Annotated in this window: 58 protein-coding genes and 2 tRNA genes (2 of these 60 running past the window's edge); 17 read left to right on the top strand and 43 right to left on the bottom strand. The window is 70.5% G+C overall.

The window, feature by feature from the left end:
• On the bottom strand, positions 1-413 hold the 5' portion of the coding sequence (locus tag ACPEH0_RS06430) for a PadR family transcriptional regulator (RefSeq protein ID WP_253035664.1). 205 nt of this gene lie to the left of the window's left edge; only the first 413 of its 618 coding nucleotides appear in the window; the start codon lies at positions 411-413; the stop codon falls past the left edge of the window.
• Between the two features lie 93 nt (positions 414-506).
• Here ACPEH0_RS06430 and ACPEH0_RS06435 point away from each other — a divergent pair, with 93 nt between their 5' ends.
• Complete coding sequence (locus tag ACPEH0_RS06435) at positions 507-1088, top strand: DUF1992 domain-containing protein (protein ID WP_217529379.1); 582 nt, start codon at positions 507-509, stop codon at positions 1086-1088.
• Between the two features lie 3 nt (positions 1089-1091).
• Here the strand turns inward: ACPEH0_RS06435 and ACPEH0_RS06440 are convergent, their stop codons facing one another.
• The 3 genes from ACPEH0_RS06440 to ACPEH0_RS06450 all read right to left on the bottom strand — a co-directional run bounded on the left by ACPEH0_RS06440 (position 1092) and on the right by ACPEH0_RS06450 (position 4342).
• On the bottom strand, positions 1092-2075 hold the full coding sequence (locus ACPEH0_RS06440) for a Gfo/Idh/MocA family protein (RefSeq protein ID WP_217529381.1): 984 nt from the start codon (positions 2073-2075) through the stop codon (positions 1092-1094).
• A 120-nt stretch (positions 2076-2195) separates the two neighbouring features.
• A complete protein-coding gene (locus tag ACPEH0_RS06445; RefSeq protein ID WP_311860321.1) occupies positions 2196-3353 on the bottom strand; it encodes a cystathionine gamma-synthase in 1158 nt (385 codons plus the stop codon).
• Positions 3350-4342 (bottom strand): PLP-dependent cysteine synthase family protein, encoded by a 993-nt coding sequence (locus tag ACPEH0_RS06450; RefSeq protein ID WP_366213745.1) that lies wholly within the window; start codon positions 4340-4342, stop codon positions 3350-3352. Before ACPEH0_RS06450 ends, ACPEH0_RS06445 begins: the two co-directional genes overlap by 4 nt.
• A gap of 231 nt (positions 4343-4573) precedes the next feature.
• Here ACPEH0_RS06450 and ACPEH0_RS06455 point away from each other — a divergent pair, with 231 nt between their 5' ends.
• Positions 4574-5125 (top strand): flavin reductase family protein, encoded by a 552-nt coding sequence (locus tag ACPEH0_RS06455; protein WP_366213744.1) that lies wholly within the window; start codon positions 4574-4576, stop codon positions 5123-5125.
• A gap of 30 nt (positions 5126-5155) precedes the next feature.
• Here the strand turns inward: ACPEH0_RS06455 and ACPEH0_RS06460 are convergent, their stop codons facing one another.
• Together ACPEH0_RS06460 and ACPEH0_RS06465 are read right to left on the bottom strand one after the other, a co-directional pair.
• Positions 5156-5662 (bottom strand): MarR family winged helix-turn-helix transcriptional regulator, encoded by a 507-nt coding sequence (locus tag ACPEH0_RS06460; protein WP_366213743.1) that lies wholly within the window; start codon positions 5660-5662, stop codon positions 5156-5158.
• Positions 5663-5695: 33 nt separating this feature from the next.
• On the bottom strand, positions 5696-5920 hold the full coding sequence (locus ACPEH0_RS06465; RefSeq protein WP_423719429.1) for a hypothetical protein: 225 nt from the start codon (positions 5918-5920) through the stop codon (positions 5696-5698).
• A gap of 299 nt (positions 5921-6219) precedes the next feature.
• Here ACPEH0_RS06465 and ACPEH0_RS06470 point away from each other — a divergent pair, with 299 nt between their 5' ends.
• Positions 6220-6573 (top strand): hypothetical protein, encoded by a 354-nt coding sequence (locus tag ACPEH0_RS06470; RefSeq protein WP_217529401.1) that lies wholly within the window; start codon positions 6220-6222, stop codon positions 6571-6573.
• A gap of 184 nt (positions 6574-6757) precedes the next feature.
• Here ACPEH0_RS06470 and ACPEH0_RS06475 read toward each other — a convergent pair whose 3' ends face one another.
• Both ACPEH0_RS06475 and ACPEH0_RS06480 read right to left on the bottom strand, forming a co-directional pair.
• On the bottom strand, positions 6758-7246 hold the full coding sequence (locus ACPEH0_RS06475) for a CinA family protein (protein WP_366213742.1): 489 nt from the start codon (positions 7244-7246) through the stop codon (positions 6758-6760).
• Complete coding sequence (locus tag ACPEH0_RS06480; RefSeq protein ID WP_064003812.1) at positions 7224-7547, bottom strand: hypothetical protein; 324 nt, start codon at positions 7545-7547, stop codon at positions 7224-7226. The genes ACPEH0_RS06475 and ACPEH0_RS06480 overlap by 23 nt, the downstream gene beginning before the upstream one ends.
• 61 nt (positions 7548-7608) lie before the next feature.
• On the opposite strand from ACPEH0_RS06480, the gene ACPEH0_RS06485 reads away from it, so the two are divergent.
• Positions 7609-7938: a hypothetical protein gene (locus ACPEH0_RS06485; RefSeq protein WP_217529403.1), complete on the top strand. Its 330-nt coding sequence runs from the start codon at positions 7609-7611 to the stop codon at positions 7936-7938.
• Positions 7939-7970: 32 nt separating this feature from the next.
• On the opposite strand, the gene ACPEH0_RS06490 is transcribed toward ACPEH0_RS06485, so the two are convergent.
• From ACPEH0_RS06490 to ACPEH0_RS06505, 4 genes are all read right to left on the bottom strand, one after another.
• On the bottom strand, positions 7971-8528 hold the full coding sequence (locus ACPEH0_RS06490) for a Dps family protein (protein ID WP_064003810.1): 558 nt from the start codon (positions 8526-8528) through the stop codon (positions 7971-7973).
• Between the two features lie 111 nt (positions 8529-8639).
• Positions 8640-8870 (bottom strand): hypothetical protein, encoded by a 231-nt coding sequence (locus ACPEH0_RS06495; RefSeq protein WP_366213741.1) that lies wholly within the window; start codon positions 8868-8870, stop codon positions 8640-8642.
• A 70-nt stretch (positions 8871-8940) separates the two neighbouring features.
• A complete protein-coding gene (locus ACPEH0_RS06500; protein WP_217529405.1) occupies positions 8941-9258 on the bottom strand; it encodes a hypothetical protein in 318 nt (105 codons plus the stop codon).
• A 98-nt stretch (positions 9259-9356) separates the two neighbouring features.
• Positions 9357-9647 carry a hypothetical protein gene (locus tag ACPEH0_RS06505; protein WP_217529407.1) on the bottom strand — a complete coding sequence of 97 codons (291 nt, stop codon included), beginning with the start codon at positions 9645-9647 and terminating at the stop codon, positions 9357-9359.
• Positions 9648-10030: 383 nt separating this feature from the next.
• Here ACPEH0_RS06505 and ACPEH0_RS06510 point away from each other — a divergent pair, with 383 nt between their 5' ends.
• On the top strand, positions 10031-10222 hold the full coding sequence (locus ACPEH0_RS06510) for a hypothetical protein (RefSeq protein ID WP_366213740.1): 192 nt from the start codon (positions 10031-10033) through the stop codon (positions 10220-10222).
• A 37-nt stretch (positions 10223-10259) separates the two neighbouring features.
• Here the strand turns inward: ACPEH0_RS06510 and ACPEH0_RS06515 are convergent, their stop codons facing one another.
• Positions 10260-11066: a lytic murein transglycosylase gene (locus ACPEH0_RS06515; protein ID WP_217529409.1), complete on the bottom strand. Its 807-nt coding sequence runs from the start codon at positions 11064-11066 to the stop codon at positions 10260-10262.
• 46 nt (positions 11067-11112) lie between these two features.
• Between ACPEH0_RS06515 and ACPEH0_RS06520 the strand changes: the two genes are divergently transcribed.
• Positions 11113-11907, top strand: a complete 795-nt coding sequence (locus ACPEH0_RS06520) for a manganese catalase family protein (protein ID WP_366213738.1) — start codon at positions 11113-11115, stop codon at positions 11905-11907.
• Positions 11908-11945: 38 nt separating this feature from the next.
• On the opposite strand, the gene ACPEH0_RS06525 is transcribed toward ACPEH0_RS06520, so the two are convergent.
• The 9 genes from ACPEH0_RS06525 to ACPEH0_RS06565 form a co-directional block, all read right to left on the bottom strand.
• A complete protein-coding gene (locus ACPEH0_RS06525; protein ID WP_217529411.1) occupies positions 11946-12275 on the bottom strand; it encodes an ATP-dependent DNA ligase in 330 nt (109 codons plus the stop codon).
• 185 nt (positions 12276-12460) lie between these two features.
• Complete coding sequence (locus ACPEH0_RS06530; RefSeq protein ID WP_217529413.1) at positions 12461-13036, bottom strand: hypothetical protein; 576 nt, start codon at positions 13034-13036, stop codon at positions 12461-12463.
• Positions 13037-13049: 13 nt separating this feature from the next.
• Positions 13050-14195: a zinc-dependent alcohol dehydrogenase gene (locus ACPEH0_RS06535; RefSeq protein ID WP_366213737.1), complete on the bottom strand. Its 1146-nt coding sequence runs from the start codon at positions 14193-14195 to the stop codon at positions 13050-13052.
• 120 nt (positions 14196-14315) lie between these two features.
• Positions 14316-14957, bottom strand: a complete 642-nt coding sequence (locus ACPEH0_RS06540; protein WP_366213736.1) for a ThuA domain-containing protein — start codon at positions 14955-14957, stop codon at positions 14316-14318.
• Between the two features lie 38 nt (positions 14958-14995).
• A complete protein-coding gene (locus ACPEH0_RS06545) occupies positions 14996-15595 on the bottom strand; it encodes a DUF1349 domain-containing protein (protein WP_217529417.1) in 600 nt (199 codons plus the stop codon).
• Positions 15596-15616: 21 nt separating this feature from the next.
• A complete protein-coding gene (locus ACPEH0_RS06550; RefSeq protein WP_366213963.1) occupies positions 15617-16594 on the bottom strand; it encodes a Gfo/Idh/MocA family protein in 978 nt (325 codons plus the stop codon).
• The gene (locus tag ACPEH0_RS06555) at positions 16591-16977 is read right to left on the bottom strand and encodes a DUF1304 domain-containing protein (protein WP_217529419.1); all 387 of its coding nucleotides are present in this window, start codon (positions 16975-16977) and stop codon (positions 16591-16593) included. Before ACPEH0_RS06555 ends, ACPEH0_RS06550 begins: the two co-directional genes overlap by 4 nt.
• Before the next feature lie 7 nt (positions 16978-16984).
• Positions 16985-17629, bottom strand: coding sequence for a hypothetical protein (locus ACPEH0_RS06560; RefSeq protein WP_254631846.1), 645 nt, complete (start codon positions 17627-17629; stop codon positions 16985-16987).
• 68 nt (positions 17630-17697) lie between these two features.
• On the bottom strand, positions 17698-18393 hold the full coding sequence (locus ACPEH0_RS06565) for a TetR/AcrR family transcriptional regulator C-terminal domain-containing protein (protein ID WP_366213735.1): 696 nt from the start codon (positions 18391-18393) through the stop codon (positions 17698-17700).
• 69 nt (positions 18394-18462) lie between these two features.
• On the opposite strand from ACPEH0_RS06565, the gene ACPEH0_RS06570 reads away from it, so the two are divergent.
• Positions 18463-18780, top strand: coding sequence for a hypothetical protein (locus ACPEH0_RS06570; RefSeq protein WP_217529425.1), 318 nt, complete (start codon positions 18463-18465; stop codon positions 18778-18780).
• Positions 18781-18790: 10 nt separating this feature from the next.
• Here ACPEH0_RS06570 and ACPEH0_RS06575 read toward each other — a convergent pair whose 3' ends face one another.
• The 13 genes from ACPEH0_RS06575 to serS all read right to left on the bottom strand — a co-directional run bounded on the left by ACPEH0_RS06575 (position 18791) and on the right by serS (position 32830).
• Positions 18791-19981, bottom strand: coding sequence for a MalY/PatB family protein (locus ACPEH0_RS06575; protein ID WP_366213734.1), 1191 nt, complete (start codon positions 19979-19981; stop codon positions 18791-18793).
• Between the two features lie 290 nt (positions 19982-20271).
• Positions 20272-20841 (bottom strand): PIN domain-containing protein, encoded by a 570-nt coding sequence (locus tag ACPEH0_RS06580; protein WP_366213733.1) that lies wholly within the window; start codon positions 20839-20841, stop codon positions 20272-20274.
• Positions 20842-20866: 25 nt separating this feature from the next.
• The gene (locus ACPEH0_RS06585) at positions 20867-21391 is read right to left on the bottom strand and encodes a helix-turn-helix domain-containing protein (RefSeq protein ID WP_204964613.1); all 525 of its coding nucleotides are present in this window, start codon (positions 21389-21391) and stop codon (positions 20867-20869) included.
• Positions 21392-21503: 112 nt separating this feature from the next.
• Positions 21504-22625, bottom strand: coding sequence for a DUF3322 domain-containing protein (locus ACPEH0_RS06590; RefSeq protein ID WP_366213732.1), 1122 nt, complete (start codon positions 22623-22625; stop codon positions 21504-21506).
• On the bottom strand, positions 22622-25975 hold the full coding sequence (locus ACPEH0_RS06595) for an ATP-binding protein (protein WP_366213731.1): 3354 nt from the start codon (positions 25973-25975) through the stop codon (positions 22622-22624). Before ACPEH0_RS06595 ends, ACPEH0_RS06590 begins: the two co-directional genes overlap by 4 nt.
• The gene (locus tag ACPEH0_RS06600; RefSeq protein WP_366213730.1) at positions 25972-26631 is read right to left on the bottom strand and encodes a DUF4194 domain-containing protein; all 660 of its coding nucleotides are present in this window, start codon (positions 26629-26631) and stop codon (positions 25972-25974) included. Before ACPEH0_RS06600 ends, ACPEH0_RS06595 begins: the two co-directional genes overlap by 4 nt.
• Entirely contained in the window at positions 26628-28079 is a 1452-nt protein-coding gene (locus ACPEH0_RS06605; RefSeq protein ID WP_366213729.1) for a DUF3375 domain-containing protein, read from the bottom strand. The genes ACPEH0_RS06600 and ACPEH0_RS06605 overlap by 4 nt, the downstream gene beginning before the upstream one ends.
• 65 nt (positions 28080-28144) lie before the next feature.
• Positions 28145-28669 carry a DUF1877 family protein gene (locus tag ACPEH0_RS06610; protein WP_366213728.1) on the bottom strand — a complete coding sequence of 175 codons (525 nt, stop codon included), beginning with the start codon at positions 28667-28669 and terminating at the stop codon, positions 28145-28147.
• Positions 28670-28986: 317 nt separating this feature from the next.
• Positions 28987-29075: transfer RNA gene (locus ACPEH0_RS06615), tRNA-Ser, on the bottom strand.
• 74 nt (positions 29076-29149) lie between these two features.
• Positions 29150-30457, bottom strand: coding sequence for an LCP family protein (locus ACPEH0_RS06620; protein WP_217529429.1), 1308 nt, complete (start codon positions 30455-30457; stop codon positions 29150-29152).
• Positions 30458-30477: 20 nt separating this feature from the next.
• Positions 30478-30562 (bottom strand) — tRNA-Ser (locus ACPEH0_RS06625).
• Between the two features lie 100 nt (positions 30563-30662).
• A complete protein-coding gene (locus ACPEH0_RS06630) occupies positions 30663-31568 on the bottom strand; it encodes an HAD family hydrolase (protein WP_366213727.1) in 906 nt (301 codons plus the stop codon).
• Positions 31565-32830, bottom strand: coding sequence for a serine--tRNA ligase (gene serS, locus ACPEH0_RS06635; protein WP_366213726.1), 1266 nt, complete (start codon positions 32828-32830; stop codon positions 31565-31567). Before serS ends, ACPEH0_RS06630 begins: the two co-directional genes overlap by 4 nt.
• A gap of 103 nt (positions 32831-32933) precedes the next feature.
• Here serS and ACPEH0_RS06640 point away from each other — a divergent pair, with 103 nt between their 5' ends.
• Together ACPEH0_RS06640 and ACPEH0_RS06645 are read left to right on the top strand one after the other, a co-directional pair.
• Positions 32934-34103 (top strand): diacylglycerol/lipid kinase family protein, encoded by a 1170-nt coding sequence (locus ACPEH0_RS06640; protein WP_366213725.1) that lies wholly within the window; start codon positions 32934-32936, stop codon positions 34101-34103.
• Between the two features lie 61 nt (positions 34104-34164).
• Entirely contained in the window at positions 34165-35529 is a 1365-nt protein-coding gene (locus ACPEH0_RS06645) for a cryptochrome/photolyase family protein (RefSeq protein ID WP_366213724.1), read from the top strand.
• A 74-nt stretch (positions 35530-35603) separates the two neighbouring features.
• Here the strand turns inward: ACPEH0_RS06645 and ACPEH0_RS06650 are convergent, their stop codons facing one another.
• From ACPEH0_RS06650 to ACPEH0_RS06665, 4 genes are all read right to left on the bottom strand, one after another.
• Positions 35604-36947, bottom strand: coding sequence for an ABC transporter substrate-binding protein (locus ACPEH0_RS06650; RefSeq protein WP_366213723.1), 1344 nt, complete (start codon positions 36945-36947; stop codon positions 35604-35606).
• An 82-nt stretch (positions 36948-37029) separates the two neighbouring features.
• Entirely contained in the window at positions 37030-37929 is a 900-nt protein-coding gene (locus ACPEH0_RS06655) for a carbohydrate ABC transporter permease (protein WP_366213722.1), read from the bottom strand.
• On the bottom strand, positions 37926-38861 hold the full coding sequence (locus tag ACPEH0_RS06660) for a carbohydrate ABC transporter permease (RefSeq protein WP_366213721.1): 936 nt from the start codon (positions 38859-38861) through the stop codon (positions 37926-37928). The genes ACPEH0_RS06655 and ACPEH0_RS06660 overlap by 4 nt, the downstream gene beginning before the upstream one ends.
• Positions 38858-40873, bottom strand: a complete 2016-nt coding sequence (locus tag ACPEH0_RS06665) for a beta-galactosidase (RefSeq protein WP_366213720.1) — start codon at positions 40871-40873, stop codon at positions 38858-38860. Before ACPEH0_RS06665 ends, ACPEH0_RS06660 begins: the two co-directional genes overlap by 4 nt.
• Before the next feature lie 157 nt (positions 40874-41030).
• On the opposite strand from ACPEH0_RS06665, the gene ACPEH0_RS06670 reads away from it, so the two are divergent.
• Positions 41031-42065, top strand: coding sequence for a LacI family DNA-binding transcriptional regulator (locus ACPEH0_RS06670; RefSeq protein ID WP_366213719.1), 1035 nt, complete (start codon positions 41031-41033; stop codon positions 42063-42065).
• A 51-nt stretch (positions 42066-42116) separates the two neighbouring features.
• Positions 42117-43160: an LLM class flavin-dependent oxidoreductase gene (locus tag ACPEH0_RS06675; protein ID WP_366213718.1), complete on the top strand. Its 1044-nt coding sequence runs from the start codon at positions 42117-42119 to the stop codon at positions 43158-43160.
• A 122-nt stretch (positions 43161-43282) separates the two neighbouring features.
• Here the strand turns inward: ACPEH0_RS06675 and pheA are convergent, their stop codons facing one another.
• Together pheA and ACPEH0_RS06685 are read right to left on the bottom strand one after the other, a co-directional pair.
• On the bottom strand, positions 43283-44245 hold the full coding sequence (gene pheA / locus ACPEH0_RS06680; RefSeq protein ID WP_366213717.1) for a prephenate dehydratase: 963 nt from the start codon (positions 44243-44245) through the stop codon (positions 43283-43285).
• Positions 44242-45165: an EamA family transporter gene (locus ACPEH0_RS06685; RefSeq protein WP_366213716.1), complete on the bottom strand. Its 924-nt coding sequence runs from the start codon at positions 45163-45165 to the stop codon at positions 44242-44244. The genes pheA and ACPEH0_RS06685 overlap by 4 nt, the downstream gene beginning before the upstream one ends.
• Positions 45166-45237: 72 nt before the next feature.
• On the opposite strand from ACPEH0_RS06685, the gene ACPEH0_RS06690 reads away from it, so the two are divergent.
• The 3 genes from ACPEH0_RS06690 to galE all read left to right on the top strand — a co-directional run bounded on the left by ACPEH0_RS06690 (position 45238) and on the right by galE (position 48960).
• Complete coding sequence (locus ACPEH0_RS06690) at positions 45238-46173, top strand: LysR family transcriptional regulator (protein WP_366213715.1); 936 nt, start codon at positions 45238-45240, stop codon at positions 46171-46173.
• Between the two features lie 61 nt (positions 46174-46234).
• Positions 46235-47875, top strand: coding sequence for a phosphoglucomutase (alpha-D-glucose-1,6-bisphosphate-dependent) (gene pgm, locus ACPEH0_RS06695; protein WP_366213714.1), 1641 nt, complete (start codon positions 46235-46237; stop codon positions 47873-47875).
• 107 nt (positions 47876-47982) lie between these two features.
• Positions 47983-48960, top strand: coding sequence for a UDP-glucose 4-epimerase GalE (galE, locus tag ACPEH0_RS06700; RefSeq protein WP_366213713.1), 978 nt, complete (start codon positions 47983-47985; stop codon positions 48958-48960).
• A 127-nt stretch (positions 48961-49087) separates the two neighbouring features.
• On the opposite strand, the gene ACPEH0_RS06705 is transcribed toward galE, so the two are convergent.
• Positions 49088-50026: a LacI family DNA-binding transcriptional regulator gene (locus ACPEH0_RS06705; RefSeq protein WP_366213962.1), complete on the bottom strand. Its 939-nt coding sequence runs from the start codon at positions 50024-50026 to the stop codon at positions 49088-49090.
• Between the two features lie 105 nt (positions 50027-50131).
• Here ACPEH0_RS06705 and galT point away from each other — a divergent pair, with 105 nt between their 5' ends.
• The 3 genes from galT to ACPEH0_RS06720 all read left to right on the top strand — a co-directional run bounded on the left by galT (position 50132) and on the right by ACPEH0_RS06720 (position 54220).
• On the top strand, positions 50132-51313 hold the full coding sequence (gene galT / locus ACPEH0_RS06710) for a galactose-1-phosphate uridylyltransferase (RefSeq protein WP_423719430.1): 1182 nt from the start codon (positions 50132-50134) through the stop codon (positions 51311-51313).
• On the top strand, positions 51310-52488 hold the full coding sequence (galK, locus tag ACPEH0_RS06715) for a galactokinase (RefSeq protein WP_366213710.1): 1179 nt from the start codon (positions 51310-51312) through the stop codon (positions 52486-52488). The genes galT and galK overlap by 4 nt, the downstream gene beginning before the upstream one ends.
• Positions 52489-52558: 70 nt before the next feature.
• Positions 52559-54220: an ABC transporter ATP-binding protein gene (locus ACPEH0_RS06720; protein WP_217529473.1), complete on the top strand. Its 1662-nt coding sequence runs from the start codon at positions 52559-52561 to the stop codon at positions 54218-54220.
• 493 nt (positions 54221-54713) lie between these two features.
• Here the strand turns inward: ACPEH0_RS06720 and ACPEH0_RS06725 are convergent, their stop codons facing one another.
• Positions 54714-55002: the 3' portion of an ABC transporter permease gene (locus ACPEH0_RS06725; protein ID WP_064003763.1), read on the bottom strand. The gene runs 671 nt beyond the window's last position; only the last 289 of its 960 coding nucleotides appear in the window; the start codon falls outside the window, past its right edge; its stop codon occupies positions 54714-54716.

Consider the following 55002-nt stretch of genomic DNA (forward strand, 5'->3'; position numbering starts at 1 on the left):
TCGGGGTTCGCGCCCGCATACTTGGCGCGGTTCAGTTCCTGCAGCTGCCGCAGCGACGCGGAGCGCTGCCGCTGGATCACGGCGGCCAGGTCGACCCCCGGCAGGGTGGCGGCGACGGCGAGCTTGATCGCCAGCTCGTCGCGGGTGCCCTGCGAGCGCTCCACGGGAGCGTCGAGCCACGCGCGGACCTCGGCGGATCCGGCGTCCGTGATCTGCCAGTAGACGTGACCCTGCTCGTCGACGTCACCCTTCTCGACCAGGCCGTCGCGCTCGAGGCGGTCGAGGGTGTTGTAGATCTGGCCCACGTTGAGGGGCCAGGTCGATCCGGTGCGGCGGTCGAACTCCGCCCGCAGCTGGTAGCCGTAGCAGGGACCCTGATCCAGGATCGCCAACAGGCTCGAACGTACCGACATCGGGACTCCTCACTGCATACCGGGTATGTGTTTTCTGAGTATATGCATACTCGGCAACGCCGCCGCAAGAACGCCGCGCCGTACGCTGGAGGAATGGCCGAGGACCGCGGCGCGGACGATGACCCCCGAGTGAGGGCCGCGCGATACCGCGTGGAGCAGGCCGCGCGAGAGCACGGCGACGAGCGGCCCACCGAACCCGAGCGCCACGCGGGCACACCGACCGGCACCGAACGCGCGATGTACGTCGAGACCGCCATCCAGCAGGCGATACGCCGCGGCGACTTCGACGACCTGCCCGGCGCGGGCAAGCCCCTCGACGGGCTCGGCGGGTCGCACGACCCGGACTGGTGGATCAAGCGCAAGATCCAGACGGAGCAGCTGTCCGGGCTCGGACCGCCCGCCCTGCGGCTGCGCATCGAGCACGCCGAGTTCGAGCAGCGCGTCGACGCCTTCCACCGCGAGGAGGACGTCCGTGAGTACACCGCGGACTTCTCCCGCCGCGTGGTCGAGGCGCGCCGTCAACTGCTCGGCGGACCGCCCGTCGTCACCCCGACTCGGGACCCCGACGCGGAGGTCGCCGCGTGGCGCGCCCGGCGCGCGGCGCGGGCCGCGGCATCCGCTCCCCCGGCCGAGCCCGAGAAACCGCACCGTCGCCGGTGGTGGCGGACCCGCTGACGCTCAGGCGATGCCGCCGCGCCACTCTGCGAGCAGCCGCGCGATCGTGCGGGTCTCGGCCCACGGGATCTCGGGCGCCTCGGTCCGCCCCTCGCGGAGGGCGCGGATCGTGGCGTCCGCCTCCGCTGCCATCGGCTGCACGGTCGGCACCTCGATCTCCTCACGGGTGCCGTCCGTGCGGATCAGCGTCGCCGCCGCGGTGCTGTCGGTCCGGCTGCCCCACACGTTCGGGATCTCCAGGCTCGCCTCGCGCCCGACGATGCGGGTGAGGCGCGGCAGGTCGTGGACGATCGCGGTGCGGATGTTCGCCGACGCACCACCGAGATCGACGGATGCCGCTGCGCTCTCGTCGACGCCGGTCGCCCCGATCGTGCCGGCCACCGCCTGCACCTCGAGTCCGTCGAGGTCGTGCCCCGCCCACGCCGCAACGCCGACGACGAGCGACAACGGGTAGCACCCGACGTCGAGGATCGCGCCACCCGCCGTCGCCGGGTCGAACAGGCGTCCGGTGCGGCTGCCCGCGGCGAAGCCGAGCGAGGACTCGATCTCGACCAGGTCGCCCAGGGCTCCCCCGCCCACCAGCTCGCGGAGGCGGTCGGCGAACGGCCCGAAGCGGTACTTGAAGGCCTCGACGAGGGGCAGTCCGGCAGCGCGAGCGGCCGCGATCGCGGCATCCGTCTCGGCAGGATCGACGCCGAGCGGCTTCTCGCACAGCACGGCCTTGCCCGCGGCCAGCGCCTGCTGCACGAGGTCCGTGTGCGTCGTGTGCACCGTGCCGACGTAGACGGCGTCGATGTCGTCGCGGTCGAGGATCTCGTCGTACGTCCCCACCACGGGGGCGCCGTGCGCGGCGGCGAACTCCTCCGCCCGCGAGACGTCCCGCGCGCCGACCGCGTACAGCCGGCCGAGGTCGGAGTCGGGCAGCGCGTGCGCGAAGTCGCCGCTGATCGCGCCGGCACCGAGGATGGCCCATCGTGCGTGTGTCATCCGGCCACGCTATCGCCCGCAGGCGGACCGGATGCAGGTTCAGCGAGGCGAAGGTTGCCCCCTAGAGGCCCGATCGCATCGTTCTTCCTGCACCGGGCACGCGCCCGCGCCCCGTCGGCGTCAGGCCTGCAGCGCCTGCTCGATGTCGGCGAGCAGGTCGGCGGCGTCCTCGATGCCGACCGACAGGCGCACGACCTCGACGGGGACGGCCGCCTCGGTGCCGCGGACCGAGGCGTGGGTCATCGCGTCGGGGTAGTTGACGAGCGACTCGACGCCGCCGAGCGACTCGGCGAGCGTGAACAGCCGCAGCGACTCGGCGAACCGGCGCGCCGCCTCGCCCGATTCGAGCGCCAGCGAGACGATGCCGCCGAAGCCCGCCATCTGCCGCGACGCGAGCTCGTGACCGGGGTGCGACGCGAGGCCCGGGTAGTAGACCCGCGCGACCCGGTCGTGTCCGTCGAGGAAGGATGCCACGGCGAGGCCGTTCTCGCTGTGCTGACGCATCCGCACGGCGAGCGTCTTGATGCCGCGCGTCGTCAGCCACGCGTCGAGGGGTCCCGACACGGCGCCGACGGCGAACTGCAGGAAGCCGATCTTCTCGGCGAGCTCGTCGTCGTTCAGCACGAGCGCACCGCCCACGACGTCCGAGTGACCGCCGAGGTACTTGGTCGTCGAGTGCACCACGACGTCGGCGCCGAACGACAGCGGGCGCTGCAGCGCGGGGGTCGCGAAGGTGTTGTCGACGACGACGAGCGCGCCGACGCCGTGGCCGATCTCGGCGAGGCCGGCGATGTCGGTGATGCGCAGCAGCGGGTTCGAGGGCGTCTCGACCCAGAGGATGCGGGGCGCGCGCTCGGTGACGGCGGCCCGAACCTTCTCGGGGTCGCTCATGTCGACGACGCGCAGCTTCACGCCCCAGTCGCCGAGGACGCGGGAGATGAGCCGGAACGTGCCGCCGTAGACGTCGTTGCCGAGCAGCACCTCGTCGCCGGGGCGCAGCACGGCGCGCAGCAGCGCGTCCTCGGCGGCGAGCCCCGAGGCGAACGAGAGCGCGTGCGCGCCGCCCTCGATCGCGGCGAGCTGGGTCTGCAGGGCGGTGCGGGTCGGGTTGCCGCTGCGGCCGTACTCGTAGCCGCCGCGGAGGCCGCCGATGCCGTCCTGCGCGTACGTCGTCGAGAAGTGGACGGGCGGGATGACGGCACCCGTCGCCTCGTCGGGCTCCTGACCTGCGTGGACGGCGAGGCTCGCGAAGCCGCGAGCGGAGGACTGTGCACTCATGCGAGGCTCCCGGTGGTGGTCTCGGTTTCGGTGTCGACGGTGAAGCCGTGGTCGGTCATCCAGCCGTCGTCGTAGATCTTGCTGAGGTAGCCGCGCCCGTGGTCGGGTAGCAGCACGACGAGCACGGCGTCGGCCGGGAGGTCCCGTGCGACGCGGAGCGCCGCGACGACCGCCATCCCCGACGAGCCGCCGACAAGCAGACCCTCCTCGCGCGCGAGGCGACGGGTCATCGCGAACGACTCGGCGTCGCCCACCCTCTCGTAACGGTCGACGACGGTCGGGTCGAAGGTCGCGGGCATGAAGTCCTCGCCGACCCCTTCGACGAGGTAGCCGTGGATGTCGCCGCCGGAGTAGATCGAGCCCTCCGGGTCGGCGCCGACAACGGTGACCGCTCCCGAGCTCGCCTCCTTGAGGAACCGCCCCGCCCCGCTGATGGTGCCGCCGGTGCCCACGCCCGCCACGAAGTGCGTGACCCGACCGTCGGTGTCGCGCCAGATCTCGGGGCCGGTGGTCTCGTAGTGGCCGCGAGGACCGTGGAGGTTCGCGAACTGGTTGGGCTTGAAGGCGCCGGGGATCTCGGCGGCGAGCCGGTCCGACACGCTGTAGTAGGAATCCGGATGCTCGGGCGGGACGCTCGTGGGCGTCATGACGATCTCGGCCCCGTACGCCTTCAGCACCGCGACCTTCTCGCCGGCGAACTTGTCGGGCACGACGAAGACCATGCGGTACCCGCGCTGCAGCGCGACGAGTGCGAGCCCCACACCGGTGTTGCCGCTCGTGGGCTCGACGATCGTGCCCCCGGGCTTCAGGTGCCCGTCGCGCTCCGCGGCGTCGATGATGTTCCGCGCGATGCGGTCCTTTGCCGAGCTGCCCGGGTTGAAGTACTCCACCTTGGCGAGGACCGTGGCGGCGAGGCCCTCGGTGACGGAGTTCAGACGGACGAGAGGGGTGTTGCCGACGAGGTCGGCGATGGAGCTGGCGTAACGCACGGGTTCTTCCTGACGGGATGCCGCGCTCACAGAGGCGCGGAAGCTGATGGGGTCGCGGGAGTCGCCGGGTAACCGGCGGTCAGCGACGACAACAGCGAAGGGTCAGCACCCGGCCATGATACCGGACACCCGGCATCCGTGTCCGTCCGCGCTCGTCGTCATCCGGCGCAACAGGACGAAAGGTTCGGACACATGACCCTCCCCCCGTCCGCGTGATCGTAGGTTCGAGGTATGACTTCTCCCGCACACGCCACTTCGAACGATCACGGACTCGCCGCGTCCGGGCTCGGCGAGTCGCTCTCGCCCGAGGAGTTCAAGGCCGTCTTCCGGGGGCACCCGGGCGGTGTCGCCGTGATCACCGCGGATGCCGGGAACGGCCCGGTCGCGCTCACGGCGACGTCCGTGTCGTCGGTGAGCGCCGATCCCCCGCTCCTGATCTTCTCGGTGTCGTCGCAGTCGTCGGCGGCGCCCGTGCTCGCCGCGGCCGAGACGCTCGTCGTCCACCTGCTGGACGCCGACGACCTGCGCCTCGCCGAGATCGGCGCGACGAGCGGAATCGACCGCTTCGCGGAGCTGCCGTGGTTGCGCCTGGTCACCGGTGAAGCGGTCTATCACGGGGTGCGGGCCTGGGTGCGGTGCGCCGTGATCGACCGGATGGATGCCGGCGGTTCGACGGTCATCGCCGCGCACGCCCTGCAGGCGAACATCGCGCGCGACTCGACGTCGCCGCTCGTCTACCACAACCGCACGTGGCACCGGCTGGGGCCGGACACCGTCATCTGAGAAGAGCCGCGACCCCCTCGAGGGTCGCGGTCAGCCGCGACGGGCGAGATCGTCGAGCGCTGCGGCGATGCGGCGGATGGTGTCGGCCGTCACGGTCGCGGCCTGCTCGTCGAGACTGTCGATGACCGAGACGACGGCGCCGTGGTGGGCGCCGTAGACCTCGTCGACGAGATCGGCTGCGGTCTCCGTCGGCACGAGATAGTGGGCACGCCGGTCCGAAGGGTGCTGCTCCCGGATGACGTAGCCCTTGCTCACGAGTCGCTCGATCACGTTGGTGACGGTGGCACTGGAGGTCCCGAGCATCACGATGAGGTCCTTCGGGCTGACCTCCCGCTCCTCACGCCGCGCCTGCACGAGATAGCGGAGGGCGGCGAGGTCGATGCCGCCGAGGCCGGAGATGCGCTGGGAACGGTCCGCCTGGACCTGCTCGGCATGACGGAGCTCGAGGATGGCGCTGATCAGCTCGCGCCCCGCGTCGGTCTTGGGCTGCGCGGCGTAGAGGTGCGTGTGCTCGTGTCGCACGATGGACTGAGGCATGTCAACTCCTCGGCTCGTGACGGGTGTCCAACATCATCCGATCGCCGCCCGAGCCTCAGCCGCGTCCGGATACTTCCCCACGAACCCGCCGGTGTGATCTCGGGCGATCCATCCCGCGGAGTTCTGTTCGACGGTTCCGAGGAACGCGCCGTGGGTGTTGCCGACCCAGAAGCCCGCCTCGACCTCGTGCCACGTCGCGACGCTGTCGCTGACGTCCACGGAGCCGTACGAGTCGAGCACCTCCATCGACTTCACCACCTTACATGTCCGAATCTGTGACAGTTCTTGTCCTTCTCGGAATCAATGATAGACAAGAGATGTGAAATCTACTAGATGTATTGTTTAGCTAGTAATTCAGGAACGGAACGATGACACCCACACCCTCACACCCCATCCCGGCGCCCTTCACGGCACTCGGGGTCGCTCTCATCCCCGAGCAGCGGACGGGCTGGAGGGCGCTCATCCTCGATTCGCTCTCACGACAGCGGCCCCACCGGTCTACGGCCCGGCCGGCCCACCACTGACCCCCTCACCACGACCCACACCAGGAGAACGTCATGGGAAGCCTCTACTACGGGAACGTCGATTCCCCCATCGTCATGCCGGACCGCATCCTCGCTCACCTCGCCGCCGTGGCGACGACCAAGCTGCGGCGCAGCGAGAGCTTCGTCGTCTCGTGGAAGGGCACCGGAGAGGAGGGCGAGGGCCGCACGACCCTCTGGTTCCAGCCCGCGATCCCGCTGCGCTTCGTCTACGACCAGGCCGCGGCGATCCCCCTGAACCCCGCGACGCTGCGTGAAATGGCCGACCAGTCCACCTCCAACGGAGGACTCGTCCTCGATGCCGATCTCGACATCCCCGAGATCACCGCCGCCCGTCCTGAGACTCGTCGCCCGGTGGCCGCCGCATGAGTCACCCCGACTTGATCGACGAGGCGGACGCCTACGAGGACGCCCTCGCTGCCGACTTCACCGAACGCTTCGGGAGTCCGCCCCTGCTGGTGTGACCCCACAGGCTCCCCCCTGCCGCCCCGCTCGCCGACCCCCCACGGCGCGGGGCGGCTTCTTGTGCGGACGCCACGGATGGCCCCGCCCGTCACCCGCCCGCGCGCGTCGCCTCCACGGTCTGCAGCAGCAGGGCCAGCGCAGCCCCGACCGCCTGGTCGATCACCTCGACGGGATCCCCGTCGAACCGCACGAGCTCGTGGCCGGCGGCATCCGCCGTCGCCCAGCCGAGGTAGACGGTGCCCGGAGCGTGCCCGTCCTGGGCGTCCGGTCCGCCGACGCCCGTCGTCGACACGGCGACGTCCGCGCCCAGCAGGGCCCGGACCCCGCGTGCGAGCTGCTCTGCGCACTCGGGCGAGCAGGGATCGGTTCCGGGTCCGAGGCCCAGGACCTCCTCCTTGACGCGCACCTGATACGCGACGACCCCGCCCGCGAACCAGTCCTGGGCGGACGAGCCGCGCCCGACCTCGGCCGCCAGACGCCCGCTCGTGAGGGATTCGGCGACCGCGCAGACCACCCCGACGCGGCCTGCCGCGTCGGCGATGCGTTCGACGAGATCAGGCAGAGCTCTCCGCCTCACCGGGATCGGCGGGCTCGGGGACCAGGTGCAGACCGGCCGGCGAGTTGGCGGCGTACATCAGGGCCTCGGACCACGCGCGATTGATGCGCGACTGACGGCTGCCGTAGTACTTGAAGACGAGCGACGCGTGGGGGTGGAGCCAGACGGACGTGCGGCCCTCGCCGATGCTCCTGTCGTCGCGCCACGTGAAGTGGAAGGACTCGCCGCGCCGCAGCTTGTTGCCGATGACCTGCTGCAGGTGAGCCAGGGTGCGGTCTTCGAAGTCCACCTTGATGGAATCCTCATAGATGAACTTGCCCACTGCGGCCCCCTCGTCGTGTCATCGCGGAGTCGCGACGGACATCTCCCATTATGGTGGCCCCATGGGTGTGATCTACTACGGCAGCTCGGCGATGCCCATCCGGATCGCGGATCGCGCACTCGCTCACCTGAAGATCGTGATCGCGACCAAGCTCCGGCGTTCCGAGAGCTTCACCGTCTCGTGGCAGCACCCCGAGGACTCGCCGCAGGGACGCACCACCATCTGGCTGCACCCCGCCATCCCCCTGCGTTTCGTGTTCGACGAGCCCGAGCCGCCCGCGCTCAGCCGCGAGTGGATCGAGGAACTGGCGGCATCCGCCAACTCCTCCGGCGGCATCCAACTCATGCCGGAGATGTTCCACGACGACCGCGACGGCCACGTCACGGAGTGACGCGGCCGTCGGCGGAAGCTTTCGTCGAAGGGTCACCGAGGAGTGCGGTTCTCCGCACTGATCATCCAGGCGAACTGCTCGAGGCTCTCGAGGATGCCGTGCAGGATGTCGGCGCTCGTCGGGTCCTCCTCGTCGACCTCGTCGTGCACGTCGCGGCACGTCGAGATGGTCGCCTCGAGACGCTCGGTGACGAGGTCGATGACGTCCGAGGTCAACACCTCGCCGTGGGGGAACTCGGGCAGCGTCGTGGTCTCGGCGACGGTGTCGCTGCGGCCGTCGGGGACGGCGTGCAGGGCGCGCATGCGCTCGGCCACGGTGTCGCTGAACTCCCGGGCGGCGTCGATGATCTCGTCGAGCTGCAGGTGCGTGTCGCGGAAGTTCTTGCCGACCACGTTCCAGTGCGCCTGCTTGCCCTGGATCGACAGCTCCAGGAGGTCGACGAGGACCGCCTGCAGGTTGTCACTGAGCTTCTGCGACGCGGTGAAGCCGCGCTCCGCGTTCTGCTCCTCCGTCAGCTGCGCACCCGACTTGGCGGGGCGACGCTTGTTGCGGGTCGCCGAGGTCGCGGACTTCGTCTGGGTTGTCGTCATGACACATCCTTCTTTCTCGGAACAGGGTCGTGTGTGACGCTACGTCGGCGTCGTCGCAGACGACATCGGGTTGCGCCGCCGGCGGCCCCGGTGATAGCCGGGCGGCCGGGCTCACGCGCCCAGGCGCGCCACGGCGGCGGTCATCTCCTCGTCGGAGAGCGTCAAACCCGCATCCTGCAGTCGGCGCTCCAGCAGCAGGCGCACGTCCGCGCCCTCCTTGCCGGCGAGGTCGGCCTGGCACTGGACGATGATGCCGTCGATCTTCTGCGCGGCATCCGCGGGGTTCTGTGACATCGAGGGGCCGGACTGGACCCCTTCACGGGGGTCAATGGCGTCGCTCATGCAGGACAGTCTGCGCGCCGGGTGGCGCAGGTGTCATCCCCTTGACCGCCACGGGCACCGGGGATAGACCTCAGACGGACCGCTGCCGGTCCGGGTGGATGCGGGGGCCGCGCCAGAACGGCGGCAAGCCGTCGGGGTCGGGGTCGTCGAACGCCGGCGCCTGGCGGTCGGTGGGCGGATCCTGCGGCTCCGGTACGGGAATGACGGCGATCGGGACACCCGGGGTGATGAAGAGGTAGGCGGGCCGGGGGCTGCCCTCCCCGTCGTTGACGGCGAGCCAATGCTGCCCTGCGGCCACCCCCTCCTGGATCTCCTGATGGACCTCGTCGAGGGTGCGGTTGCCGATGCTGTACCACTGGCCGCCGTACGAGATGTCGATGCGGTTCATCGGTTCTCCTCGGCCTCGGACGGACATCGGAGACCCAGCATGCGCCGGATCGCCCACGGAGTCACGATCTTGACAGTCGGCGATGAGACGATTAGCCCCTACAGGGCCGCCAGCGGCGGACGGTGCGCGATCGGCTTCGGCTTGGCGCGGCGGGGCGCGGCTGCCGCGAGGTGATGGATCGCCCCGCGCAGCAGTTCGTCCACGGTGGGGTACCACCCCGTCCCACGACCGCAGAAGACCCAGGTGACGTCGTACCCGCCGTCGTCGGCGGCCTCGACGTACGCGATCAGATGGGCGGCGTCGGACGCCGCCGCCGTCGCGTCGCAGAGCCGCCATGCCGACGCGGACAGCGGCTCGAGGATCAATCGCCCGCGGGGATCCTCACTCACGGTCGCACCTCCGGATGTAGCGTGTTCGCAGGTCTTCGTCGATCTGCCGCGAGCTGACCGCCTCGCGGGTTTCACCATCGCTCCGAGCAGGGCGCGCACCGAGGGGCTTGACACCGCCGGGACCGAGGGTTAGCCGGGGTGGGTAGCAGACGCCGGGATGCGGCGTCAATGCCCCCGGTACGTCACGTGCGCTCGCCTAGCGTTGACGGTGCAAGGTACGTAGGCGGACGGTCGAGACGAGAGGTGTTCGGGTCACCGATTTTTCTCCCGCGCTTACACCGGGCCCCGGCGATCGGGCTTATCGCCGGGGCCTCACCTGTGCAAGCCCCTGCCCTGCGGCCCGGCGTCTCCGTAACGTCGGGACCTCGACGAGAGGAGCAGTCATGGACCACGACGCGCAGCACACCGAGTCGGACAAGTCGATTCCCGGAGGTGCACTCCCGGACGAGGACCCGATGGATGCGGTCAAGAAGGCGGTCGAGGACGATGCGGCGGTGCCCATCGAGAAGGTCGAGCCGGGCGTCGATCCGGACTCGGCGGATTCCAGCAGGTCGCTGAAGCGCACCGACCATTGATCGCGAAGGCCGCACCCGGTGTGCGGCCTTCGTCGTGTCAGCCCGCCGGCGCCATCTGCGCGTACTCGTTCGCGCGGGTCGCGACGTCGTCGATGTACCGGGTGAGCGGGTTGTAGGTGAACACGGCGTCGCGCCAGGCGGTCTCGGTCACCATCGGGCCGGACCGGCAGAGGTAACGCCCAGCCGCGAGGGCGGCGTCGTCGATGTGGTTCGGGTCGCGGGTGCCGTCGGCGTCTCCGTCCGCGCCCCATCGCCGCCAGGTCTCGGGGATGAACTGCAGCGGCCCGACCGCGCGGTCCCACCGGTCGTCACCGTCGAGGTCCCCGCCGTCCGTGTCGGCGATGGCCGCCACACCGTCCCCGTCCAGCCGCGGCCCCAGGATGCGGGGTGTCACCAGGCCGCTCTCGTCGAGGTGCGACCCGCCGTACGACCCGTGCCGGGACTCCACCCACCCGATCCCGGCGAGGGTGTTCCAGCCGATCGCGCAGGACGGCTGCTCGTGCGCGACCGTGAGGTCCGCCGCCGCGTAGGCGATGACGGCGCGACGGGGGATGCCGGTGGCCGCCGCCACCCGCGACGCCCACTCGGCGTCGACGAGATCGACCGCCGCCGCGCGGGCGGGGTCGGCTCCCGCGACGGCGAGGGCGGGTGGCGGGGTGTCGGCCCAGCGCGACGAAACCGGCGGCAGGGGCGCGCCCTCGGGCTCGGCGGGATGCAGCGCCGCCGGCAGGCACGCGGCGAGGAGGATCACGACGGCGGCGGGGGCGACACCGATCCCGACGGCGAGCGCCGCGAGCCGGCCGCGCCGCGCGCGCGCCGGGGATCGCCTGCGGCGTGCCGCCATCTGCGCCTCCCCGGTCCGACTGCCCGCACCACGCTAACCCGTCGGCGTGAGGGCCCGCTGCGGGCTGCCCGTGTCGCACGTCGCGGTCAGCTCGTCAAGGCCCCTCACCGACCGGAAGAGCACTGCCTACGGTCCCCGGACACGGCTCGGATGCATCCGGGAGTTCGGTCACGTCGAGATGCTCGCGATCATGATCGCCCAGCTGCTCGAGAAGGCTCCCGTCGAGCAGAGCGAGGCGGCGGCGGCATCCGACCCCGTCCTCGGTGCGGTGATGGGCGGCATGGACGTGCAGGCGGCGATCGTCGCGGGCGCGGGCGTGCGCCCGGTCGACAGCAACGGCAACCCGTGGCAGGGGTCGTACATCACCGCGAGCGGCAACATGCTCGCCGACTTCACGGCGAACGCGAACGCCGAGATGCAGGGGCGCGTGCAGGTGGCCCGCATCTACAACATGACCGACGACCACGGCGTCCGCGAGATGCTGTCGTTCCTGCTGGCCCGCGACACGATGCACCAGAACCAGTGGATCCGCGCCGCCCAGGAGTTGCGCGAGGAGGGCGTCGAGGACATCCCCGTGCCCCTCAACTTCCCGCTGTCGAACGAGGCGCGGGATCACTCTTACAAGTACATCAACTTCTCCGACGGTCAGGCCGCGGCGGAAGGCTCGTGGGCGAGCGGCCCGACCCCCGACGGCAAGGGCGAGTTCACCTCCCTCGACGGGCCCGACACCTCGGCGCCGATGCCCCCGCCGACGCAGCCGGATCCGCGCTTCTACGGCACCGACGCCAAGCGAAATCTGATCGACAAGGCCGAGGGCGTCATCAAGGACAAGCTGTCCTGAGACGAGTCGGATGCCGGGCGGCGACGCCCGGCATCCGCTCAGATCGACTCGATGGTCCCCGTCTGAGGCTCATCGGGCGGCTCGGACATGACGAACAGTCCGCCCGATGAGTTCGCGGCGTACGCGAGCTTCTCGAGCCACGTCCGGTTCATCGCCGGCGCGCGGGACCCGTAGTACTTGAAGTCGAGGTCCGCGGACGGGTGGATCCAGACCGATCGTCGACCGTCGCCGACGGTCGCGTTGTCGCGCCACGTGAAGAAGAAGGACTCTCCGCGGCGCAGCTTGTTGCCGATGACGACCTGCAGATGCGCGAGCGCTCGGTCCTCGACCTCGGTCTTGACCTGACTGCTGTAGTTGAATCGACCCATGGGGCGGCCCTCCGGCCGAGACCGCACCGTCACCCGCGGACACGCCGTGCGTGACGGCGCTGCGGATCCGCAGGGCGGTGCATCTCCGTAGCCGTGCCACGATCCTCTCCCCGCCCGCGCCGCGCAACCCCCGGCGCGCGGTGCGCCGGGGGTCGATGTCGTCCCGGGCGTGTCGGAAGACCGCGTCAGCGGCGGGATGCCGGGGCCACCGCCGCGCGGACGATCCGGAAGACGACCACCGCGGCCACCACCCACGGCCCCAGGACGAGGACGGGGTCCATCCAGGTGTGGCGCACGTCCACGCGGCCCCGCCCGACACGCGAGGAGATCGGGCCGCGTCCGCGTTCGCCGAGGATGCCCGACTGCGTCACCGGGTCGTCGGGGCGGCGGGAGAACAGGGACCTCGCGTGAGCGCCCGCCGACTCGACCCGGTCGCCCAGGATCAGCAGCATCCAGTGCGGTGTCTGCCCCTCGCTGAACCTCGCGTAGGCCAGTCGCCGGATCGCCCCCGAGACGCCGTGGAGCGGCTGCGCGGTCCCGAACACCGGGGTGAGGCGCTCGTGCTCGATCGAGCGCTCGCGACCGGACCCGTGCGGCTGCTGCTCGGGCAGGTCCCAGTGGGCGCCGGTCTCGATCCCGGGCTGTTCGCGCGGGAAGGCGGGGCGGTCGGCGGGGTCGAGGTCGGCGCCCCAGCCGGGGATGCGGCGGCGGAGGTCTTCGGGGTCGGGGGTCTGGCCGGGCTTGTCTGCGCGGTACGGCATGGTTCCTCCTCGCTCAGGCGCCGAACGTCACGACGGGCTTGATGATGCCGTCGAGCTTCGACGAGAAGACGTGGTAACCCTCGGCGATGTCGTCGAGGTCGAAGCGGTGGGTGATGAGCTCCCGCGGGGCGATGTGTCCGGCGCGGATGTGCTCGAGCAGGCGCGGCCACTGCCGCTTGACCGGCGCTTGGTTGGCGCGGATCGTCAGTCCCTTGTTCATGGCGTCGCCGAACTTGATCGCGCTGAACAGCGGCCCGTAGGCGCCCATGACTGAGACAGTCCCGCCCTTGCGGACCGCGTCGATCGCCCAGTTGAGAGCGATGGGCGAGCCGCCCTGGAGCTTGAGCTTCGCGGCCGTGACGTGCTGTAGGACGTGGCCGTCCGCCTCGGCCCCGACGGCGTCGATCACGGCATCCGCGCCGAGACCGTCGGTCATCTTCTTGAGCGTCAGCACGATGTCGTCGACCTGACCGAAGTGCACGGTCTCGGCGAAGGCGAACTCGCGCGCCTTCTGCAGCCGGTAGTCGAGGTGGTCGACGACGATCACGCGGCCGGCCCCCATGAGCCAGCACGAGCGCGCCGCGGCCAGCCCGACGGGACCGGCTCCCAGCACGACCACAGTGTCGCCCTCGACGATGTCGGCGAGCTGCGAGCCGAAGTACCCGGTCGAGAACGCGTCGGTCAGCAAAAGCGCATCCTCGGACGCGATGTCGTCGGGGATCACCTGAGGGCCGACGTCGGCGAACGGCACGCGCACCAGCTCGGCCTGACCGCCGTCGAACCCGCCGGTCGAGTGCGAGTATCCGTAGATGCCGCCGATCGCCGTCGCATTGGCGTTGACGTTGTGGCAGTTGGAGAAGAGGCCGCGGGCGCAGAAGAAGCATGATCCGCAGTAGATGTTGAAGGGGACCATGACCCGGTCACCGGGCTTCAGGTTCCGCACCGACGAGCCGACCTCCTCGACCCAGCCGATGAACTCGTGCCCGAACGTGTGGCCGACCCGGGTATCGGGCATCATGCCGTGGTACAGGTGCAGATCGGAGCCGCAGATCGACGCCAGCTCGACGCGCACGATGGCGTCGTTCGGGTGAGCGATCACCGGGTCGCTCTTGCGGTCGACGCGGATCTTGTACGGTCCGCGATAGGTCATCGCCTTCATCGATCCTCCTCAGGTTCCGGGCGAGCGTGGTCGGAGGAGAGCACGCGAGCGAGGGGGTTGCGCCCGTCGCGGGGACGTGTCAGTCCGAGGCGCCGAGCTCGAAGCGGTACCCCATGGTGTTCAGCGCATGCCAGCGGCCCAGGCGGCCAGGTCCGCGACGAGCGCGGCGTGCCCGGGCGCGTCGTACGAGCGCGCGTCGTGACCGAGCACGTCCACCGCGACGCGGGAGGGGCCGACCGTGCGCCGCCACGCCGTCGGCTCGCGGTGACCGGCGTCGCCCTCGTGCCACGCGATGACGTCCCGGTCGCCGGTGGCCTGAAGCGCGCAGTACCGCTCGTCCTCGACGGTGAAGGGCACCCCGTCCCGGGCGTCGACCACAACCCGGCCGAACGGCGGATGGAACGACAGCGTCGGCAGCCAGACCGCCCCGATCGCACCCGCCCAGCGCGGGTAGTCGCGCAGCGAGGCGACCGCGCAGTGCATCGCGAGGACGCCGACTCCGCGGTCGAGTGCCGCATCGAACGCGGCGACGGCCGCGGCATCCACTCCCCGCTCCCCGCCGCGCCACGGATCGCCCGCGTTGACGACGACGAGGTCGGCGTCCGCGAGCGACGCCATCGCGGCATCGACGTCCTCGCGGCCGGTCACGTCGTGACCGATTCCCTGCAGGATCGCCGCGAGTCGGGCGGAGGTCTCGGCGAAGGGATGCCACGGGTCGGCGTACCGGCCGGCACCCGACAGGATCACGGTGCGCACGGTCATGCCGGGAGGCTACCGCGTCGGCGCCCTGCCTCGGGCCGTCAGTGCAGCTCCGCGTCGGCGGAGCCCCGCCGCCACGACGCGAAGGCGACGGTCAGCCCGGCACGGGTCGGGGCGCAGACGAACGGGCCCGCCGTGGCATCCAGGTCGGCTGCGAAGGGGATCACGCGGACCAGCCGCAGCGGCTCGTCGTCGGCGCCCGCCCGCACGGTGAGCGCGTTCCCGTCCCGGCTCACGCGCACCGTGATGCGGCGGCCGAGCCACTCCGGCACGGGAGCGAGCGACCAGTCCGACATCCTGTCGGTCACGACGGCGCCCAGCTGCAGGTCGCCGTCCGAGAACTCGACACCGGCCTTCACCCACCGCGTCTCGTCCACCCGGACGAACAGCCCGGCCTGGTCGAACTGGGCCTCGAAGGTCGCGTCGAAGGCGACCTCCATCGCGGTGCCGTCGGGGATCGGCGCGAGCAGCGCGTGCTCGGTGTCGTGGACGAACCCGTAGGAGGTGATCCGCCACGCGTCGCTGCCCTCGACGGCGGTGACGCGCAGCATCCCGTCCTGCTCCACAGCCGCGTGCGGCGGGGTCGTCCAGGTCCCGTCCGACCAGGTGACGGGCTCTTCTGCTCGGGTGGCGGCGCTCATCCCGTCAGGCTATCGGACGCCTCAGCCGAGGCGGAGGCCCGCGGACGCGACGGCGCGGAGGGCGACGTCGAGCACCGCCGCGCTGTGGTCGAGCCGCCGGTCGCGCTCGGCGAGATCGTGCTCGGCGATCATCCGCACGAAGGCCCGGAACTCCGCGGTCATCCGATGCGGGTCGTCGTCGAGGGCGATGCGCTCGATCGTCCCGTCCCGCAGCTGCAGCTCGACGGCGGCGATCTCGTTGGGCGGTCCGTCGACGATCATGACGCCCTGCGTCCCCTGGATCTTCGTGCGCGAGGGGCCCGGCGAATCCTTCGCCGCGAGGCACACGGCCGTCAGGTCGGGGTAGCCGAGGACGGCGACACCCGACGTGTCGACACCGCGCTCCATTCGGGGCGTGTAGACGACAGAGTCGGGGGCGCCCACGAGACCGACGACCAGGTGGATCGCGTAGATCCCGAGGTCCATGAGGGCGCCGCCGCCGGCCGACGGGTCGAAGGCGGGCGCGACGTCCCCCGCGCGGAACGCGTCGTACCGCGAGGAGTACTGCGAGTACTCGCTCTGCACGAGCCGCAGGTCGCCGAGGCGGCCGAGGTTCCGCCGCATCCACTCGACGTTCGCGAGGTATTGCGTACTGATGGCCTCCACGAGGATCAGCCCGCGCTCCTCGGCGAGCGTGCGGAGCTCGGCAAGGTCCTCGGCACGCAGCACGAACGGCTTCTCGCAGACGACGTTCTTTCCGGCGAGCAGCGCCCGCCGCGCGACGTCGGCGTGCAGCACGTTCGGCACCGCGACCCACACGGTGTCGACGGCAGGGTCGGCGAGACACGCGTCGAGGTCGCTGAAGACAAACGGGATGCCGTGGGTCGCCGCCGTCTGCTCGAGCTTCGCCCTGCTGCGCTCGGTGCCGACGATCGCGGCGAGGGTGACGCCCGGGATCTGCCGGGCGTGGGGCAGGAACTCGGCGACGATCTTGCCGGCGCCGACGACCGCGAGTCTCAGAGCGCCAGTCCGATCGCGAGCAGGACGACACCGAGCAGCGGCGCCGTCAGCTGAATCATCGCGGCGCGCGCCTTGGAGCGATCCGACAGCAGCAGCACGAGACCGGCAGCCACCATCGACCCGGCGCCGACGAAGACGAGGGTCGCGCCGATCGCGGTCGACCCGGTCGCGACGAAGACGATGCCGAGGAAGACGGCGACCGCGAGGAACAGGTTGTAGAAGCCCTGGTTGTAGGCGAACGGCTTCGTGACGTGCACGGTCTCGTCCGTCGTGCCGAAGGTGCGCCGCGCCGCTGCCCCCGTCCAGGCGATCGACTCCAGATAGAAGATGTAGACGTGGATGGCGGCGCCGAGCGCCGCGAACACCAACCCGGCGATGACCATGCCGCCATCATCCCAGACGCACCGCGTCGCGCCAGAGCGACGCGACCTCGATCGGGTCGCTGATGCCGAGAGGGGCGCCCCCGGCATCCCGCGTGAAGGCGAGGAGCACCGGCGAACCGTCACGGCCGCGGACCACCCGACCCGCATAGGCGGGGGCGGCGGCGATCAGCCGGGCGTCGTCGGGGCGCGCGTCGATCGGGACCTGCCCCGTCGGCATCGCCCAGACGCCGTCGACGCCGTCGGAGCGCGTGGCGCAGAACAACGTGAGGTGCTCCTCCCCCACCAGGACCGTCTGCAGGACCTCGAGGTGGGGGAAGCGCGTCGACACCGCCCCGAGGTGCGGCTGAGCGGTCCAGGTGTCGAGGTCGGGCGACCAGGCGTGGCCGACGACACCCCCCGAGCGGTCGTGATCGCCTCGAGGGCGGCGGCCTCGGACGCCGGCGCCGTGCCGGTCAGGTCGGTGACGAGGCGCAGGAAGGCCCGATCGTTCCGCGCGAACACGGTGTAGGTCGAGCCCGGGCTCGGCGAGGGTCTCGTCGAGCCCGGTCGCGCGGAGGGCCCGGACCAGGATGTCGTAGCCGGACGCGTTGCCGTCGGGGGTGCCGCCGCCGGAGGCGTTCACGGCGACGTCGACGATGGTGCCGGCGGACATGTCGGGCGCCACTGTGTATTCCCGTCGAAGGACCGCCGCGGATGCACCCGGCGAAAACGATCTGCGCGCTACGGCGACAGCTCGGCTTCGAGCCTGTCGAGGAGGACCTCGAGGGCGGTCTCGAACTCCTCCTTGCTGTGGTCCTCGCTCAGGAGGGGGCGTAATCGGCGCACCTGCGGCGCGTCTTCCAGGTCGTCCTCGCCCGAGAAGGAAGGCTCCCCCGTCCCGGACGCGGCCCCCACCCCACCGACGTCGGCACCGCGGACGGCGGTCTCGAGGAGCAGCTGACCGAGCAGGAAGCTGCTGAAGCCGCGATAGGCACGGACCGCCTGCTCGTCGGAGAACCCGTGCGCCAGCAGGACGCGCAGAAGGATGTCGACGGCCTCGATGCTGCGCAGCGGCGGGCGCAACCACGGCGCGGCGGGGTGGCGGGTCACGATCAGGGGGAAGGCGAGCGGATGCGTGATCGCGATCTCGCGCACGGCGTGGGCCACGTTCTGCAGGAACGTCTGCCAATGCTCCTCGGCCTCGCGCTCCATCACCTCGGTGAGCTCCGACGTCAGCAGGTCGACGACGCCTTCGAGGAGGTCCTCTTTGCCGTGGACGTGGCGGTACAGCGACATCGCTTCAACACCCAGGTGATTGCCCAGGGCGCGCATCGACAGTCCTACGGGACCCGAGCGATCGACCAGCTCGAGCGCCGCGTCGACGATACCTGCGCGACTCAGTCGCGGCGTCGTCGCACGATCGGTCTGTCTGCTCATGAGGAGCCTCCACGCCGATCCTCCCCTTTTCTCGGCGGATCCGCATGCTTACAGCGTAAGCTTGCGCTGATGGGACGTTTGGCATTCGGCTCCGAGACGGTCACGCTCGATGACCGCCTCCTCGCTCACCTCGAAGTCGTGATGGTGACGAAACTGCGGCGTCGCGAGCCGTTCATCCTCACGTGGACGGTCGACCCGAGCCTCGGAAGCGGCCGCGTCTCGCGCTGGGTGGGCGTGTCCACCAGTTGGGACATTCGCTACCAGAGCCGTTCCAGCGGTCCGCTGAACCCCGCGTGGATCGAGAGCCTCATGGCCACCGCGAACTCCCCCGGCGGACTCCGCATCGTGCCGGAGCCCGACGAAGAGGAGCAGGTCGCCGGTCTCTGAGAGCCGGTGATCAGGCGCCCGCGACGCGGCGGGCGGCATCCCCCATCGCGTGGACGGCTTCGCGCAGGACCGGGCGCGGCGTCGCGAACACGATGCGGACGAAGTCCTCGTAGCCACGGCCGAGCAATGCGCCGTCGGTGAGGACGACTCCCGCCTCCTCGCGGAAGAAGGTCGCCGGCGATGTCGGCAGGTCGAGGCCGGCCGCGTCGATCCACCCGATGTAGGTCGCCTGCGGCGGGGTGTACCGCGCGCCGGGGAGGTGCTCGGCGAGCAGTCGCTCGAGCTCGTGCCGCTCGGCATCCAGGTACGCGATCACATCGTCGAGCCACGGCCGCCCGTCGCGGTAGGCGGCGATCGCCGCGACGACGCCGACGGTCGCCGCGCCGTGCTGCACCGCGAATCCGAAGCGGCGGTACGCGGCCTGGTCGGCGTCGTTCGAGGTGATGAGCTGCGCGGTCTTCACCCCGGCGAGGTTCCACGCCTTCGACGCGCTCGTGCCGGTGATCGTGTGGGCCGCCGTCGCCTCGGACAGCGACGCGTACGGCACGTGGGGTGCGCCGTCGTACCGCAGCGGTGCGTGGATCTCGTCGGCGAACACCCGGCCGCCGTGCCGTTCGACGACCTCGGCGAGCGCGGTCAACTCCTCGCGGTTCAGAACGGTGCCGGTCGGGTTGTGCGGGTTGCACAGCACGAGCGTCCGCGCCCCGGCGGCGAAGGCCGCGTCGATGCCGTCGAGGTCGTGCTGCCAGCGGCCGTCCACCACGACTCCGGGTACCTCCACGACGGGGTGTCCGATGGTCGGCAGGTAGGTGAGGAAGGGCATGTACGCGGGGGTGGGCACGATGACCGCCGACCCCGCCGGCGCGTACTCCGTGATCGCGACGCCGAGGGCGGCCATGACGTCCGACACCGGGTGCACCCGCTCGGGGTCGACCTGCCACCCGTATCCCGTCCGCATCCAGGCCGCCGTCGCGTGCCCGAGTTCGGCCGCGAGCGGCGGGGACAGATAGCCGAGGATGCCGTCGGTCACCGCTCGCTGCAACGCCTCCGAGACCGGCGGCGCGATGCCGAAGTCCATCTCGGCCACCCACGCGCCGACGGACCCCGGGTGCAGGCTCCACTTGCGGCTCTCGGGACGATCGAACCGCGACCGATCGATCCGGTCGAACGGGTGGGATCCGATCGGGGGGATGACGCTCATCCCCCGACGATGCGGGGTGCGCGGCGGCCGTGCAAATCGGGTCGTAACACTCGGCATCCGAAACGCCGGAAGCCCCGGCGAACCGGGGCTTCTCGTGGCGGAGACGGAGGGATTTGAAATCGCGCCGATGGCAACCGAGACGGGTTGAATCCGCATGATTCCGCGGATTCTGACGTCGCCGACGTACTCCTGGATCAGATGGGCCGGGTTCGATTCGTGGCAGAAACGTGGCGGGTGTTCGGCGCGAAATCAGGTGGCTGCACCCACCCTTCAGTCACGCGATCTGGAGACTACGCGGACGCCGCTTCGACCATCATCTCGACGGGTTCGATCATGCCGTATCGGTCGCGCAACGTGTCCAGGATCTCCTCGACGGTGAGCGCTGCACCGTAGCGGCCGGAACGACTCGCGATCTCCCGCACCGCGGCGAGCGCATGCCCGGGGTTGAGCGCGACAGTGTTCTTCGCGAACTCCCTGGCGCTGAGCACCTGGATGCCCGGCGGAATCTTGGCTGCAGGGAAGTCCTTCAGGTTCTCGGTGACGATCGCTACGGCCGCAGCGACCACATGCTCGTCATCCGGATCGGGAAGCCCGAAGGTACCTTCCAGCGGTTCCCAGCCTTCGACCTCCGCGTCGGCGAACTCTCGCCGCATCGCGGCGATGAGGGTTGCTGCGCGGCTGGCAGCCTCCGCTACGGGTATCCCCCGCTTCACAAGCTTGACTTCCTCGTGGAACTCGAGTTCGTCGAGGATCGCCGAGCTCCAGGTCGGTCGATACGCGCCCTCGACCGCGAGCGAAAGGAGGAAGTCGCGTTGCAGGCTCGGCCACAGCACGCTGGTGTCAAGGGTCGCCGTGAACACGACCCCATCCTGTCAGTCTGCGAGGTCAGAGTCGGGCTGCCCGCCTTGCGGCGACCGCCTTCCTCGCCGCTCTGAGGTCCTCGAGCGTCTGCTCGATGTTGTCTTCGTCGACGGCGTCGCGCGTGGCGGCGAGCATGTCGTACTGACGCTCCCGACGGCGCTCTCGGTACTCGAGCAGATCCGCGAGGAGAATGCGTCGGTGCGTTCCCGCCTTCTCGAATGGGATCTCACCCTCGTCGAGGAGCTTCACAATGGTCGGGCGGCTCACGTTCAGGAGATCCGCTGCCTGCTGGGTGGTGAGCCGTGTTGCCTGGGGTACAACTGACACGGCAAGCCCGCTCTGCATCGCGTCCACGATCTTGCGGAGAGCGAGGTAGACCTCTTCCGGAAGCTCGACCTGGTCGCCTGGACGCGCGCCCGCAAGGAAGTACCTTGGCTCGGGAAGAGCCCGGCCGGCGGCCTCATGGGCGGTGAGGAAGTCCAGCACAGGGGCAAGCTCGACTTCCCTGCTGGGAAGGTACGTCTCTTCAACGACGGCAGCGCGAGACACGGAAATCACCTCAATACACGTAAACGCAGGAGGTTGCGTTTGTTGCGACTACGGTAGCACGCGTCGCTGACAGGCCAATAGGAGCGCGCTGGGGCAACGACCAGATGCCTCGTCAGGACACCCCGAGCCGTTCGAGCGCGTAACTCCACGGGAGGCGCTCCTGCTCGAGGCGTATGTTGCCCTCCGCGCTCAGCGACTGAAGAGTCGCGCGCTCATCAGGCTTGAGCAGCTCGAACACGCCGACGTTCGGATCCGGATCGGTCCCCCACAGATCACGGTGAGCGAACAGAGTATCCATATCCATCAACGCCGACGTTGCGTCCACACCCCTGGCTCGAAGTCGGTTGAGTATGGCGAATCCGTGCGAATCGAGATCGCCCCAGTAGGTGACCGTCTGCGCCCACGGGAGGCGGGCGACGAGATCGACGCGGTGACCACCACCGTGCACTGCTACAGCTCGGGGCACATCCGGCATCGCGAGCAGGGTGGCGAGGTTCTCGAACACGAACACGCGCTCGGGTCGGATCGTGCTTGCCGCAAGGTCGTCGACGGGCGCCGACACATCGGTGAGCCCCTGGAACGAGAGCGACGGATCGAGAGCACGGATCCGTATGAGCGGTGACGGCTCGCGAAGGCCCAGTCCGGGCGCTCCGGTTCCCGCCCGATGCAACGCCTCGACGAGTCCGCGGCGAGATTCGATCCATTTGGTGTGGATGCCGCGGATCGGCAGTTCCCGCACCAGGTGGCCCGATTCCGGGTTCTCGCGCAACCAGGCCAGCACATGGACGAGCCTGTCGAAATCGGCACCATCGAGATCGCTGATCGCGCGGCCATGGGCGCGGAGCACGCCGCTGGCGTCGGAACCGGCCAGGCCCCTCAACTCGTCAAGTCGCGCCATCAGACGTCGCCAACCCTCCGCCTCGCCCGCCGCTCGAGCGATCGAATCCGAACCGCGCAGCACCGCGCGAATGGGGACTTCCTGCGACCCGATGCGTGACCAATGGCGGACGACCCACTCGAGCTCGATACCCGAATCCTCGCTCACACCGCGCCAGGCGTCGACCCACCGTCGAACCAGATTGAGATCGTCCAGCGCCTCCCGCTCCGTCGGCGGGCGTAGCGGAACGTCGAGCACGACATCGGTCTGCTGCTCGGCGGCCCAGGTGCGTGCATCGCGGTCGAAGAGCTTCTTCGCCCGCGCGCGCAGGTCAGACGGTGTGACAAGCGTGGTCACACGCGCGACTCCGCGTGCGGCGGGGTGGCGACCTCAGGTTCACCGACCGAGAACACCACGTTCGCCAGCCGTGAGGCGTCGCGGTCGGGGTTCGATACCGACGTGATCGCACCCACGTACGGCTCGAGCGTCTGCAGCAGCTTCTGCGGTGTCGCGAGGATCATGTGGAATCCGAACTCGCGGAACACCTCCATCGCGTTGCGCGTGTATCGGCTGTCAGCCTTGTCGAACGCCTCATCGAGCACGATCGACCCGAACCTCGGAACCTCGTCCTCTTCTTCAGTCAGCTGGTACCGCAGCGCTGCCGCGAGGCAGAAGATGACGAGCTTCTGTCGCTGACCACCCGACAAGCCCTCTGCGGAGTCATACACCCGCACAACGCGGCCGGCGACGTCCTTCTCCCGCGCGAGGAAGCTCACGTGAAGCCTCGTGTCGAGCACCCGGTTGCGCCAATCGATGTCGACGCGGTCCTTAGATCCGAGTCGACCGATTACGCGCTGCAGCACGGCGAATCGTTGCTCGGCACCGGCGGCCGACTCGTCGGCCCAGTTGCCTTCAACGATGCGACGGAGGTCCGTCAGGAACTCGTCGACCTCCGGGGTCCGCGTCGTCTTCACATCGATCTCGAGGAAGCGGTCCGCTCCCTCGAACGGGGACCGCCCCAGGGATGCGTTGACGGGGAGGATTCGCTCACGGATGAGACCCGGGGCGTCGCGGAGGTCGCTGAGCAAGTGTGCGACGACGTCCTGCGATCGTTCCCGCAACAGCTTGCGGAACTCGGACTCCTTCTCGGGCAGGCCGCGGGCGATGATGCCTTCGCGCAGTTCCCGGTAGCTGTAGCGGTCGCGGATGTCGGCAGTCAGCTCTGCGGATGCAGCGGGCCACCCGAGCCGAAACTCGGCGGCGCGCCCGGCGAAGCTGGCCTCAGCATCCGCTGCGCGACTGGCCGAGGCGTCCTTCTCCTTCGAGAGTGCCGACTGCACCTTTCGCGCGACTTCGTCCACCGTCTCCAGGCTCACGGAGCGTCGCTCGGCTCGGAACCGGCCTTCGAGGGCGTCGGCGATCCGCTCCTCGACCGGTGCATATGGGGTGGCCTCGAGTTCGGCGACGTGTGCCGCGATGCTTTCGACGTGACTGCGGGCGACAGCGTGGGCTCCGAGCGCTCGTGCGTGCTTCGCGTTCGTTTCGTCCAGTCGCCGGGTCGCTCGCTCCGCGGCCTCCTGTGCTTCGCGGAGAGTCCCCGACTCGCTGGTGAGCACCCGGAGATCGTCGCGCTGGGCCGCGGTGACCGCCATCGCAGTTGCGAGGTCCACTTGGTCCCAGCTGAACGTCGACACGCGTGTGAAGACGTCGCGCCGACTGACCGCGTCCTGACGAAACGAGTCGGCCTCGGCGTCGCGGGCGGATGCTTCCTCCATCGCCGCCATCGCGTCCCGCCGACGCTCAAGCAATGCCTCGAGCCGCGCGTGGGTGTCGCCGCCCAGCACCCATCGAGTGGCATCACCGACCTCGTGACGGTCGTCCTTCTCATACCTGCGTGAGTTGCGCTTGACCAGGCCGCCGATCGTGACGCCACGCTCGACGTCATCAAGCTCGTCGGGGTGCGAAACGCAGGCGTAGTCGAACTCGGAGGCCATGCGCTTGCGGACGTAGGACGCGAAGGGCCCATCGCTCACCGCGAGGCGATGAACGAGCGAGCGGGCATCCTTGGGGCGACGCGGCTCGTCGACGGCGTGCGGGACCGCTTCGATGACGAGCCGGACACCGAGTGTCCGCGAGTCGGCTGCCCGACGTGCGGCGACAAGATGTTCGTCCCGCACGAGGAGCGTCGACGCAAACGGAGCGAGCACTCGCTCTGCCGCGCCGCGCCAGGCGGAGTGCTGCTCGGCAACCGAGATCAGCTCGCCCGCAAAGGGGAATGTCGATGCCGGCACACCGACAGCGTCCGCGAGGAATCGTCGTGCGCTCAGAAGCTTCTCGTCGAGGTTGCTCCGGTGATCTCTCAGCGCCTGAATCTGCCTGGTGACTTCGTCCAGCGCCTTACGCGCCTGACTCGCGGCGTCACGGACCTCATACGACACAGCGGGGATGTCGCGCGCAACCTCGGTGACGGCCGCGGCAAGGAGCTCCGCAAACTGCTCGGGGTCTTCGGGCGTTGGTGCGCCGATGCGCATCAGCTCTGCGGTCAACTGAGCTCGATATTGCCTAGTGACGTCCTCGGCACGCTGCGCACTGTCGATCCGCTCCTGCAGAAGCTCGACGCGCGCGCCGCCCTCGTCCCGGACCCGCGCCTTCGCGGTTTCCAGCGCCTCTGCCGCCAACTGCTGCTCTCGCGCGGCGTCACTCAGGTCGCTCTCGGCGCGCGCCAGCGCGGCGCGTGCGGGGCCCGCAGCTTCCTTCGCGAGCCGCAACTTGAGTCCCGCTGTGAAGGGCTCGACCCCGTCGTGCAGATCGGAGATCGCCGCCATCTCAGCGCCCGCCAAGTCGAACGCGGTGATCGCCTCGTCGACCTTGCGGAGCGCATCAGCCTGCTTCCTCAGGTCGACCACGTGCTTGTGCGCGGCATCGAGCTCCGTGAACTGCTCAACGGCGGTCTCGGCCCGCGCGAAGGTCCCTGGCTGGTCGAGCATGAACCCGCGGAACAACGCGTCGAGGGTGCCGAGGTTCTTCGCTGACTGTGTCTTGTGGAGAAGCTGAAGCGTCGCATCTCCGCGGAAGCCGAACTGACGGATGATCCGCTCGTGAAAGCGTCCGTGTCTCCCGCCGGTGGTGATCAGCGCGTCGGGGAAGGCCTTCGACATGCGACGCGCGTCAATTCCGCCTTCGACGTGCGGCTTCACGTCGAGAAGCTTCACGTGACCGCGGGTGAAGATCCGTGCGTCCTTCAACGCGGTCGGTTCGGTGCGCGTGCCCGATGCGTGGAACACCCGCAGCAGGACGACCGGTTCATCGCGGAGATTCTCGTAGCGCAGCAGGATGCCGCTCCAGGTTGCCTTCGAGCGCAGGTAGGTCGTGGTGGCCCGATCGGCAGTCTCGTCAGCTTCCTTGCTCCAGGCGCCACGCACATAGCTCATCAGCGTCCGATCGCTCTGCCGGGAAGCGCCATCCTGAGCCGCCGCGTTGAGGCGCAGCCACCTGTCGGGGGTGAGGACGGCGGCAATCGCGTCGAGTAGCGACGACTTGCCCGATCCGGATGCGCCGGTGAACAGGTGGCCGGCGCGCGCGACATCCACGGAGACGTGGCCGGCGAACGTGCCCCAGTTGACGAGTTCGATTTGGGCGAGTCGCCACTGGCCGGGCCTGGTCGGATCGACCTCCGGCTCGTCGGTGGGGAAGCTCAGCATCGTCATTCTGTGTCATCCTCGGCATCCGTCGACGGGGCAGCGGATTCTCCTCCGCCCTCTCGGGCGATCCGGTGGTACTCCGATGTGATCGCGCGGATCTGGTCGGCATCGACGAGCAGTCGGAGCACGGGCGAAATCTCGGCACGGTCATCGCCAACGGCGTGCAACACGCGGAGCTTGTTCTGCATCTTGTTCCACGACGAGTTGACGCGGCTCGCGAAGTCCTTCTCATCACGGTCCGGGGTGCGGAACACGGCGAGCTGCTCGAACACCTCCGCCTGCCCGACGATCACCCGACCGCGACCCTCCTCGCTCAGCAGCGTCTGGCGCAAGACAAGCAGCATTGCGGTGTCGAGGAACGTCAACGCCTCAGACCGCACTGCCTTCGGGGCGTCCTCGGACGGAGCGTTGCGGACGAAGGCGAACTCGTTGTCCCGATCGATAACCAATTCGAGGAACAAATCGGCGAGCCGGGAGCGGAGGACAGCCTCGTCGGCGAGCAGCACCGCCCACAGCTGCGCCTCGCGCGCTCCGGAAAGATACGGGCCACGCACCAGACGCAGCAAGACGCGCCTCGTGCGATCAGGGAGTTCGCCGGCGTCGCCACGCCAGAGGCCTCCGTGCTCGTCGGGGGCGACATCCGCCGTGGTCGACTCGGTCATGCCACCGCTCCTGTGAATCGGTGCGCGGCCACAATCGCCGCACGCGGGACTCCGTCGGCGCCCTGCCAAGCGAGTACCTCGGGCTCATCGTCAACGGTGCCCTGCTCGGCGGCGATCGAGAGAAGTCCGATCACGCTGCCGACCCCCTGCGTCGCGGGGTATCGAGCAAGGACATCTGCGACGGTGCACGAGGGCACCTCGGCGAGCAGGTCGTTGACGTTCCGGGTGAGTTCGTCGAAGTCGATCTCGGTTTCGCGAGCGATCGCCCGCAGCTCCTCGAGGCTCGCGAGGGATGTCGTCTGCGTGACGATCTCTTCGGTGGCGGCGAATTCGGCGGGGTCGTGAAGGTCGATCGCCCCGACGCTCGACAGCGCAACGGCCGAGAGATCCAGCGTGAGAAACGTCGGATGCCACGGACGCGTGTGTGCGGCGGCTTCCACCCCCGCGTGCTGAGCCTCCCGCAGAAGAGTCCGCAGGACCCGGTCGCGCTGGTAGTCCTGCGACTGCACGTAGCGGCGGAGCGCCCGGGCGAACAATGTGATGACATCGTGGATCTCCGCGCTTCGTCCCTTGAGCGTTGCGAGGAAGGCGCGCAGTGCCCGGCGCTCATCCGAGGTGAGATCACGAGCGAATCTGCGGTCGAGGATGCGACGGATGTCGGCCTCGAATGCGGCACCGAGTGCAGGGTCGAGCACGAGCTGGGAGAAGGCAGCGAAACTGCGGCCTGCATCCGAGTCGGAGATGTGGTCGATTCCGCGGAAGACTTCGTCGACGACTGACGCCTGAGAAACATCGGACTCGACGATCTTCGCCCTCAGCGACGCATTCAGCGTCTCGAACTCGGCACGCACCCGAGCAAAGTCGTCCGGCACGTCCGCCGCCTGCGCCAGCACGTCGCGAACGCGCTCGAGCGCCCGGTCTTCATCGATCGCGGACTCGTCACCGGAACGCAGGCTCTCGATCCGCCGCTCAATCGACTCGATCTCTTCCTCGAGTAGCGCGATGCGCGCTGACACGTCAGGATCGGTGTCGATCGCGAGGCGACGGACCTGCGCCGCAAGACTCGCAAGCCGAGACTCGGTCACACTCGAACGCGGGGCGGCACGCCCCTGCAAGAAGCGGATCCCGGCGATCGCATCCGGGGAAAGCTCGAGCGTCTCACCCCGCGCTTCCGATGACGGCCGACGCACCAGGAAGCCGGCCGATCGCCACTCCCCGCAGTACCCCCTCGCAGTCAGCGGCAAGATCAGCCCCTGCGCACGGAGCCGCTCGAGGTCGGCATCGATCCGCTCGTACAGCTCCTCAGCGTCGACTCGGCGCTCGTCTCCGCCCAGGTGGGTGCCGAGAAGACCGGCGACCACGGGTGCGCTGTCGGCTCGAAGCAGCTTCCACGCCGCATCGCGCTCCGCAAGCTGGAGGAGCTCGAGAACCTGGGCGACGGCGGGCACGCGTCCATTCTGAAGGAACACACCGACATCCGTTGACGCGGCGGCGGCGGATAGCTCGGGCTGAGTCACCCGATGAGGTAGACCATCCCGCGACCGTCTGTCGCGAGCGCCTCGACGAATTCCTGTGCCCACGTGAGGTAGTCGAGGACGTAGCGGAGCTCGTCGTCGTCGTCGTCGACTCCGTGCCGGCTTCGCCAAGTGCGCGCCCACGTTCGCGCCTGGTCCTCGTCGATCGCACAGAGGTCGTCCCGAATCGCTGGCACCTCCTCCGGGAGGATCGTCCTCACCCACGGGTCCCAGCCCATGTCGTGCATCGTCACGTTCCCCTCGAACATCCGGTAGCACGAGCCGGCGGCGGGACTTCCGGGCCCCGAGCGCGTGAGGGACTGCAATGCGGACCATACCTTGTCGAGATAGAGCATGTCGCGCTTCGGTGAGACCTGCTCGAACGTCGCGACACTCACGCTCGCGTGCGGCTCCAGGCCCCACGCGTCAGCGAGCGGGTCGCTGGAGAGGATGCTGTGCGGGTCATCGACCGCCTGCTGAGCAAGGTCGGCATCGAAGGCATAGGCGTAGTAGCGGATTCCCATGCGGCCAGCATCCCGATGCAGGCGCAGCCACGATCACCGCATCCGACGCCGTGGGGAGAACGCGCCCGAATCCGCCGCTGTGGAGGACCGGAGGCCTTCGCATGGCCCCGCCCCTGGAGATCGAGGGATATGCGCTCGCGGTCTCGCGGGCAGCGGCACTGAACCTTCGCCCGGTCCAGCCGCAACCGAGCAGGTTGATGAGCGGGAACTCATGATCGAGCTCAGAGCGCCCAGAACGGAACGCTTCGCAAACGTGGCAGAAATGGCGGATTTCGTGGCAGATGCGAAATAAACCGCCGTTGATCTGGGATTTTCCGCGGAGACGGAGGGATTTGAACCCTCGGTCCCCTTACGGGGACTCCACCTTAGCAGGGTGGTGCACTAGGCCTGACTATGCGACGTCTCCAGGCATCCAGCCGCGGACGGCGCGGATACACCACGCAAGCATAACCGCTCTGCGGCGCCTCACCGAACCGGGGCTCAGCGCTGCGCGACGGTGCAGGTGACCTCGTTGGCCGACTGGCCCGTGATCTCGCCCGGCAGGTCGACGGTGCCCTCCTCGCCCGCCGGCGGGGTCGCCGTGGCCCCGGGGGTCCCGCTCGGGTCGGGCGTCGCGGATCCGGTCGGATCGGGCGTCGCGTTCGGGTCGTCGGCCTCGCCGACGACCTCGACGCCGTTGCCGCCGCTCGCAGCACCGGTCACGCGGATCGGCTTGTTCTCGGCCAGAGCCGTGAAGAGCACGTCGGCCGCCGACGTGACCGGCAGCACGCGGGCACCACCGGGGGCGTAGTACGTCGGGTACTGCACGAAGACGATGTCCTTGTACGGGACGTCCGCGACGGCCATCGCGATCTGCACCATCCGCTGCGGGTTGGTGAGCGACTCGCTGAGGACCAGCTGCTTCTCGTTCACCTGACGGAGTGCCGTATTGGCGAGGTTCAGCAGCGCGGGGTAGTTCGAGAGCACCTCGCCCGACTGCAGCTTGCGCACGAGCGAGCTCATGAACTGCTGCTGGTTCGAGATGCGGCCGAGGTCGGACCCGTCGCCGATGCCGTGGCGGATGCGGAGGAACTGCAGCGCCTCGGCGCCCACGAGCGTCTGGTTGCCCTTCTTGAGGTCGAGACCCGTGTGCCGGTCCTTGATGTCGTCGCTGAGGCAGACGTCGACACCGCCGATCGCGTCGGACATGTTGATGACGCCCGTCCAGCGAATCGCCGCGGCGAACTGGATGTCGATCCCCGTCAACTCCTCGACGGTCGCGACCGAGCAGCCGAGGCCCCCGTAACTGTACGAGGTGTTGATCATCTGCGCGCTCATCGCGGCGGACGTCGTGCCGTCCGGCGAGGTGCACGACGGGATGGGCACGATCATGTCGCGCGGGAACGAGACGACGGTCACGCGGCGGGGCGTGTCGCTGATGTGCACGAGCATCGTCACGTCATTGCGCTCGCCGCCGTCGTCGTCCGCGCAGCGCGGGAAGAGCGTGAGGTCCTGACCCTCGCACGAGTCGGTGCCGACGACGAGCATGTTGACGCCGCCCTCGATCTCGCCGATGTGCGGCGGCAGGGGGGCGTCGTCGCCGATCGCCACACCGTTCTCGTCGAGGCTGCGCGCAGCATCCCACACGTAGAACCCGCCGATGGCGACCGTGCTGACCAGCGCGACGGCGAGGACCGCCGCGAGAATCGTGAAGACCTGACGCAGCGGATGCGGCGAGGTCAGCGCTCCGTGGCGGGCGACGGGTTGACGGCGGAACTTCGTCGCCTTCGCGTCATGCCTTGCGCTCACGGATCACCTTTCGGACAGTGCGGAGGGTGTGGGATTCGAACCCACGGGACATTGCTGCCCACCGGTTTTCAAGACCGGATCCTTCGGCCGCTCGGACAACCCTCCCGACCGCGCAGACAGCCCCGGTCGAACAGGCCGAGTCTAGCCGACCCCAGAACCCGTCCATTCTCGCGGCAGCGCCTGTGGGCGGCCTGAACGGGCCCGGTCAGAGGGCCTTCAGCACCGCCGTGACGCCGCCCTCGGTGACGGATGCCGTGAGCTCCGACGCCTCGGAGGTCACCTCATCGGGCCCCTGGCCCATGGCGATCGCCCGTCCGCCGTTCGCGCGCGCCCATCGGAACATCCCGATGTCGTTGCGTCCGTCGCCGATGACGACGACGTGGGCGGGGTCGATGCCCAGCCAGTCGCGCACCTTCTCGAGGCCGGTCGCCTTGTCGACGCCCTGCGGCGCGATGTCGAGCCACGCCGACCAGCCCACCGCGTACGAGACCTCGTTCAGGCCGATCCGCGACACGAGGTCGACGAAGTCCTGATCGGTGCCCTCCTCCGACACCACGACGACGCGCGACACCGGCTGCGCGGAGAGGTCCTCGAACGGGACGCGGTCTGCGCGCGACACGTTCCACTCGTCCATGTCGTCGGTGTAGAGGCGACGCCCGTCGGGCAGTTCGACCATGTACCGCGCCGAGGGGAGGTGGTCGCGCAGCAGGGTCAGCACCTCGGACGCGTCGAACTGCTCGGTGTGGAACCGCTCGTACTCGCGGGTGCCGGCTGGGCCGGTGCGCCGCAGGATCACGGCGCCGTTCGAGCACACGACGTACTCGGGGGTGAGCGCCAGCCCTTCGAGGATGTGGCGCGTCCCCTCCCACGAGCGACCCGTCGCGAGCATGACCTCGTGCCCGGCCCGCTGCGCGTCGGCGATCGCGTCCACGACACCGGGACTGTAGCTCTCGTCCTCGAGCAGGATCGTGCCGTCGACGTCGAGCGCGATGAGCAGTCGCTCGCGCGGGGGCTCGGCGGCATCCGTCGCGATCTCGTCGACCACCTCGGCGGCATCGTCGGGCGAGACGGCGCGGACCTCGCCGGTCGCGGGCGCTCCCTCGGGACTCACGCGATCGGCTCCGCCACCTCGAGGCCGCCCAGGTAGGGGCGCAGGACCTCGGGGATGACGACCGAGCCGTCTTCGCGCTGGTGCGTCTCGAGCAGGGCGACGATCCAGCGGGTCGTCGCGAGCGTGCCGTTCAGCGTCGCGACGGGAGCCGTGCGACCGCCCTCGGGGCGGTACCGGATGTCGAGGCGGCGGGCCTGGTAGGTGGTGCAGTTCGACGTCGACGTGAGCTCGCGGTACGCGCCCTGCGTCGGGACCCAGGCCTCGACGTCGTACTTGCGCGCGGCGGACGACCCCAGGTCGCCGGCGGCCACGTCGATCACGCGGTACGCGAGACCGAGGTCCTGGAGCATGCGCTCCTGCATCTCGACGAGGCGCAGGTGCTCGGCCTCGGCGTCGTCGGGCGTCGTGTAGACGAACATCTCCAGCTTGTTGAACTGGTGCAGGCGGATGATGCCGCGGGTGTCCTTACCGTAAGAGCCGGCCTCGCGGCGGTAGCACGTCGACCAGCCGACGTAGCGCTTCGCGCCCGCCTCGAGGTCGAGGATCTCGTCCATGTGGTAGCCGGCGAGAGGGACCTCGCTCGTGCCGACGAGGTACAGGTCGTCGTCGTCGAGATGGTAGACCTCGTCCGCGTGCTGGCCGAGGAAGCCGGTGCCGCGCATGACCTCGGCGCGGACGAGGGTCGGCGGGATCATGGGGATGAAGCCGGCCTCGAGCGCCCGCTGCATCCCGAGGTTCATGAGGGCGAGCTCGAGTCGGGCACCGATCCCGGTGAGGAAGGTGAACCGCGCGCCCGAGACCTTCGCCCCGCGCTCGGTGTCGATCGCCCCGAGCATCTCGCCCAGGGCGAGGTGGTCGCGGGGTTCGAAGTCGAACGTCGCGGGCTCGCCGTGCGTGCGCAGCGTGATGAAGTCGTCCTCGCCACCGGCGGGCACGCCGTCGATGACGATGTTCTCGATGCGCGCGAGGGCCGCCGAGGCGGCCTCCTCGGCCACGGTGACCGCCTGCTGGGCGGCCTTGACGCGCTCGCTGAGGTCCTTCGCCTCGGCGACGAGCGCCGCCTTCTCGTCCTTCGGCGCCTTCGCGACGCGTTTGCCGTGCGCGTTCTGCTCGGCGCGGAGCTCCTCGAAGGCGGTGATCGCCGCGCGCCGCTCACGGTCCGCGGCCAGGGCGGCGTCGACGGTGTCGGGCGACTCGCCGCGGGCTTCCTGCGAGCGCTTCACGAGGGCCGGGTCGTCACGGAGGAGGGCGAGATCGATCACCCGTCGAGTCTAGTCGCGGGCCTCCCGGCCCCCTCCCCTGGTGCGGATCGCGCAGCCGCGCAAGGGGCCCCGGGAGACGGATGCCGGGCCCTATCCTGTACGCATGGCGACCGACCCCGGCACGACGCACGGCTCCGACGACGCGCACGACCCGGCTGCTGCCGCAGAACCCGACGGCGTCATCCGCGAGCCCGACGACATCGCGCCCGACACGGAGGACGGCGAGACGGGCGCGGCCCGCCGGGTCGACCGCAGCGGATCGACCGAGCCGATGCCCGACGAGGACGGTCGGCCGAGCCCGAAGGCCGCCCTCGTCTACAACCCCATCAAGGTCGACGGCGACGCGCTGCGCGAGCAGGTCGCGACCGCCGCGAAGGCGGCCGGCTGGTCCGAGCCCCTCTTCTACGAGACCACCGTCGACGACCTCGGCGACGACGTCGCCCGCCAGGCCCTGAACGAAGGGGTGGATGCCGTCCTCGTCGCCGGCGGCGACGGCACCGTCCGCGCCGTGAGCGAGGCGATGACGGGCTCGCCCGTCCCCCTCACGATCGTGCCGAGCGGCACCGGCAACCTGCTCGCTCGCAACCTCCGGCTCCCGCTCGACGACCCGGAGGCGATGATCGCCGCCACCTTCGACGGCGACACCCTCGCGATCGACGTGGGCCTCGCGCAGCTGCGTCGTCCCGACGGCGAGACCGCCGAGCACGCGTTCGTCGTCATGGGCGGGATGGGGCTCGACGCCGCGATGATCGCCAACACGAACAGCGACCTGAAGAAGAAGGTCGGCTGGGTCGCCTACGTCGACGGCGCCGCCCGGTCGATCGCCCAGGCCAAGCCGTTCCCGGTCGTCTACCAGGTGCCGGGTCACCGCATCCACCGGGCCGACGTGCAGAGTGTGCTCTTCGCCAACTGCGGGTCGCTCCAGGCGGGGCTCGAGCTGATCCCCGAGGCATCCATCACCGACGGCGAACTCGACGTCGCGATCCTGCAGCCGCGCTCCGCGTTCGGCTGGCTGCTCGTCTGGCGGCGCCTCGCGTGGGACAACAGCGTGCTGCGCAAGTTCCGCACCGGACGCAAGATCCTCTCGCTCCGCACCGCCGACAACTCCGTGCGCTACTCGCGCGGCAAGGGCATCGACCTCGCCGCCGAGGAGGCGCACCCCGTGCAGCTCGACGGCGACGAGTTTGGCGAGGCGACCCGCATCGCCGTCCGCGTCATCGCCGGCGGACTCACCCTCGCGATCCCGCGCGGGCACTCCGTCGAGGCCGTCTGAGGGATTCCGCGCCGGATTGCAAGGGGCGGCGCCGGCATCGTCGGGTGACGAGGATGAGGGGATGCCGTCCCCTTCGATCGTCTGGTTCCGCGACGACCTGCGCCTCGCCGACCACCCCGCCCTGCGCGCGGCCGTGGACCGCGGCGAGCCCGTCATCGGTCTCTACGTCCTCGACGAGGAGTCCGAGGGCATCCGCCCGCTCGGCGGGGCGGCCCGGTGGTGGCTGCACCACTCGCTCGCCTCGCTCGCCGAACGGCTCGCGGAGCGCGGTTCGCGGCTGATCCTGCGCCGCGGACCCGCCGCCCGGGTCGTGCGCGACGTGGTCGACGACACCGACGCGGGCGCCGTGTTCTGGAACCGCCGCTACGGCGGGCCTGAGCGCGAGATCGACGCGCAGCTGAAGGCGGGCCTGCGGGAGGGCGGCGTCGAGGTCGCGTCGTTCGCGGCATCCGTTCTCTTCGAACCCTGGACCATCCAGACGGGGTCGGGCACGCACTTCTCGGTCTACAGCCCGTTCTGGCGGGCGTGCCTCGCGCAGCCCGCTCCGCGCGCGCCGCTGCCCGAACCGCGGGAGGTGAGCGGGCCCTCGCGCTACCCGGCGTCGGACGACCTCGACGACTGGGGTCTGCTGCCGACCGCACCGGACTGGGCGCAGGGCCTGCGCGACACGTGGGAGCCGGGCGAACCAGCGGCCCGCCGTCGCCTGCGCGAGTTCCTCGACGAGGACCTCGGCCACTACGGCGACGCCCGCGACCGTCCCGCCGCCGGGGCGACCTCGATGCTCTCGCCGCGCCTGCGGTGGGGCGAGCTGAGCCCGCACACCGTCTGGCACGCTGCGGTCGAGGCGACGGGAGCCTCGCAGTTCCTGTCCGAGATCGGCTGGCGCGAGTTCGCCTGGCACACCCTGTACCACTTCCCCGACCTCGCGACGAAGAACCTCCGGCGGGAGTTCGACGCGTTCCCCTGGCCGCGCGTGAAGCCCTCCGCACTCGAGGCCTGGCAGAAGGGGCGCACCGGGTACGCCATGGTGGATGCCGGGATGCGGGAGCTCTGGGAGACCGGCTACATGCACAACCGCGTGCGGATGATCACGGCATCCTTCGTCATCAAGAACCTTCTCATCGACTGGCGCCGTGGCGAGGAGTGGTTCTGGGACTGCCTCGTCGACGCCGACGGGGCGAGCAACCCGTTCAACTGGCAGTGGGTCGCCGGGTCGGGCGCCGACGCCGCACCGTACTTCCGCGTCTTCAACCCGGAGCTGCAGGCCGACAAGTTCGACAAGAACCGCGAGTACATCGGGCGGTGGGCTCCGGAGTACCGGGATGCCGACGGGCAGCCGCCCCTGCCGATCGTCGACCTGAAGGCGACCCGGCAGAACGCGCTCGACGCCTACGAGAAGGTCAAGCAGGCCTCGCGCGAGTCCTGACCGAACGCGGCCGCGCCGCGGATCGGAGCCCGGAGGCCCGACCCGCGGCGCGGATGCGTGGTGTCAGCGAGCGGTCACTCGGAGACGGGGATGGACTGCGCCTTGAGGGCGTCGACCGTCTTGGTCTGCGCCGCCTCGAGCGCCTCGAACAGCGTGCCCTGGCCGGTGGCGGCCTTCTGGAAGCCGTCCGACACGTCGGCGTAGGTCTGCGTCATGGTCGGGCCCCAGACGAAGTCAGGGTTGACCTGCGCAGCGGCCTCGGCGAAGACGTCGTAGATCTTCTGCCCGCCGTAGAACTCGACACCCTCCTGCAGCGACGGCAGGGTCAGACCCTCGGTCGTGGCGGGGTAGATGTTCGCCGACTCGTTGAGGGCGGTGAGGGCCTCGTCGGACGTGTTCAGCCACAGCGCGAACTTCGCGGCCTCGTACGGGTGGTCGGTGCCCTTGAAGACGGCGATCGACGATCCGCCCCAGTTGCCGGCGGCCTTCTCGCCCGCCTTCCACTGCGGCGACGGCGCGACCGACCACTTGCTGGCGGTGTCGGGAGCACCGGACGAGATGGAGTTGGCACCCCACACGGCCGAGTTCCAGGTCCAGACCTCACCCGAGTTGTAGGCGTTGTTCCACTCCTCGGTCCAGGCCGGGTAGGTGGAGACGAGGTCCTCGTCGATGAGCTCCTGCCAGTAGTCCGCGACCGTCTTGGACTGGTCTCCGGTCAGGTTGACCTTCCAGGCGCTGCCGTCGTTGGAGAACCAGTCGCCACCGGTCTGCCAGACGAACCCGGCGAACTGGTTGATGTCGGCGGTCGAGAAGTTGGTGATGTACCCACCGGCCTCGCGCACCTTCTCGGCGGCCTCCTTGTACTCGTCCCACGTGGTGGGGACGTCGATGCCGTTCTGCTCGAACAGGTCGGAGCGGTAGAACAGCGCCATGGGGCCGGAGTCCTGCGGGATGCCGTAGACGCCGTCGGTGCCGAGCGTGACCTGGTTCCAGGTCCACGGGATGAACTCGTCCTTGGCGGCGACGACGTCCTCGCAGGCGGCCAGGTCCTCGAGACCGTCCTGCACGCGGAAGCTCGACAGCGCGTCGTACTCGATCTGGCCGAGGTCGGGCGCGTTGCCGGCCTCGAGCTGGCTGAAGAAGCTCGAGTAGGTGCCGGAGTTGCCGTTGGGGCCGGTCTGGACCTTGACCTGGATGTCGGGGTTCTCGTCGTTCCACATCTTCACGACGTCCTCGATGCCGGGGATCCACGAGGTGAAGTCGAGGGTGACCTCGCCGTCCGACGGGGCGCAGGCCGCGGGGTCGGCTGCGCCGCCGCTGCCGTTGCCGGTGCCGCCGTTGCCGCCGGCGCAGCCGGCCAGGGTGAACGCCGTGAGCAGTGCGACGCCGGCGACGACTGCCTTCTTGGTGTGCTGCATGGGATTTCCAATCTGATCATTGATCGGGTGTGACAGGAACGGGTACTGCAGGGATGCCGCGGGGTCCGCCCGCGGCGGGAACTCACTTCACGGAACCGGTGCCGAGTCCGCCTCGCCAGAAGCGCTGAAGCAAGAGGAAAGCGACGATGAGCGGCACGATCGACAGGAACGCGCCGACCAGCACGTAGGTGCGCAGCTCGGGGATCTGGTTGAGCTGCGTGTTCCACGTGTAGAGGCCGTACGTGACCGGGAACAGCTCCTGGCTGCGCAGCATGATCAGCGGCAGGAAGAAGTTGTTCCAGATCGAGACGAACTGGAAGAGGAAGATCGTCACGAGCGCCGGCGCCATGAGACGCGTCGACACCGTGAAGAACGTGCGCACCTCGCCCGAGCCATCGAGGCGCGCCGCCTCGATGAGCTCGTCGGGCACCGACGACGACGCGTAGATGCGGGCGAGGTAGACGCCGAACGGGCTGACGATGCTGGGGAGCAGCACCGACCAGAACGTGTTCGTCAGGTTCACCTGGCTGAACAGCAGGAACAGCGGCAGGGCGAGGGCGGTCGCGGGGACCAGCACGCCGCCGAGGACGATGTTGAAGAACGCCTCGCGGCCGCGGAAGTTGTACTTGCCCAGGGCGTAGCCCGCCATGCCGGCGAAGACGGTCGCGAGCAGCGCCCCGAGGCCGGCGTAGGCGAGGCTGTTGAGCAGCCAGCGGAAGTAGATGCCGTTGTTGTACGAGACGAGGTCGCCGATGTTGGCGAACAGGTTCCAGTCGGCGAACCACAGCGCGTTGGTGGTCAGGAGCTGGCCGCGGTCCTTCGTCGAGGCGATGAACAGCCACCAGATCGGCACGAGGAAGTAGAGCGTGAACACGCCCATGACCAGCAGGGCGGCGGTGCGCGACAGGATGCTCTCGCGCGGTCCGCGCGTCTTCGGCAGGTCGGTCGCGAGGGCGCCGTTCGTACGGGTGAGGAGGCTCATTGCTCGGCCTTCCGCTGGGTGAGCTTCAAGAACGCGAACGACAGGACGCAGGTGGCCAGGGCCAGCACGACCGAGAACGCCGCCGCCAGATAGGGGTTCGGCACCGCGCTGGTCGCGTAGATCGTCATGTTCGGGGTGTACGTCGACGAGACCGCCGAGCTGAACGAGCGGAACACCTGCGGCTCGGCGAGCAGCTGCAGCGTCCCGATGATCGAGAACACGGCCGTGAGGATGATCGCGGGGGCGACCATCGGGATCTTGATCGACCAGGCGATGCGGATCTGACCGGCGCCGTCGAGGCGTGCCGCCTCGTACACCTCGGCGGGGATCGCGAGCAGCGCGGAGTAGATGATCAGCATGTTGTAGCCGACGAAGACCCACGTCACGACGTTCGCGATCGACCAGAGCACCATCTCGGGCGAGAGGAAGTCGACCGTGCGGGTGACGTCGGTGAAGGGCGACAGGTTGGGCGAGTACAGGAAGCCCCACATGATCGCGGCGATGACGCCGGGCACGGCGTAGGGCGCGAAGAAGGCGAGGCGGAAGAACCGCTTGCCCTTCAGGGCCGGAGAGTCCAGCAGCAGCGCGAACAGCAGTGCGAGCCCGAGCATGACCGGAACCTGCACGACGCCGAACAGCAGCACGCGCCCGACCGACTCCCAGAACGGCGCGTTCTGGAACACCTGGATGTACTGGGTGAGCCCGCCGAACACCTCGGTCGGCTCGCCGTACAGCCCGTCGCGCTGGACGACCAGGAGCGACTGCCAGATCGCGTACCCGATGGGGATCAGGTAGAAGAGCAGGAAGAGGATGCCGAACGGTCCGGTGAAGACCGCGATCGCCCCCTTGTGCGGGGTCTTGGCCCGCGGGATCCGCTTCGCGCGCGGCAACTTCGCCGACGAACGCGTCACGAGGACTTCCGTGGCGGTCATGCGGCCGCCTCCTCTCTGATGATGCGCACCGCTCCCGCAGGAACGGCGACGTGGCCGGCGACGGATGCGCCGGTCACGAGGTCGACGCCGTCGGAATCGACGTGGACCTCGGTCTCGCCGTGGTTGATCACGAAGAGATACGACGCCCCCTCGCCGCGTCGGCGGACGATCTCGAGATCGCCGGTGCCGGGCTGCGCGTGGGCGGCGGGGGCGACCCCCGCCTCGGCGGCGAGGCGCGCCGCCAGGTCACGGTAGTCGGCGTCGCTGAGAAGCGTCGCGAGATAGTGCGCCGTCCCGTCACCCCACGCGTTGCGGGTGACGGCCGGCATCCCCTGGGCGGGTCCGTCGGTGAAGGATGCCTCGACCCGGGCCGTCGTCGGGCGCGAACGCTCGGACCACAGCCGCGCGGTGGACCCGTCGCTCAGGGTGAGCGCGGCGTCGGGGGCGACGGGGGCGAACTCCTCGATGTGGAGGCCCAGCGCCTCGCGCAGCGGACCGGCGTACCCGCCGGTGTAGACGCGGTCGTTCTCGTCGACGATGGCGGTCGAGAAGGTGATGAGCGCGGTGCCGCCCGCCGCGATCCACGCGGTGAGGACCCCGGCATCCGCCTCGGTCATGAGGTGCAGACCCGGCACGACGACGAACCGGTAGGCCGACAGGTCGGCGCCGGGGGCGACGACGTCGACGGTCAGACCGTTCGCGTGGAGCGCCCGGTAGGCGGCGTGGACCTGGTCGAGGTAGCCGAGCGACTGGCTCGGGCGGGTCTCGCTCTGGCTCGCCCACCACGACTCCCACGAGAAGAGGAGCGCCACGTCGGTCTCGACGCGCGAGCCGGCGACCTCGCCGAGGCGGTCGACGATGCCGCCGAGCTCGACGACCTCGCGCCAGACGGCCGAGTCGGTGCCGGCGTGCGGCAGCATCGCGGAGTGGAACTTCTCGCTGCCCTGCACCGAGGCCCGCCACTGGAAGAAGCAGACGCCGTCGGCGCCGCGGGCGACGTGGGTGAGGGAGTTGCGGATCATCTCGCCCGGCGCCTTGGGCTTGTTGAGCGGCTGCCAGTTGACGGCGCCGGTCGAGTGCTCCATGAGGATCCACGGGGCGCCCTGCGCGAGACCGCGGGAGAGGTCGGCCGCGAAGGCGAGCTCCGACCGGGGGTCGCCGAGGCGGTGGTCGAGGTAGTGGTCGTTCGCGATGACGTCCATCTCTCCCGCCCACGACCAGTAGTCGAGGTTCTCGATGTGGGCCGTGACCATGAAGTTGGTCGTGACCGGCACGTCGCTGTGCGCGCGGATGGCCTCGGCCTCGGCGCAGTAGTGCTCGAGCAGCGCGTCGCTGCTGAAGCGGTGGAAGTCGAGGACCTGACCCGGGTTGCGGCTGGACAGCGTCGCCTTCGGGGTGAGGATCTCGTCCCACTCGTAATAGGTCTGACTCCAGAAGGCGGTGCCCCATGCGCGGTTCACCTCGGCGACCGTGCCGTAGCGGGCCTGCAGCCAGGCGCGGAAGGCGGCGGCGCTCTCGTCGCAGTGGCACAGCGCGTTGTGGCATCCGAGCTCGTTCGAGACGTGCCAGAGCGCGACGGCCGGGTGCGCGCCGTAGCGGGCGGCGACGGCGTCGACGAGGGCGAGGGCGGCCTCACGGTAGACGGGCGAGCTCGGGCACCACGCCTGGCGTCCGCCGGGGTAGCGTCGGGTGCCGTCGTCGACGATGGGGAGGATCTCGGGGTGCGCCGTCGTCAGCCACGCGGGCGTCGACGCGGTGCCGGTGCCGAGGTTCACCCGGATGCCGGCGGCGTGCAGCCGGCCGATGATGTCGTCGAGGCGGGCGAAGTCGTACTGCCCCGCGCGCGGCTCGAGGTGGGCCCAGCCGAAGATGTTGATCGCGACGAGGTCGACGCCGGCCTCGCGCATGAGCGCGATGTCCTCGTCCCAGACGTCCGGCGTCCACTGTTCGGGGTTGTAATCGCACCCGAACGCGATGCCGTCGTGCTCGAAGGGGCGGGCGGGGACCGACATGTTCTCCTCTGGATCCTGTGAACGTGCACAGGTCCGAGCGGAGGCCCTCCGCGTTGAGGCTCTGTGAACGTGTACAGACTAGGTGGGACGTCGCTGGCTGTCAATCATTGATAGGGAATCTCGGTGCGCGGTGTGTGCGTGCACATACGATGAACGCGTGAGCAGCGATCGCACGGATGTCATGGGCCGCCGCCGTCGCGCGACCGTCAAGGACGTGGCCACGGAAGCCGGCGTCTCGCGGGGCACCGTCAGCCGGGTGCTCAACGGGCAGCCCTACGTCTCGGATGAGGCACGCGAGGCCATCGAGGCCGCCATCGCCAAGGTCGGCTTCGTCCCGAACCGCGCCGCCCGGAGCCTCGTCATGCAGAGCTCGCAGGCGATCGGCCTCATCGTCCACGAGCCGCACTCGCTCTTCGTCGAGGACCCGAACATCGGCTCGATCCTCCTCGGGGCCAATGCCGCCCTGTCGGAGGCGGACTACCAGCTGACGTTCATGATCGCCGACACGACCCGCGACATCGAGCGCCTCGCCCGCTATCTGAGCGGAGGCCTCATCGACGGCGTCATCATCGTCTCGGCCCGCGTCGGCGACCCCATCACCCGCGCCGTCGCCGACCTCGGCCTGCCCGCCGCGTTCGTCGGACACCCGCGCGACATCGGCGACGCCGCCTTCGTCGCCATCGACAACCGCGGCGCGGCGCGCGAGATCACGAACCGGCTCGCCGCGACGGGCCGCCGCCGGATCGGCATGATCGCCTCCGCTCTCGACCGCGACTCGGGATCGGACCGCCTCGCGGGATTCGTCGACGCCCTCGGGTCTCGGTTCGAACCGAGCCTCGTCGAATCCGTGCCGCTGTACTCGTACTCCGACGGGCAGGCCGGGATGCGGGCGCTCCTCGAGCGCGCGCCCGACATCGACGGCGTCTTCGCCTCGAGCGACGCCGTCGCCGCCGGGGCGATGGACGTCCTCCAGGCCGCGGGTCGGCGCATCCCCGAGGACATCGGCATCGTCGGCTTCGACGACAGCTCGTGGGCGCTGCGCTGCGATCCGCCCCTGTCGACCGTGCACCAGCCGGCCGATCGACTGGGCCGTGCGGCCGCGGAGTCCGTGCTGCGACAGCTCCGCGGCGAGGCCCCCGACGCGGGCGGGCACGTCCTCGAATGCCCCGTCGTCTGGCGCGGCTCCGCCTGATCGGCGTCGGCACGGAATGCCGGGCGACCCGCGCCGGTTGCAGCCCAGGATATGAGCATTGCGACCCCGGCCCTCTCCGTTCTCGACCTCGTCCCCGTCCGCACGGGGCAGACCAGCAGCCAGGCGATCGCCGCCTCGCTCTCCCTCGCGCAGCGCGCCGACGAGCTCGGCTACCGGCGCTACTGGTTCGCGGAGCACCACAACATGCCGGCCGTCGCCTCGACCACTCCCCCGGTGCTGATCGCCGCCGCGGCGGCGCGGACCCGCCGCATCCGTGTCGGCTCCGGCGGCGTCATGCTGCCGAACCACTCCCCGCTCGTCGTGGCAGAGCAGTTCGCCGCCCTCGAAGCCCTCGCCCCCGGTCGCATCGACCTCGGCATCGGCCGCGCCCCCGGCTCGGACCCCGTCATCACGCAGCTGCTGCGCCAGTCGGGGACCACGAGCGACGTCGAGCGGTTCCCGAACCACGTCACCGACATCCGTTCCCTCGTCTCGGCCGAGGGCGCGACGCTGCGGTTCACCTCGGGCGGCACGTACGACGTGCGGGCGACGCCCGCGTCGACCAGCACCCCCGAGGTGTGGCTGCTCGGCTCGAGCGACTACTCGGCCCAGCTCGCCGCGGGGATGGGCCTGCCGTACGTGTTCGCGAATCACTTCTCGGGCGACGGCCTCGAGCGGGCGCTCGACCTCTACCGCGGGCAGTTCCAGCCGTCCGAGACGCTCGCCGAGCCCCGCACCTTCGTCACGGCCAACGCCGTCGTCGCCGACACCGACGCGCAGGCCCGCGCCGCCGCGCTGCCGCAGGCGCGCATGATGGCGCGTCTGCGCGGCGGCAAGCCCCTCACGGCGCTCGAGACCGTCGAGCAGGCCGCGGCGGCCGAGGCCTCGGACGGGCTCGCCGCCCCCGTGTTCGACGCGATGATGTCGCGCTGGTTCGTCGGGACCGGCCCCGAGGTCCGCAGCCGGCTCGCGGAGTTCGCCGCCGGCCACGGCGTCGACGAGGTCATGGTGTCGCCCGTGTCCGCCGCGACCGAGGACGAGCCGATGGATGCCGCGCCCTCGCGCCTCCGCACGCTGGAGCTGCTCGCGGCCTGAGGCGTGTGCCGCCTCTCGGGCGGCGACAACCGAGGAGATCCGTCACAGAGACGCGGTGGTAACCGGTTCCACCCGCCGCGCAGCGGCACATCTCCGCGGTTGGTGCCGCGCAGGCGGGCGGATCAGGCCTCGGGCTCGCCCGAGACGAGGCCGCGCAGCCAGTCGCGCGCCTCGACGAACACCTCGTCGGAGTACCGCTCGGGGTAGCGGACGATCGCGCGGTCGGCCCGCGGGTACGAGCCGAGGTAGAGCACCCGCGGCGAGAAGCGGCGCAGGCCCAGCAACGCGTCGGCCATGCGCTCGTCCTCGATGTGCCCGTCGGCGTCGATGACGAAGCGGTACCGGCCGAGCTCGTCGCCGATGGGGCGCGAGGCGAGCAGCGACAGGTTGATGCCCCGGGTCGCGAACTGCTCGAGCAGCTCGAGGAGGGCACCAGGGTGGTCCTCGGGCAGCTCGACGATGAGCGACGTCTTGTCGGCCCCCGTCGGCGCGGGCGGCGGAGCCGTGCGGCTCACCAGCACGAACCGCGTCACGGCGTGCGGATTGTCGCCGATCTTCTCGGCCAGCAGGTCGAGGTCGTAGAGCTTGAGGATGCCGGGCGGGGCGATCGCGGCATCCGCGGAGATCCCGCCGTCGACGAGTCCCACGGCGGCGGCGACGTTGCTCGTGGCGGGGATGTGCGAGTGCTCGGGCAGCGCGGCCGTCAGCCACGTGAGGCACTGTGCGTAGGCGACGGGGTGGGCTGCGACGACCGAGACGTCCTCGAGCCGCACGCCGGGCCGGGCGACCAGCACGAACTCGACCGGCACGAGGTACTCCCCCACGATGCGGAGTCCCGGCACGGTCGCCAGCGCGTCCTGCGTCGTCGAGACGCCGCCGTCGACGGAGTTCTCGATCGCGATCATCGCGGCATCCGACCGGCCGTCGGTGACGTCGGCGAGCGCCTCGCCGACGTTGCGGACGGGGCGCCAGGTCTGGTCGCGTGCTTCGGGGACCTGCGCGAGGGCGGCTTCGGTGAAGGTGCCGGCGGGGCCGAGGAAGCTGTACGTGCGACGGGTGGGGGAAGCCGGGGGCTCGGATGTCACGCGGACAGCCTAGTGGGCACCCCCATGAGCCCCACCGTCCGCGGCATCGGCTGTCGACGACGGATGCCGCTGATCAGTACACCCGCGACGAGAACCGCCCCGCCGACCACCTCTCCGACGCTCGGAGCCTCACCGCGCAGCAGTGCGGCCGAGGCCATCGCGACGACGGGCGCGAGCAGGATCCACGGCACGACGGCCGCGGACGGATTGCGGCCGAGCAGTCCGTTGAAGACGGCGTACGCGAACAGGGTGCACAGGCCCGCGGTGTAGAGGGTCGAGACGACGGCCTGGGGTCCGATGGCGGCGAGCCCCGCGACGATCGCCGCAGGACCGTCGATGACGAACGACAGGGCCAGGGCGGGGATCGGCACGACCAGCGACGACCAGACCGTCAGTGACAGCGTGCCGCCGCGGCCGATCCCGGTGACGACGCCCGCGCGGCGCGAGATCACGTTGCCGACGGCCCACGACAGCGCGGCCGCGAGCGCGAGGCAGACCGCGAGCACGGGAGCGTCGCCGCCGCGGAAGAGCGCCACGATCGCGAGACCGACGACGCCGAGGCCGACACCGGTGACCTGCGTCGCTGAGGGGCGCTCGCGCAGGGCGATCGCGGCGATCACGATCGTGAAGACCGCCTGCGCCTGCATGAGGAGCGCGGCGAGGCCCGGGCTCAGCCCCAGCGCGAGCGACGTGTAGAGGAGCGCGAACTGGCCGAGGCTCATGAACAGGCCGACTCCGACGATCACGCGCCACCCGGTCTGCGGCCGCGGCACGACGAGGACGGCGAGTGCGACGACGGCGAACCGGATCGCCGCGAACAGCAGGGGCGGGATGCCGCTCATCCCCCAGTCGATGACGACGAAGTTCAGGCCCCACAGCGAGGCGACGAGGGCGGCGAGGAGCATGTCACGGCGGGTCACGGGACCAGTCCATCCGCGGCATCCGTGAAGGACAAGCGATCATTCCGCGACGTGAATCGGTAGCATCGCTTCATGATCGATCTCGAGGCCGTCGTGTCCCTGCGCGCCGTGGCCACGGAGGGGAGCGTCGCCGCCGCGGCGACCGCTCTCGGCTTCACCCCCTCGGCCGTCTCGCAGCAGATCAAGCGGCTCGAGCGCAACACCGGCGTGACGCTGCTCGAGCGGGTGGGGCGAGGGGTCGTGCTCACCGAGTCCGCGACGCGCCTCGTCGTCTCGGCGACGCCGATCCTCGCCGACCTCGAGCGCGTTCGCGCCGACCTCCACGGGGGCGGCGAGCCCGACCGGGTCGCCGGCGATATCCGCATCGGGGCGTTCTCGACGGTGGTGCGCGGGGTCATGGTGTCCCTCATCGCGGACCTCGGCCGGCGGCATCCGGATCTGCGACTGCCGCTGCGCGAGAGCGAACCGTGGGAAACGGTCGCCCTCGTCGCGTCGGGTCAACGGGACCTGGGACTCGTGCACCGCTGGGGCAACGTCGCGCTCGCGATCCCCGACCACCTCGTCGAGACCCCGCTGTTCACCGACGTCGCCGACATCATCCTGCGCCGCGACCACCCGCTCGCCGGCCGCACCGAACTGCGCCCCGAGGACCTCGGCGGCGAGCCGTGGGTCGCGACGTTCGAGTCGACGATCTGCCGGCAATGGCTGCGGCGGCTGTTCGACGGCGTCGGCGGCGCGCCGCGGATCGTGCACGAGTCGATGGAGTTCGAGAACCACCTCGAAATCGCCCGCGCGGGCATCGCCGTCGCGCTGGTGCCGCGCCTGGGCCGCCCGCCGCTCGGCCCCGACCTGGTCGCGATCCCGACCGTGTCGCCGGAGTCCATCCGCGAGGTGTCGGCGATACACCGCCGGACCATGTCGGACTCGCCCGCCCTGCGGACCGTGCTCGACGCCCTGTCGGAACGGGCGGCGGCGATGGTCACCGAGGCGGGCCGCCTTCCGGCGTGAGCTCGCTGCGGATCCGCGACACGCAGGCGCTCCCGTCCGACTTCCCTGGCAGACTGGGCGAATGAGCCGCGCAGGACAGCCAGCCGAAGCCTCTGACCTCGTCGACGTGGACGCCCTCATCGGCGCCTACTACGACCTGAAGCCCGACCCGTCGGTCGCCGCGCAGCGGGTCGCGTTCGGGACGAGCGGCCACCGCGGCTCGTCGCTGTCACGCAGCTTCAACGAGGACCACATCCTCGCCACCACCCAGGCGATCGTCGACTACCGCGCAGCGCAGGGCATCACCGGCCCGCTGTTCCTCGGCCGCGACACGCACGGACTCTCGCTGCCCGCCGAGCACACCGCCATCGAGGTCCTCGTCGCGAACGGCGTCGACGTCCGCGTCGACAGCCGCGACTCGTGGGTGCCGACACCCGCCCTCAGCCACGCGATCCTCACCTACAACAAGGGCCGGGACGAATCGGATGCCGGTCGCGCCGACGGCATCGTCGTCACCCCCTCGCACAACCCGCCGCGCGACGGCGGATTCAAGTACAACCCGCCCCACGGCGGACCGGCCGACACCGACGCGACCGGCTGGATCGCCGACCGCGCGAACGCGCTCATCGAGGCGGGCCTGGAGGGCGTCCGACGCATCCGCCACGCGGACATCGACGACGCGACCCTCGGCCAGTACGACTTCCGCGAGGGGTACGTCGCCGACCTGGCATCCATCATCGACGTCGAGGCGATCGCCCGCTCGGGCGTTCGGATCGGCGCCGACCCGCTCGGCGGTGCGTCGGTCGAGTACTGGGCTCTCATCGGCGAGCGCTACGGCCTCGACCTCACGGTCGTGAACCCCGAGGTCGACCCGACGTGGCGGTTCATGACGCTCGACTGGGACGAGAAGATCCGTATGGATCCCTCCTCCCCCTCGGCGATGGCCGCCCTCGTCGCCCGGCGCGACGAGTTCGACATCCTCACCGGCAACGACGCCGATGCCGACCGTCACGGCATCGTGACGCCCGACGCCGGGCTCATGAACCCGAACCACTTCCTCGCCGTCGCGATCGACTACCTCTACCGCCACCGCGAGGGCTGGCCGCAGGATGCCGCCATCGGCAAGACCCTCGTGTCGTCGATGATCATCGACCGCGTCGCCGCCTCGCTCGACCGCACCCTCCTCGAGGTCCCCGTCGGGTTCAAGTGGTTCGTCCCGGGCCTGCTCGACGGCTCCTTCGCCTTCGGCGGCGAGGAGTCCGCCGGTGCGTCGTTCCTGCGCAAGGACGGTACCGTCTGGACGACGGACAAGGACGGCATCCTCCTCTGCCTGCTGGCCGCCGAGATCCTCGCCGTCACCGGCAAGACCCCCTCGCAGCGGTACGCCGAGCTCGAGGCCGAGTTCGGGGCATCCGCGTATCAGCGCGTCGACGCGCCCGCCTCGCCCGAGCAGAAGGCGGCCCTGTCGAAGCTCTCGGGCGACGCCGTGTCGGCGAGCGAACTGGCCGGCGACCCCGTCACGGCGAAGCTCTCGCACGCGCCCGGCAACGGTGCGGCGATCGGCGGGCTCAAGGTGCAGACCGAGTACGCCTGGTTCGCGGCGCGCCCTTCGGGCACCGAGGACGTCTACAAGCTGTACGCCGAGAGCCTCAAGGGTCCCGAGCACCTCGCGCAGGTGCAGGAGGAGGCGCGCAAGGTCGTCGCCGCCGCGCTGGGTTCTTGAGGCCGCGGGCGCTGGGTTCCTGAGTCCGCGGGCGCCGGGTTCCTGGGGTCCGGCGGCCCGGTCCCTGAGGTCCGGCGGCCCGGTTCCGCGCCAGTAGGCTCGGGACCATGAGTTGGCTCGTCACCGGAGGCGCCGGGTACATCGGCGCGCACATCGTCCGCGCTCTCGCCGAGGCGGGTCTCGACCCGATCGTCCTCGACGACCTCTCCAGCGGACACGCCGCGTTCGTGCCCGAGGGGGTCCCCTTCGTGCAGGGCACGATCCTCGACCAGCAGCTCGTCGCCGACACCCTGCGCACGCACGGCGTCGAGGGCGTCATCCACGTCGCCGGGTTCAAGTACGCCGGTGTCTCGGTGCAGCGCCCCCTCCACACCTACGAGCAGAACGTCGAGGGCACCCGCGTGGTGCTCGCGGCGATGGCGGATGCCGGGGTCACGAACATCGTGTTCTCCTCCAGCGCCGCCGTGTACGGCACCCCCGACGTGCCCCTCGTGACCGAGGACCTGCCCAAGCGTCCCGCCTCGCCGTACGGCGAATCGAAGCTCATCGGCGAGTGGCTGATCGCGGCGCAGGGCGTCGCGACGGCGGCATCCGATGCACCCCTGCGTCACACCTCGCTGCGGTACTTCAACGTCGTCGGCTCGGGTGACCCGTCGGTCTACGACACGAGCCCCCACAACCTGTTCCCGATCGTCTTCGAGATGCTGCTGAAGGGTGAGACGCCGCGCATCAACGGCGACGACTACGACACCCCCGACGGCACGAACGTGCGCGACTACGTGCACGTCGCCGACATCGCCGCCGCGCACGTCGTCGCGGCGCAGCGTCTGCGCGCGGGCGAACCGGTCGAGCCCGCCTACAATCTCGGTTCGCAGAACGGTCTGTCGGTGCGCGAGATCATGGATGCCGTCGCCCGGGTCACCGGCATCGCGTTCAGCCCCGAGATCGGCCCGCGTCGCGCCGGCGATCCCGACCGCATCGTCGCCACCGGGGAGCTCGCCGCCCGCGACCTCGACTGGAAGATGCGGTACACCGTCGACGAGATGGTGCGCACCGGCTGGGACGCCCGCCGCACCGCCGGCTGAGAGCCCCCGGTCACGCGCGAGAGCGCGCGTCCGTGCCGACAGCGCCGCCTGCTGACACGCTCGGACGGGCGCTCTCGGCAGCAGGGGGCGCTTTCGCGCGGACAACCGTGAGCGAGCGGGCGGCGCGTCAGCCCGACGCGCGGGCGATGAGCGTCGTCGGGACGACTGTCCGTGTCGCGGGCTCGCCGTCGAGCGTCGCCGCGAGGGCGGCGACGGCGGCCTCGCCGAGGGCGTCGAAGTCCTGCCGCACGGTGGTCAGCGGCGGGCGGTAGTCCGCGGCATCCGCCACGTCGTCGAACCCGATGACGGCGACGTCCTCCCGTCCCGCCTCGGCGAGCGCGCGCAGCACGCCGAGCGCCATCTGGTCGTTCGCGGCGAACACCGCGTCGACGCCCGGGTCGGCGGCGAGGACGACTCCCGCCGCGTGACCGGATGCCGCACCCCAGTCCCCGCGCAACGGTTCCCGGGGCGGCGGCCCGTCGTGCGCCGCCCGCCAACCGCGCTCGCGCTCGGCCGCCGCGAACGACCCGGCGGGCCCGGCGACGTGCGCGATCGCGCGACGCCCGGCATCCGTCAGCCTGCGTGTGGCCGCCTCGGCGCCGCCGGCGTGGTCGGACTGGACCGTCGCAAACGCCCCGCCGGGCGAGTCGACTGCGACCAGCGCGAGACCCGCGGGCGGCGCGACGCCCTCCGCGATGGCCGTCGCCTCGTTGAGGACGATCGCGCCGTCGACGCCGAGGTCGTGCAGGCGGTCGAACGCATCGGCGATGCCGGTCCGCTCGGCGAGGGAGATCAGGGTGACCGCCAGGTCGCGCCGGGCCGCAGCGGATGCCACGGCCTCGAGCATCCGCGAGTTGCCGACCGTCGCGAGGGTCGCGACGATGACACCGATCGTGCCGGAGCGGCCCGTGCGCAGGGCCCGGGCGGCGCGGTGCGGGCGGTAGCCGAGCTCGGCCATCGCCGCCTCGATGCGGGCCCGCGTCTCGGGGTCGACCCGCGGACTGCCGTTGACGACGCGCGAGACGGTCTGGCCGGAGACGCCCGCCGCCGCGGCCACGTCGGCCATCGAGACGCGTCGCTGCACGGCATCCTCCCCGGCGCGGCCCCGGCACGATCTGCGGAGATCCGCGCGATGTTGACGATAACACAGCCTTTCGGCTACCGTGTTGACGTGAACACGCCGCAGTTCGAGCCCACCCCCACCGAGACATCCGACCTCGGCGCCGGCGTCGTCAAGCGCAGCACCCGCCTCGCCGACGGCCGCGAGCTGATCTACTTCGACGACCCCGGCACGACGCTCGGCCCGGAGCGCGCCGTCGACACCCGCGATCTCGACGCCCGCCCCGAGACCGCCACGATGCGGCAGGACGTCCTCACCGGCGACTGGGTCTCCGTCGCCGCGAACCGGCAGAACCGCGCGTTCCTGCCGCCCGCCGAGCTCGACCCGCTCGCGCCGCAGACCCCGACGAACCCGTCCGAGATCCCGTCGCTCTACGACGTCGCCGTCTTCGAGAACAAGTCGCCCTCGTTCGGCCCCGCCCTGGCCGAGGCGACCGACGACGTTCCCGCCGCGGTCGACCCGCCGCGCGGGCTCGACGACCTCGCCCACCTCGAGCTCGGCCGCACCCGCACGAGCGTCGGCCGCACCGAGGTCGTCTGCTTCTCGCCCGAGCGCACCGGCTCGTTCGGCACGCAGTCCGTCACCCGTGCCCGCACCGTCATCGAGGCGTGGGCCGACCGCACCGCCGCCCTCTCCGCCCTCCCCGGCATCGAGCAGGTGTTCCCCTTCGAGAATCGCGGCGAAGCGATCGGGGTGACGCTGCAGCATCCGCACGGCCAGATCTACGCCTACCCGTACGTCACTCCGCGCACGACCCGTCTGCTCGACTCGATCGACCGCACCGCCCCCGACCTGTTCCAGCGCATCCTCGAGTTCGAGCAGGCCGGCCCCCGCGTCCTGCTGCGCGGCGAGCACTGGACCGCCTTCGTGCCGTTCGCCGCCCGCTGGCCCCTGGAGATCCACCTGCTCCCGCACCGTCACGTCGCCGACTTCGCGGCGCTCTCGGAGCCCGAGAAGGACGAGCTCGCCCCGCTCTACCTGCGACTGCTGCGCGGCGTCGACGCCCTCTACGAGTCCGAGACTCCCTACATCGCCGCCTGGCATCAGGCGCCGGTCCACGTCGGCCGCGACACCGTGCGCCTGAGCCTGCAGCTCACGAGTCCCCGTCGCGCCGCCGACAAGCTCAAGTTCCTCGCCGGATCCGAGGCCGCCATGGGCGCCTGGATCGGCGACGTCCCCCCGGAGGACGCCGCCGCGCGCCTCCGCACCGCCATCGAAGGAGTCACCCTGTGACCGCTGCCGGCGAGGCCCACGGCCTCTTCTCCACCCTCACCGGCAACGAGCCGGTCGGACTCTGGTCGGCGCCCGGGCGCGTCAACCTGATCGGCGAGCACACCGACTACAACGACGGGTTCGTCTTCCCGTTCGCGACGCCCCACCGGACGCACGTCGCGCTCGGCCGGCGCTCGGACGGCCGCATCCGCGTCGTCTCCACCTTCGACGAGGCGCCGGTCGAGGTGGCGCTCGCCGACCTCGACGCGCTGTTCCCCGAGCGCCGCGACGAGGTCGTCGAGTGGGCCCGGTACCCGCTCGGTGTCGCGTGGGCGCTGCTGCAGGCGACCGGGACGGATGCCGCATCCGTCACCGGTGTCGACCTCGCGTTCGCCTCGGACGTCCCCGTCGGCGCCGGGCTCTCGTCGTCGGCGGCCATCGAGGGTGCGACCGGCTCGGCGCTCAACGACGTGTGGGGGCTCGGCCTCGACCGCGTCGCACTCGCGCAGGCGGGACGCCGCGCCGAGAACGAGGCCGTCGGCGCTCCGACCGGGATCATGGACCAGATGGCGTCGATGCTCGGCGAGACGGATGCCGGCACCTTCCTCGACTGCCGCAGCCTCGACGCGCAGGTGGTCGCCCTCGGCTTCGACGCCGCGGGGCTCGAGCTCATGGTGATCGACACGCGTGTCGCCCACGCGCACTCGACCGGCGGCTACGGCGAGCGCCGCGCCGCGTGCGAGCGCGGTGCGGAGGCGATGGGCGTCCCGGCCCTGCGCGACGTGCGCGTCGACCAGCTGCCGCAGGTCGAGCAGCTCGTCGACGAGGTGACCTACCGGCGGGTGCGTCACGTCGTCACCGAGAACCAGCGGGTGCTCGACACCGTGCGTACGCTGCGCGAACAGGGCCCCCGCGCCATCGGCGACCTGCTCTACGCCTCGCACGCCTCGATGCGCGACGACTTCGAGATCTCGGTGCCCGAGCTCGACCTCGCCGTCGAGACCGCCCGCGAGAACGGCGCGGTCGGGGCGCGGATGACGGGCGGCGGATTCGGCGGGTCGGCGATCGCGCTCATCGACCGCGCCGCCGTCCCGGCCGTGCGCGACGCGGTGCGGGCAGCCTTCGCCGCGGCGGGGCACACCGAGCCGCACGTCTTCACGGTGCGACCGTCCGAGGGCGCCCGCCGCGACGGCTGATCCCGTTACGGCTCGGTAAAGCCGGCGATCCGCCCGTGCGCCCGCGGCGGGCGGAGGGCAGGATGGACCCATGCCCTTCGCCACCACCCCCGCCGCCGGCACGCCCCTCCTGCAGGTGCGCGACCTCGCCGTCGAGTTCCAGACCATCGACGGATCGGTGCGCGCCGTGGAGGGCGTCGACCTCGACCTCGCCGCGGGTGAGACGGTCGCGATCGTGGGCGAGTCGGGCTCGGGCAAGTCGACGACCGCGATGGCCGTGATCGGCCTGCTGGCCGGCAACGGACGCATCGCCGACGGCAGCATCCGCCTCGACGGCCAGGAGCTCGTCGGGGCGTCCGAAGCGACGATGCGCGGCATCCGCGGGGCGCAGATCGGACTCGTGCCGCAGGACCCGATGTCGAACCTCAACCCGACGTCGAAGATCGGCACGCAGGTCGCCGAGACCCTGCTCGCGCATGGGCTCGCGACGAAGAAGGACGTCGACCGGAAGGTCGTCGAGACCCTCGCGGCGGCCGGCCTGCCGAACGCCGAGGAGCGCGCGAAGCAGTACCCGCACGAGTTCTCGGGCGGCATGCGCCAGCGCGCGCTCATCGCCATCGGGCTCGCCTGCAACCCGCGCCTACTCATCGCCGACGAGCCCACGAGCGCGCTCGACGTGACGGTGCAGAAGACGATCCTCGACCAGCTCGGCCGCATGACGACCGAGCTCGGCACGTCCGTCCTGCTGATCACGCACGACCTGGGTCTCGCGGCCGAGCGCGCCGCCCGGGTCGTCGTCATGCACCGGGGCCGCATCGTCGAGCAGGGCCCCGCGCGGCAGATCCTCGAGGACCCGCAGCATCCCTACACCCAGTCCCTCGTGCAGGCGGCGCCCTCGGTCGCCGTCGCACGGTTGCGCCCCGAGGCGTTCACGGCCCCGACACCGGATGCCGCGCCGAAGCCGGTCGACAACATCGTCGAGGTCGAGGGGCTCACCAAGCTCTACAAGGTCCGCGGGCAGAAGGAGGACTTCGCCGCCGTTCGCGACGTCTCGTTCGCGATCCCCCGCGGCGAGACGGTCGCGATCGTCGGCGAATCCGGGTCGGGCAAGACGACGACGGCACGGATGCTGCTGAAGGTCGTCGACCCGACGGAGGGTGTCATCCGCTACGACGGTGCGGACGTGGCATCCCTCAAAGGACGGCAGCTGCGCGAGTTCCGGCAGAAGGTGCAGCCGATCTTCCAGGACCCGTACTCGTCGCTGAACCCCATGTTCACGATCGAGCGGATCGTGCAGGAACCGCTCGACTTCTACAACCGCGGCTCCGCGAAGGACCGTGCCGCGCGGGTGCGCAAGCTGCTCGACGACGTCGCCCTGCCCGAGTCGATGCTGCGGCGCTACCCGTCGGAGCTGTCCGGCGGTCAGCGTCAGCGCGTCGCGATCGCGCGGGCCCTCGCCCTGTCGCCGGAACTGATCGTCTGCGACGAGCCGGTGTCGGCGCTCGACGTTCTCGTGCAGGACCAGATCCTGTCGCTGCTGCGCGACCTGCAGAACGAGTACGGCCTGAGCTACCTGTTCATCTCGCACGACCTCGCCGTCGTGCGCCTGATCAGCGACTACGTCTGCGTCATGAAGGACGGCGCACTCGTCGAGGCCGCCTCGAGCGAGGAGATCTTCACGAACCCGCGCGACCCCTACACACGCAACCTCCTCGCCTCGATCCCCGGCAACGAGCTCGACATCGCCGTCTGACCCTCCTTCCGGCATCCCTCCCCTGTCACAAAACGCCGCCCGACGCGGCACGACGCGACAGGCGAACAGCGGATGCCGCGCCTCCGCAACCCTCCCCTGTCACAACACGCCGCCCCACGCCGCACAACGCGACAGACGAACAGCGGATGCCGCGCCCCCGCATCCCTCCCCTGTCGCGAACTGCCGCCCCACGCCGCACAACGCGACAGGCGAACAGCCCCAGCACGCACGGGCAGCGAAGCGATCCCGGTGGGCCGGACAGTCGGGGAAGGGGCCCTGTTGTCCGACCCGCCGGGATCGCGCAGCGGTACCAGCCGCCCCGCCGGGATCGCGCAGCGGTACCAGCCGCCCCGCCGGGATCGCGCAGCCGTACCCCGGCGCGACTACGGCACGACCGCGTTGCCGAGCCCGCCGAGCGTGTACAGCGCGGCCAGCCCCACGACCACGACGACGGCGAGCCCGACGACGACGAGCAGCGCCCGCCGGCTCACGATCAGCGCCCGCGCGTCCGGGGGTCCATGGCTTCGCGCAGCGCCTCACCGAAGAGCGTGAAGCCGAGCGCGGTGATGGCGATGCAGATGCCGGGGAGGAACGCCAACCACGGCGCGATGGCGAGTTCCGCCTGCGCGTAGGTGAGCATGCGGCCCCACTCCGCGGTCTCGGGGCGTCCGCCGCCGAGGCCGAGGAACGACAGCGCCGCGGCGTCGATGACGGCGGTCGCGAGCGACAGGGTGCCCTGCACGATGACCGGTCCGACCGCGTTCGGCAGGACGTGGGTCATC

The sequence above is a fragment of the Microbacterium sp. NPDC079356 genome (assembly GCF_049545465.1).
GTDB classification, from domain to species: Bacteria; Actinomycetota; Actinomycetes; order Actinomycetales; family Microbacteriaceae; genus Microbacterium; species Microbacterium gawkjiense.

Excerpts from the sequence above, each read along its gene's own strand:
- ACPEH0_RS06435 (WP_217529379.1), top strand. The coding sequence starts at position 507 with ATGGCCGAGGACCGCGGCGCGGACGATGACCCCCGAGTGAGGGCCGCG.
- ACPEH0_RS06440 (WP_217529381.1), bottom strand. The coding sequence starts at position 2,075 with ATGACACACGCACGATGGGCCATCCTCGGTGCCGGCGCGATCAGCGGC.
- ACPEH0_RS06445 (WP_311860321.1), bottom strand. The coding sequence starts at position 3,353 with ATGAGTGCACAGTCCTCCGCTCGCGGCTTCGCGAGCCTCGCCGTCCAC.
- ACPEH0_RS06455 (WP_366213744.1), top strand. The coding sequence starts at position 4,574 with ATGACTTCTCCCGCACACGCCACTTCGAACGATCACGGACTCGCCGCG.
- ACPEH0_RS06460 (WP_366213743.1), bottom strand. The coding sequence starts at position 5,662 with ATGCCTCAGTCCATCGTGCGACACGAGCACACGCACCTCTACGCCGCG.
- ACPEH0_RS06470 (WP_217529401.1), top strand. The coding sequence starts at position 6,220 with ATGGGAAGCCTCTACTACGGGAACGTCGATTCCCCCATCGTCATGCCG.
- ACPEH0_RS06485 (WP_217529403.1), top strand. The coding sequence starts at position 7,609 with ATGGGTGTGATCTACTACGGCAGCTCGGCGATGCCCATCCGGATCGCG.
- ACPEH0_RS06490 (WP_064003810.1), bottom strand. The coding sequence starts at position 8,528 with ATGACGACAACCCAGACGAAGTCCGCGACCTCGGCGACCCGCAACAAG.
- ACPEH0_RS06495 (WP_366213741.1), bottom strand. The coding sequence starts at position 8,870 with ATGAGCGACGCCATTGACCCCCGTGAAGGGGTCCAGTCCGGCCCCTCG.
- ACPEH0_RS06500 (WP_217529405.1), bottom strand. The coding sequence starts at position 9,258 with ATGAACCGCATCGACATCTCGTACGGCGGCCAGTGGTACAGCATCGGC.
- ACPEH0_RS06510 (WP_366213740.1), top strand. The coding sequence starts at position 10,031 with ATGGACCACGACGCGCAGCACACCGAGTCGGACAAGTCGATTCCCGGA.
- ACPEH0_RS06515 (WP_217529409.1), bottom strand. The coding sequence starts at position 11,066 with ATGGCGGCACGCCGCAGGCGATCCCCGGCGCGCGCGCGGCGCGGCCGG.
- ACPEH0_RS06525 (WP_217529411.1), bottom strand. The coding sequence starts at position 12,275 with ATGGGTCGATTCAACTACAGCAGTCAGGTCAAGACCGAGGTCGAGGAC.
- ACPEH0_RS06530 (WP_217529413.1), bottom strand. The coding sequence starts at position 13,036 with ATGCCGTACCGCGCAGACAAGCCCGGCCAGACCCCCGACCCCGAAGAC.
- ACPEH0_RS06535 (WP_366213737.1), bottom strand. The coding sequence starts at position 14,195 with ATGAAGGCGATGACCTATCGCGGACCGTACAAGATCCGCGTCGACCGC.
- ACPEH0_RS06540 (WP_366213736.1), bottom strand. The coding sequence starts at position 14,957 with ATGACCGTGCGCACCGTGATCCTGTCGGGTGCCGGCCGGTACGCCGAC.
- ACPEH0_RS06545 (WP_217529417.1), bottom strand. The coding sequence starts at position 15,595 with ATGAGCGCCGCCACCCGAGCAGAAGAGCCCGTCACCTGGTCGGACGGG.
- ACPEH0_RS06555 (WP_217529419.1), bottom strand. The coding sequence starts at position 16,977 with ATGGTCATCGCCGGGTTGGTGTTCGCGGCGCTCGGCGCCGCCATCCAC.
- ACPEH0_RS06560 (WP_254631846.1), bottom strand. The coding sequence starts at position 17,629 with ATGTCCGCCGGCACCATCGTCGACGTCGCCGTGAACGCCTCCGGCGGC.
- ACPEH0_RS06565 (WP_366213735.1), bottom strand. The coding sequence starts at position 18,393 with ATGAGCAGACAGACCGATCGTGCGACGACGCCGCGACTGAGTCGCGCA.
- ACPEH0_RS06570 (WP_217529425.1), top strand. The coding sequence starts at position 18,463 with ATGGGACGTTTGGCATTCGGCTCCGAGACGGTCACGCTCGATGACCGC.
- ACPEH0_RS06575 (WP_366213734.1), bottom strand. The coding sequence starts at position 19,981 with ATGAGCGTCATCCCCCCGATCGGATCCCACCCGTTCGACCGGATCGAT.
- ACPEH0_RS06595 (WP_366213731.1), bottom strand. The coding sequence starts at position 25,975 with ATGACGATGCTGAGCTTCCCCACCGACGAGCCGGAGGTCGATCCGACC.
- ACPEH0_RS06600 (WP_366213730.1), bottom strand. The coding sequence starts at position 26,631 with ATGACCGAGTCGACCACGGCGGATGTCGCCCCCGACGAGCACGGAGGC.
- ACPEH0_RS06610 (WP_366213728.1), bottom strand. The coding sequence starts at position 28,669 with ATGGGAATCCGCTACTACGCCTATGCCTTCGATGCCGACCTTGCTCAG.
- ACPEH0_RS06640 (WP_366213725.1), top strand. The coding sequence starts at position 32,934 with ATGGCGACCGACCCCGGCACGACGCACGGCTCCGACGACGCGCACGAC.
- ACPEH0_RS06645 (WP_366213724.1), top strand. The coding sequence starts at position 34,165 with ATGCCGTCCCCTTCGATCGTCTGGTTCCGCGACGACCTGCGCCTCGCC.
- ACPEH0_RS06650 (WP_366213723.1), bottom strand. The coding sequence starts at position 36,947 with ATGCAGCACACCAAGAAGGCAGTCGTCGCCGGCGTCGCACTGCTCACG.
- ACPEH0_RS06655 (WP_366213722.1), bottom strand. The coding sequence starts at position 37,929 with ATGAGCCTCCTCACCCGTACGAACGGCGCCCTCGCGACCGACCTGCCG.
- ACPEH0_RS06660 (WP_366213721.1), bottom strand. The coding sequence starts at position 38,861 with ATGACCGCCACGGAAGTCCTCGTGACGCGTTCGTCGGCGAAGTTGCCG.
- ACPEH0_RS06665 (WP_366213720.1), bottom strand. The coding sequence starts at position 40,873 with ATGTCGGTCCCCGCCCGCCCCTTCGAGCACGACGGCATCGCGTTCGGG.
- ACPEH0_RS06675 (WP_366213718.1), top strand. The coding sequence starts at position 42,117 with ATGAGCATTGCGACCCCGGCCCTCTCCGTTCTCGACCTCGTCCCCGTC.
- ACPEH0_RS06690 (WP_366213715.1), top strand. The coding sequence starts at position 45,238 with ATGATCGATCTCGAGGCCGTCGTGTCCCTGCGCGCCGTGGCCACGGAG.
- pgm (WP_366213714.1), top strand. The coding sequence starts at position 46,235 with ATGAGCCGCGCAGGACAGCCAGCCGAAGCCTCTGACCTCGTCGACGTG.
- galE (WP_366213713.1), top strand. The coding sequence starts at position 47,983 with ATGAGTTGGCTCGTCACCGGAGGCGCCGGGTACATCGGCGCGCACATC.
- ACPEH0_RS06705 (WP_366213962.1), bottom strand. The coding sequence starts at position 50,026 with ATGGCCGACGTGGCCGCGGCGGCGGGCGTCTCCGGCCAGACCGTCTCG.
- ACPEH0_RS06720 (WP_217529473.1), top strand. The coding sequence starts at position 52,559 with ATGCCCTTCGCCACCACCCCCGCCGCCGGCACGCCCCTCCTGCAGGTG.